The organism is Duganella guangzhouensis, from assembly GCF_009674535.1.
Taxonomy (GTDB): Bacteria; Pseudomonadota; Gammaproteobacteria; order Burkholderiales; family Burkholderiaceae_D; genus Rugamonas; species Rugamonas guangzhouensis.
The window spans coordinates 1-40,721 of record NZ_WKJK01000032.1 but is presented as its reverse complement, the minus strand read 5'-3'; the positions used below and the strand labels follow the sequence as shown (position 1 = coordinate 40,721).

Sequence of the window (40,721 nt, the reverse complement as noted above, 5' to 3'; positions counted from 1 at the left end):
TGAAGCAGCTCCATCTGGAACTGAAAGAACTCGGCTATGAAGGGTCATACGACCGCGTGGCGGCGTTTGCCAGGCAGTGGAAGGCGGGTCAATTGGAATGGGTCAATTCTGCGAGCAAACGAACAATCCACATCAAAATTGCACGAAAACGTTGCCGGAGACAACCCAAGCGAGGACGGAGAAAATCAAAAGCTTACGCGACTACGAGACGAAAAATTTCATTTTCACTTCACAGCAGGCACGTTTTCACCATTATGCAAATAATGGTGAAAATCAAAGGCCCCAATGGCTACCGTCAGCTAAGGGGCGTTTGCGGCCCCCGCGACCACCGCCTAGGATCTGACATGCAGGCTTCAGAACGTCATGCTGCGCTCCGGTGACGGACAAGAAATTCCCACGTGCGGTACTAGTCCACCGGCCCAGAGCAGACTAATCAACAATTACAGTTTGATTGTCAAAGCTACAGTCATCAACGGATGCCAACCGCTCCCCTACAACAAACATTCGGTGATAAACGCTTGGCTGAGTAAAAGCGGCTGACACCACGCGAGAACTTGCATAAGCAAGGTGGAGCACCTTTACCGGCGAAAGCCTATCCTGCAATCGCCACTTCGCTACACTGTGCTTGATAATATCAAGCGCCACGAGTCCCGGCGCTGCTCCCCTGGCCTAAATTAGCTAAACGGTATAGCTCAAATTCTCGCCCGCCGTATCAAGCGTTACGTCTTTTTTTCCCAAGCCATTCCATCATCCGTAGCGATACCTCAAAGGCCATAGACAGTAAACGCTTTACCCTATCGAAAAGAGTTGTCGATAAAGGGGAGCACATGGAGACCAACAAAACCATCCTTGGTACATGCCGCCTGATGCGCTTACGTGAAGTCCTACAGCTATGTAGCTTCTCGCGTGCGACGCTGTACCGAGAAATCAAGCTGCACACATTTCCCGCGCCGGTGAAGTTGTCAGCGCGTTCGGTAGGTTGGCTACAGGATGATGTGATGCAGTGGCTGGATGCGCGCGTTGCGCAACGTGGCCCGGCCTATCAGGCACACGCTCAGATCGAGCATCAAGATGCCAAGCGCGGAGCAGCGTTCAAGCCTGGCCGCCGCCGGGCACGGGATGAAGCGGAATGACGTCTGCGCCGGCACGGAGCTTATAGAGATAGTCGGCCCAGCGCTGCATCATCAGCCGGCGCGCTGGCAGGTGCGCGGTACGATTATAGGCACGCCCATTTGGATCGATGACGCGATGCGCAAGTTGGTGCTCGATCAGATCCACACGTTCGTTCAATACTTCATCCAAGATCGTGCGCGCAGTCGCGCGGAAGCCGTGCGCCGTCATCACGTCTTTCGAGAAACCCATGGCGCGCAAGGCGGCATTGATGGTGTTCTCGCTCATGCAGGCCTGTTCGGTGCGCAGGCTGGGAAAGACGAATTTGCCATGGCCGGTTACGCGATAGAGCTCGCGCAGGATTGCCACCGCCTGCGTGGCCAGCGGCACCATGTGCTCCGTCTTCATCTTCATCTTGGCGGCTGGGATGCGCCATTCGGCGGCGTCCAAATCGAATTCCGAGCACTCTGCGGCGCGCAATTCGCCGGGACGCACAAACAGCATGGGTGTGATCTTCAATGCCGATACAGCCACGATATGGCCTTCGTAGGCATCGATGGAGCGCAGGAGTAGCGCCAGTTGTTTAGGTTCTGTGATGGCGGCGAAGTTGGTGCGCGGTATCGCCACCAAAGCGCCTTTCAGATCCGGTGTCACATCGCGCTCCACCCAGCCGACCGCCACCCCGTAGCGCAGGATCTGGCCGCACACCTGCTTCATGCGGTGAGCAGAGTCGATGGCACCGCGCGCTTCGACGCGCTGGATCACGCCCAGGATGTCGCGCGGCTTGATGGCCGCTGCCGGCATGGAACCGATGAAGGGGAATAGATCGTGCTCCAACCATGCCTGCACTTTCTCCTGCGTCGCGGAGCGCCGACTGGCGGCCATCTTGGTCAGCCACTGCAACGCTAATGCCTCAAAGGTATTCTCGTCGACCTCGTCCTGCAGCTCGCTTGGGTTCTGCTTCTTTGGCTTCGGGTCGACACCACCCCGTAACAGTTTGCGCGCATCGGCGCATAACTCGCGCGCCTCCGCCAGAGAGACTTCAGGATAGATGCCGAGGGCCAGAGTCTTGTGCTTGTCCTCGTAGCGGTAATTCATCCGCCAATACTTATTTGCCTCTTTGACAAGCAGATATAACGAGCGGCCATCGTTGTATTTGTCGCCGCTCGGCTTCCCGGAATGCTTGAGTTTCCGAATTAAAAGATCGGTAAGTGGCATGGCTGCCTCCCGAAGGAATGTGGCGCCGATTGAGGGACATTTGAGGGACCTAGTCTTTGCGTGAGGGACCTGACGCCAATTTTGTCCCTCATTTGTCGGAGATTTCATGGTACGCCGACGGATTTTCGAAGACAACAAAAAACCCGCTTCCCTATGATAGGAGCGGGTTTTGAGCTTTTTCGGTACTTCTTACTGCTGTGTTCCTGGTGCCGCTTGCCGGAATCGAACTGGCGACCTTTTCATTACGAATGAACTGCTCTACCAACTGAGCTAAAGCGGCGACGCCCCGCATTCTAGCAAAGAACCTTCTCGGCAACCAGCCCCAAAACGATAATTTTTCGACTAGTTGCAAAATTCATATTGCCTTTTGCGAGCAGGCTGAATTATCAGCCCTCGGTGTGGTAACCAGTCACCACCGCCACTTCATCGCGGGAGCCCAGGAACACCGGCACGCGCTGGTGCAGTTTGTGCGGCTGGATGTCCATGATGCGCTGTTTGCCGTCGGTGGCGGCGCCGCCGGCTTGTTCAACGATGAAGGCCATTGGATTGGCTTCATACATCAGACGCAGCTTGCCTGGCATCGAGGTGTCGCGGGTGTCGGCCGGGTACATGAAGATGCCGCCACGGTTCAGGATGCGGTGCACGTCGGCCACCATCGAGGCGATCCAGCGCATGTTGAAGTTGGTGCCGCGCGGGCCGGTGTCGCCGGCCAGCAGTTCGCTGATGTAGCGCTGCACCGGCGGATGCCAGTGACGCTGGTTCGACATGTTGATGGCGAATTCTTTGGTCTTGGCCGGGATCTGGATGTCGCGCTGGGTCAGTACCCACGAGCCCATCTCACGGTCCAGCGTGAAGCAGTTGACGCCGTTGCCGGTGGTGAGCACCAACATGGTCTGCGGACCGTACACGGCGTAGCCTGCGGCGACCTGTTTGGTGCCGGCCTGCATGAAGTCGGCTTCGCTTGGTTGGGTCATGCCTTCCGGCGCTTTCAGCACGGAGAAGATGGTGCCGATCGAGACGTTGACGTCGATGTTGGACGAGCCATCCAATGGATCGAACAGCAGCATGTATTCGCCCTTTGGATAGCGGTTTGGAATCGGGTGGATGGACTCCATCTCTTCCGATGCCATGGCCGCCAGGTGGCCGCCCCATTCGTTCGCTTCCAGCAGGATTTCGTTGGAGATGATGTCCAGTTTTTTCTGTACTTCACCCTGGATGTTTTCGGTCTCGGCGGTGCCCAGCACTTCGCCCAGCGCGCCCTTGCCTACCGAGTGGCTGATGGTTTTGCACGCGCGCGCCACCACTTCGATCAGCAAACGCAGTTCGGCCGGGATGTTGTTGTGCTGGCGTTGTTCTTCCACCAGGTATTGGGTAAGACTGACTCGTTTCATGTGTGCCCTTGGTTAATTGTGATTAGTTTGCGAGTGCTTTGGTGATCACTTCCGCGACGTCGTTGGACAGTTGGCGGGCGGCGACCTTTTCCAGCGCTTGTTTCATCTTGGCCTGCAGCGCCGGCGCGTAACGGCGCCAGCGGTCCATGGCGCGCGCCAGGCGTGCTGCCACTTGCGGGTTGATCGCGTCCAGTTTGATGACGAACTCGGCCCAGAATTCGTAGGCGCTGCCATCGGCGGCGTGGAATTGCGACGGGTTGGCGTTGGTGAAGTTGAAGATCAGGCTGCGTGCGCGGTTCGGGTTCTTCAAGGTGAAGGCCGGATGCTGCATCAGCTTGCGCACGGCGGCCACGTTGGTGGTCGGGGCCGATGCCTGCATGGCGAACCATTTGTCGACCACCAACGCTTCGTTGGCGAAGTCGTCGTAGAACGCTTGCAGGTGCGGGCCGTTGTCGGTGCCGCTGTGGATCAGCGATACCAGCGCGGCCGAGCGGTCGGTCATGTTGGTGGCGTTGTCGAACTGTTGCTGTGCCAGTTGCAGCTCGGCCGCTTCCGGCGCCGCCAGCAGGTAGGACAGGCACAGGTTTTTCAACGCGCGCTTGCCGGCCGAGGCGGCGTCCGGGCTGTACTCGCCCGGGGTCTGGTTGGCGTGATACTGGGCCAGCAGTTCGGCTTTCAGCACGGTGCCGATGGTGTGGCGCATGAACTGGCGCGCGGTGTGGATGGCTTGTGGGTCGACCACGTCCATCTGCTCGGCAATGATGGTTTCCGATGGCAGGATCAGCGCCAGCTCGCGGAAGGCCGGGTCCAGCGATTCATCGCTCAGCACGGTGCGCATGGCGTTGATAAAGGTCTGGTCCAGCTTGAGGTTGGCGGCGCCGTGGGCGGCCACTTGCGCGGTCAGCTTCAGCAGGCGTTCCATCGCCAGGCGCTGGCCGGCTTCCCAGCGGTTGACCGGGTCGCTGTCGTGGTTGAACAGGTGCAGCAGTTCGTCGTCGGTGTAGTCGTGTTCCAGAATCACTGGCGCCGAGAAGTCGCGCAGGATGGATGGCGTCGGACGCTCGTCCACTTCACGGAAGCGGAAGATTTGCTCTTGCTCGGTCAACTCCAGTACCAGCGTGGTGGCGCCTTTGGCGTGCTTGCCGTGTTCCAGCGTCAGCGGCAAGTCCTTGCCGTCCGCGCCCAGCAGGCCGACCGCGACCGGAATGTGGAACGGCAGCTGGCCCGGCTTGCCGCGCTGCGACAGGATGATGTCGAAGTTGCGCTTGACGGCGTCGTAGCGGGTGCGCGCGGTCACCACCGGCGTGCCGGCTTGCGAGTACCAGCGTTCGAACTGGGTCAGGTCGCGGCCGTTGGCGTCGGCCATGGCGGCGCGGAAGTCGTCGCAGGCGACGGCCTGGCCGTCATGGCGATCGAAGTACAGGTCCATGCCTTTGCGGAAGCCGTCACGGCCCAGCAGGGTCTGGTACATGCGGACTACTTCGGCGCCCTTCTCGTACACGGTGACGGTGTAGAAGTTGTTGATCTCGACGAAGGAGTCGGGACGCACCGGGTGCGACATCGGGCCGGCGTCTTCCGGGAACTGGGCCTGGCGCAGCGTGCGCACCTGGTCGATGCGGGTGACGGCGCGGCCGGTGTCGGTGCCGATCATGTCGGCGCTGAATTCCTGGTCGCGGAACACGGTCAGACCTTCTTTCAGCGACAGCTGGAACCAGTCGCGGCAGGTGACGCGGTTGCCGGTCCAGTTGTGGAAGTATTCATGGCCGACCACGGCTTCAATGCCGGCGAAGTCGATGTCGGTGGCGGTGCGCGGGTTGGCCAGCACGAACTTGGTGTTGAAGATGTTCAGGCCCTTGTTTTCCATCGCGCCCATGTTGAAGTCGCCCACGGCGACGATCATGAAGCGGTCCAGGTCCAGCTCCAGGCCGAAGCGTTCTTCGTCCCAGCGGATCGAGTTCTTCAGCGATTGCATGGCGTAGTCGGTTTTGTCGAGGTTGCCGTCCTCCACCCACACTTGCAGCAGCACGTCGCGGCCATCGGCCAGCTTGAACTGCTCTTCCTGGCACACCAGCTTGGCGGCCACCAGGGCGAACAGGTAGGACGGCTTCTTGAACGGGTCTTCCCACTTGGCGTAGTGACGGCCATCGTCCAGGTCGCCCTGTTCGATCAGATTGCCGTTCGACAGCAGCACTGGATATTGCTCTTTATTCGCGCGCAGCATCACGGTGTACTTGGCCATCACATCCGGACGATCCGGGAAGAAGGTGATGCGGCGGAAGCCTTCGGCCTCGCACTGGGTGAAGAAGTTGCCGTTCGAGACGTACAGGCCGGACAGCGAGGTGTTTTCCACCGGCGCGCACACGGTTTCGATTTCCAGCACCACTTCGGCCGGGGCGTTGCGGATGGTCAGCGTGGCGGCGCTCAGCTCGTAATCACCCTCGCCCAGCAGTTGGCCGTTGAGGCGCAGTTGCACCAGTTCGATCTCTTCGCCGTGCAGCACGATATCGCTGCCGGCGGCGTCCGGATTGCGGCGCAGCGTGATGCGGTTGGCGACCACGGTGCTGGCCGGCGCCAGGTCGAAGCCCAGCTCTACGGTATCCACCAGATAGGCGGGCGGGGTGTAATCTTTGCGGTATATCGTCGTGGGGCTGCTGTCTGTGCGCATTGGAAGGCTCTGAAAGGGACGGAGGCAAAAGCCTATTTTACCAATACCGGCCGGGGACGATGGGTAGAATTGCATTCCTGCCAAAACTTACCTAAGTGTAAGTTGCCGCTTTCCACGATGCGGTAACATTCTGTAATAATCATGCAAGCACTGTATGCGCGACATACACTTAGCTCTGGAAAATCCGTCTTATTGAGAGGGGCATCATCATGAAATATCTCGCCACGCTGGCGACCGCCGCCGTGCTGCTGCTAAGCGGCTGCGCCACCACCATCCACAGCAATGTGACCGCTTTCAACGACTGGACCGGTGATATCCAGGACAAATCCTATGCCTTCGAAGCGCCGCAGGGCGCCGACGATACGCTGGAGCACCGCAACTACCAGGTGCTGGTGTCCAATGAGCTGGGCAAGCTGGGCTTCCATCAAGCTGCTGACAACGAGCAACCAAAATTACTGGTTGGCATGAAATTCTTCACCATTGACCAGCCGGTGCGGGTGCTGACCGAAGATCCGTTCATGGGACCGTACTGGGGTCCGGGCTTCTATGGCCGCTATGCCTGGGGTTATCCGCGCTGGGGCTATCGTCCGTTCTTCTATGATTCCTACCGCTTCGGTCCGACTTATGTGGAAGAGCGCATCAAGCACCAATACCAGCGTCAGCTGCGCGTGACCATCAACAGCGTCAGCGGCCGCAAGCTGTATGACGTCACGGTGCAAAACACCAGCGGCATCCAGGCCACGCCGCACGTGATGCCAGCGCTGGTACAAAGCGCGTTTGCCGGCTTCCCCGGCCAAAACGGCGTACCACGCACCATCGACATCACCATCGAGCCAAAAACCGAATCGATGCAAGCCGCCAAGTAAAAGACGGGGTCAATCCTCCCAAAGCTACACGGGCTCTGCCGTAGCGTTCCGCTACGGCAGAGCCCGTGTAGCTTTGGGAGGATTGACCCCGGTTACAAACTGCGGCGGAGGTAGGCTGGCATCAGCCACCAGGCGCACAGGATCAGCAACGCCATCAGGGCGGCGGCGATCAGGCCGACGGTGGCGCCAAACACTTCCGATATCACCAGATCTGTTCCCAGCACCAGGGCGATCGCCAGCGCAAACGCGCCGGCGACGATCTGGCGCGTGGCGATGCGTTTGAAGCGGGCGCGGTCTTTCAACGGCCGCAGCAGCCGGTGCTGGATCGCCGGCGCGCTCAGTAGCACCAGGCTGGTCAGCGATAGGAAGAAGGTCGCCAAGAACAGCAACTTTTCCATGTGGACGATCTGCGCGAAGCCGCTGTTGAACGGCAGGATGATGAGGAAGGCCGACAGCATCTGCGCACCCGGCAGCAGGATGCGCATTTCGCTCAGCATGTCGGAAAAGTCGCCGTCGTCGCGCTCGTCGCTTTGGCTGTCCTCCTCCGGCCGTTCGCTCATGGCAGCAGGATGGTGGAGCCGGTGGTTTTGCGGGCTTCCAGGTCGCGGTGGGCTTGCTGGACGTCGGCCAGGGCGTAGCGTTGGCGGATGTCGATTTTCACTTCGCCGCTGCTGACTACGCCAAACAGTGATTTGGCCATCGCTTCCAGGTCTTCGCGCTTGGCGGTGTAGGACATCAGCGTTGGCCGGGTGACGAAGAGCGAGCCACGGCTGGCCAGTTCGCTCAGGCTGAACGGCGGCACCGGGCCGGAGGCGTTGCCGAAGCTGACCATGGTGCCCAGCGGTTGCAAGCAATCCAGCGAGCCGATGAAGGTGTCTTTGCCGATCGAGTCGTAGACGGCGGACACGCCCTTGCCATCGGTCAGTTCTTTCACCCGTTCGGTGAAATTCTCTTTGTTGTAGTTGATGACGTGGCTGGCGCCGTTTTCAATCGCCAGCGCGGCCTTTTCTTCCGAACCGACGGTGCCGATCAGGTTGATGCCCATCACGCGCGCCCACTGGCAGGCGATCAGGCCGACGCCGCCGGCGGCGGCGTGGAACAGGATGGTGTCGCCGGCCTTCAGCGGCACGGTGCGGTGGAACAGGTATTGCACCGTCAGCCCTTGCAGCATCATGGCGGCGGCGGTGTCGAATTCGATCTGCTTGGGCAGCAGCAGGATTTGCGAGGCGGGGATGTTGCGCGCTTCGGAGTACGAGCCCAGCGGTCGGCCGCCATAGGCGACGCGGTCGCCGGGCTTGAAGTCGGTAACGCCCTCACCCACTTCTTCCACCACGCCGGCGCCCTCCACGCCCAGTGCACCGGGCATGGGTTGCGGGTAGAGCCCGGTGCGGTGGTAGACGTCGATGTAGTTGAGGCCGATGGCTGCATGGCGCATCCGCACTTCGCCAGGGCCGGGCGGCGGCAGGTCGATCTCCACCAGTTCCATCACCTCGGGACCGCCGACGCGGTTGATGCGGATTGCCTTGACCATGTTCTATCCTCCGTGATTGGGCTGCTTTATTGGGCTGCTGTTTGCTGAAGCTGAGACAGTACCAGATGTGCCGATGCGACGTTGGTGGCGCACGGCGTATTGTGCACGTCGCAGGCGCGCACCAGGGCGTTGATGTCCGGTTCGTGCGGCTGCGGCGTCATGGGGTCGCGCAGGAAGATCACGCAGTCGATCTGGCCTTCGACCAGCAGCGAGCCGATCTGCAAGTCGCCGCCGAACGGGCCGGAGTGCTTGCGGTCCACGGTCAGGCCGACTTCATTGGTCAGGCGGCCGCCGGTGGTGCCGGTGGCCACCAGTTGGCAGGTCGAGAGGAAAGCCTTGTATTCGCTGGCGAGGGCGATCATGTCGTCTTTTTTCTTGTCGTGCGCAATCAGGGCAATGCGGGTCTTCATTACTTCTCCCATTTATTTTTTGGACAGCAGATAGATCCCGGCCAACACCAGGGCGGTGCCGCCCAGTTGCCAGGAGGTGACGGGCTCGCCCAACAGCAGCGCGCCCAGAAACAGCGTTGAAACCGGGCCGATCATACCAGCCTGCGAGGCGGTGCCGGCGCCGATGCGTTCGACCGCGATCATGGTCATGAACACCGGCGCCACCGTGCACAGGATGCCGTTGATCAGCGACAGGCCATACACCGGCAGTGGCTGCAGCAGGCCGGAGAGCGGGCGCAACAGGAAGAACTGGGCCATGCAGGCGGCGGTGGAGACGCACATCGCGTACGACACCAGCCGTATCGATCCCAGCCGCTTGACCATTTCGCCGGACAGCAGCAGGTAGGCGGCATAGGCGGCGGCCGAGCCGGTCACCAGCGCGGCGCCCAGCACCACGTTGCTGCCGCCTTGCAGGTCGTGCACGAACACCAGCACGATGCCGAGGTAGGAAGTCAACAGCGCCATCCACTGTTTGCGGTTGATGTGCTGTTTGAGGATGGTGGAGCTGATCAGCAGCACGAAGGTCGGGGTCAGGAACAGGATCAGCCGCTCCAGGCCGACCGAGATGTATTGCAGGCCGAGGAAGTCGAGAAAGCTGGACAGGTAGTAGCCGACCAGGCCGAGGCCGACGATGCGCCAGCGGTCGCCGCTGCTGAGCGGAGCGCCGGTGCGCATCTTCCAGAGCGCGATGGTGGCGAACACCGGCAGCGAGAACAGCATGCGGAAGGCGATCAGCGTGACCGCGTCGATGTGATAGCGGTACAGCAGCTTGGCCACAATGGCCTTGGTGGAAAACAAAACCGAGCCACCAATGGCAATGCCCAGCCCGCTAAGAAAGGCGGCCCGCGTCAACGTGCCCTGTGTCGTGCTTTTATCCATAGGGCAAATTGTACCGCCTGCCGCCCTCCCCCGCTGAGCAGCCTCTTTCGCTGCTCACATGAGACGCGTCAAGCCGATTGGTGATAGGCTGTGTGAGCATCGCGAGATGGAAATTAGAAGATATACCCGGCAAGATCGCTCGGTCCCCTTCCAACAATGGCTCGACCAATTGGACAAGCTCGCTGCGGCTAAAATCTCAAAAGCACTGTTTCGCATGGCCGATGGAAATCTATCACGAGTCAAATGGTTCGCCGGCATCGGCGAATATGTCATCGACTGGGGACCGGGTTACCGGATTTACCTTGCAAAAGAGGGTCTTATGACGATTCTTCTATTGGGGGGCGGCACGAAAAAACACCAGCAGATCGATATCACGCGTGCAAAGCTTTTGCATGAAGAATTCAAAAGTCGTAAGAAGGCGGGAGATGGGGGAATACTATGGAGCTAGCGGGTTTTGAGGTCGGCATTGTGGAGCGGATTCAACGCGAACCAGCTTTTGCAGCCGCCCTGATCGAGGAAGTAGATGAGGCACTCACTGAAGGCGAGAATAGCGTTGCGAAGGGAATGCTGCGAGTCCTCACCGTCGGCACGATCGGCTTTTTTGCACTGGCCCAATCATTATCAGTGACGGCTGAATCGTTGCAACAATCGCTTTCACAGCAAGCGACACCGGATGCCGCCAGTCTTAGAGCGGTAGAAAAAGCGCTCAGGCTAGCATTAGGTGTCGCTGCGGGATAAGCAACCCACAGAAATGGTGACGCTTAGACGCTATCGCCACTACCACGCTGCGGGTGCCATATCACTGAAGCTCAGCTGATGGTCACCGCCGCGCTGCCGGCGGTCACTGTCGCGGTGGTGGTGCGGGCGACGATGGTGGCGGGGGCGCTGGTGCCGACCAGCTTGTTCACCTGGCGGAACTGGGCCGTCATCTTCGATGGCGTCAGCGTCACCAGCGTGTAGCCTTGGGCGTCGTTGTTCAGGTGCTTGAGCCACTGGTTATTCCCCAGTCCCGACAACTGCTGCGCCAAGGCCAGCAGGCTGGTGTTGAAGTCGCTGTTGGCTTGCAGCGCGGTCAGCACGGCGGCGGTGGTGGCGTCCAGCTGCGCTTCGGGCACGCTCAGCGCCGCCAGCGCGCCGCGCAACTGCACGCGGGTTTGCTCGGCCAGCGAGGCCAGCGTCGGCGCCGCCTTGCCCATGGTGTAGTCCAGCAGGTTGAAGTTGAGGTTGACCGTGCCGATGCCGGTCACCGGCACCGCCAGCGGATAGCTGACCAGCGTGGCGATGTCGCCCAGCGAGTCGGCCGCGTCACGCAAATAGCTGAAGAACGAATCCGAGGAGACGCCGGCCGATACCAGGTCCACCATCACCGGCGTGCCGCCACCGGTGGCATCGAAGTCGTCGTTGACGGTGCCGGCGAAGAAGGCGTGGATGTCGCCGGTAATCGCCACCACGTTGCTGATGTTGTTGCTCTTCAGGTGAGACATCAGCGTTTTGCGCTCGGTGTTATAGCCATCCCACTGGTCGCAGTTGAGCAGGAATTTGGTGAAGAACGACGACAGCGCGTCTTTCTTGCCCGACGCCGCCACGAAGGTCGAATTGACGCCATTGGTCTGGACGTCCGGCTTGATGTAGCCAAACGCGATGGTCTGCGCGGCCACGGCGGCCAGCGCGGTACCGGTCGAGCCAGCCGTCGCGGCGGCGCTGACCTTGGCCAGCACCGCCACCGCGATCGCGGCCTGGGCGCTGCTCAAACCGGCCGCAACGCCGGCCGTGGCTTGCGCGGTGCTGCTGCCGCCGCCAGCCGCCGAAGTGGCGATGGCCACCGCGCCAGCCTGGGCGACGGCGCTGGTGGCGCCGGCCGTGACCGCAGCCACGATGGTGCCGGCCAGCGCGTAATTGCCACCGACCGCCGCCGCCGTGGTGGCGACCGAGGTCGCCAGCGATGTCGCCGCGCTCAGCGCCAGCAGCGTGGCGATGGCGTCGGTGCCGTTCAGGCCCATGCGCAGCAGCGAGACTTCATTGCCCCACAGTTTCCAGGTCGAGGTGGCGGCTTTCATCTTGTCCATCCACCACTGGCGCTGGGTGTTGCCCAATATGGTGGCGGTGGTCAGCGGATCGAGGCCGATGGTCTTGGCGCCGGCCATCTTCTGCGCTTCCACGCTGTCGAACACGCTTTGCTGCACCAGATAGCGCGCGCCAATCCGGCCCAGCGCCTTGCCGGTCGCTGGATTGATGGTCGATTCCGGAATGATGTGATCGGCGCGATACAGGCGTTCGTCGGTCATCACCAGCTGCATCAGCTTGCCGAACTGGAAATCGCGGTAGATCTTGATGTTCTGGAAGGTGGTGTTGGCCGCGTCCAGCGTGACGTCGGCCGGCATGTATTCAAACCACGCCTGATTGGCGTTGCGGCGGCGCGCCGGCTGATGCAGATCCGAGCCGTCGGCGTTGAAGGAGCCGTCGTAGGTTTCCGCATCCTGCCAGGCATCGTCGGTGAACTCATGGTCGTCCCAGATGGCGATGAAGGCAAAGCGCTCGTGCAGCGCCTGCAGGCGCTTGTCGGTGCGGTACTTTTTGTACAGATAGCGGTAATCGGCCAGCGTGTTGGCGTATTTGGCGCCCGACGTGCCGCTCTTGTAGACGCCGTCCGGCAGCACCAGCGTGTCGTGCCGGCTTTCAACCGCGCCGGTCTGGAAGTCCTCGCCCACGGTTTCGTAGATATAGTCGCCCAGGTGGACGATGAAGTCCAGGCTCTCGCCGGCGATCGACGACATCGCGCCCCAGTGGTTGACGCTCCAGTCCTGGCAAGTCATATAGACAAACTGCAGCTGCGCCACATCGGCATCGGCGGCCGGCGCGGTCTTGAAGCGGCCGACGTTGGAACGGGTGTCGCCGGCGATGAACTGGTAATAGTAAGTGGTGGCCGCCGACAGCCCGGTCAGCTTGTGGCGCACGGTGTTGTCGTACTGAGACTGCAGCGGCAAGCGCACGTCGGCCACCAGCGTGCCGCTCAGCGCGGTATTGGCGCCCAGCGCGGCGCTGTTGTCGGCGGAGGTGACCACCAGCCGGATCGCGCTGTCGGCGGCCGAGGGCGCCACCGCCACCGCATCGGCCGAGGCCGGCAAGGCGCGGGTCCACAGCATGATGCTGTCGGCGCGCGGGTCGCCCGAGGCCACGCTCTGCGGGAATTGCCAGGCACCGCTGGCCAGCGCCAGATCCGTGCCAGCCGCCTCGCTGCTGCCGCCGCAAGCGCTCAGGCCCACCGCCGATACCGTGATAAAGCCACCCAATTTAATAAACTGCCGTCGATCCATGTCTGCTCCCGTACTGCGCGTGTCAAAAAGATCAACAGTAGCAGTACGATATGACAGCATGCCTACAAAAACTGGAGGCCGGCCTCTAGCGATGGCGGCGACGAGCGGCGGCCGGCGGCGGCCGGCGGCCGACTGTGGCCCCCGGGCGACGGCGGTTTCTGGCGGCCCGCTTATGCTAGAATACCGCCCTCACCGCACTCACATGACTCACCGCCGAAGGAAGACCGAACATGGCTGGACACAGCAAATGGGCCAACATCAAGCACAAAAAAGCAGCAACTGACGCGAAACGCGGCAAGATCTGGACTCGCCTGATCAAGGAAATCACCGTTGCTGCCCGCATGGGCGGCGGCGATGCCGCGACCAATCCACGTCTGCGTCTGGCCATCGACAAGGCGGCCGACGCCAATATGCCTAAGGATAACGTGCAGCGCGCGATCACCCGCGGCACCGGCGGCGAGGACGGCGCGGCGTATGAAGAGGTTCGCTACGAGGGCTACGGCATCGGCGGCGCGGCCATCATCGTCGACTGCATGACCGACAACCGCGTGCGTACCGTGGCCGAAGTCCGCAACGCCTTCAACAAGAATGGCGGCAACATGGGCAACGAAGGCTCGGTGGCCTTCATGTTCAAGCATTGCGGCCAGTTCCTGTTCGCGCCCGGCACCAATGAGGACGCGCTGATGGAAGTGGCGCTGGAAGCCGGCGCCGAGGACGTGATCAGCGACGAAGAAGGCGGCATCGAAGTGCTGTGCGGCCCGCACGATTTCGCGGCGGTGAAGGATGCGCTGGAAGCCAAGGGTTTCAAGGCCGAAGTGGCCGAGATCATCATGAAGCCGGACGTCGAAATCGCCGTCACCGGCGACAACGCGATCAAGATGCAGAAACTGCTGGACGCGCTGGAATTGCTGGATGATGTGCAGGAAGTGTATTCCAACACCTTGATCGAAGACTGAGGAATTATGAAAATTTTGGTAGTCGGCTCCGGCGGCCGTGAACATGCGCTGGCCTGGAAACTGGCGCAATCCGAGCGCATTCAGATGGTGTACGTTGCCCCTGGCAATGGCGGCACCGCGCGCGATTCGCGCCTGGTCAACGTCAACATCACCGACCTGCACGAACTGGCCAACTTCGTCGAAAGCGAAGGCATCAGCCTGACCGTGGTCGGTCCCGAGACCCCGCTGGCCGGCGGCATCGTCAACCTGTTCCGCGCCCGTGGCCTGAAAGTATTCGGCCCGACCAAGGAAGCGGCGCAGCTGGAGTCGTCGAAAGACTTCGCCAAGGCGTTCATGCAGCGTCACGGCATTCCGACCGCCAAATACCAGACCTTCTCGGACGTGGCGCAAGCGCACGACTACGTCAACGCCAACGGCGCCCCGATCGTCATCAAGGCCGACGGCCTGGCTGCCGGCAAGGGCGTGGTGGTCGCCATGTCGCTGGACGAAGCACACCAGGCGATTGACGACATGCTGGCCGATAACCGCTTCGGCGACGCCGGTGCCCGCATCGTCATCGAAGAATTCCTGGCCGGCGAAGAAGCCAGCTTCATCGTCATGTGCGACGGCAAAAACATCCTGCCGCTGGCCACCAGCCAGGATCACAAACGCCTGAAGGACAACGACGAAGGCCCGAACACCGGCGGCATGGGCGCTTACTCGCCAGCCCCGATCGTCACCCCGGCGATGCACGCCCGCGTGATGCGCGAGATCATCAACCCGACCATCGCCGGCATGGCGAAGGATGGCATCGTCTTCACCGGCTTCCTGTACGCCGGCCTGATGATCGACGCCGCCGGCAATCCGCGCACGCTGGAATTCAACTGCCGCATGGGCGATCCGGAAACCCAGCCTATCATGTCGCGTCTGAAGACCGACCTGGTGAGCGTGATGGAACACGCCGTCAACGGCACCCTGGACCAGATCGAACTGGAATGGGACCGCCGCACCGCCGTTGGCGTGGTGCTGGCCGCCGCCGGCTATCCGGACGCGCCGCTGAAAGGCGCCGTGATCGAAGGCATCCCGGCCGAAACGCCGGAATCGGTGACCTTCCACGCCGGCACCGTCGAAGTCAACGGCCAGCTGCAAGTCAGCGGCGGCCGCGTGCTGTGCGTGGTCGGCCTGGGCGACAGCATCAAGCTGGCGCAAAAACAAGCTTACGAAGTGGTCGACCAGATCAGCTTTGAAGGCGCGCAGTGCCGCCGCGACATCGGCTGGCGCGGGCTGAAACACTAAGATGTCGGACGCTCCGAATCCCGTCGCAGTCAAAGCCTGGCTGCTGAACCTGCAAAACAACATCGTGCAAGCGTTGGAGGCCGTTGACGGCAAGTCCTTCCTGCGCGACGAGTGGCAGCGCGCCGAAGGTGGCGGCGGGATTTCGCGTCTAGTCGAGGAAGGCAACGTCATCGAACGCGGTGGCGTCAACTTCTCGCATGTGCTGGGCGCCAAGCTGCCGCCATCGGCGGCGGCGCACCGGCCTGACATTGGCGGTAATCCGTGGGAAGCCATGGGCGTGTCGCTGGTGATCCACCCGCGCAACCCGTACGCGCCGACGGTGCACATGAACGTGCGCTTTTTCAGCACCACCAATGCGGCCGGCGAGCCGGTATGGTGGTTCGGCGGCGGCATGGACCTGACGCCGTACTACGGCAACCAGCAGGACGTGCAGCACTTCCACCAGACCTGCCGCGACGCCCTCGCCCCTTTCGGCGACGAGCTGCACGGCAAGTTCAAGCAGTGGTGCGACGAGTATTTTTACCTGAAACACCGGCAGGAAGCGCGCGGCGTCGGTGGCATCTTCTTCGATGACCACAACGCCGACGGTTTCGAGCAAAGCTACGCCATGACGCGAAGCGTCGGCGACGCCTTCCTCCAAGCCTATCTGCCGATCCTGGAAGCGCGCAAGGACACGCCGTACGGCGAGCGCGAACGCGACTTCCAGGCTTACCGGCGCGGCCGCTATGTCGAATTCAATCTGGTATTCGACCGCGGCACGCTGTTTGGCCTGCAATCGGGCGGCCGCACCGAGGCGATCCTGATGTCGATGCCGCCGATTGTGAAGTGGCGCTATCGCTGGGAGCCGGAAGCCGGATCGCCGGAAGCGGCGCTGTACACCGACTTCCTGCCGCACCGCGACTGGCTCGCGTCGTAACGATGGCCTACCGCGTCGCACTGCTGGGAGGCAGCTACGATCCGGTGCATCTAGGTCACGTCGCGTTGGGCGATTACTTCGCCAATCTGCTGCAAGTCGACCAGTTGCGCGTGATCCCAACCGGGCTGCCGTGGCAAAAAGCCACGCTGCAAGCCTCGTCGCAGCAGCGCGCCGACATGCTGGCGCTGGCCTTTGCCGGCCAGTCCTACAGCGTGGCGGTGGATCTGCAGGAAATCGCGCGCGGCGCCCAGGGGCTGCCGACGTACACCATCGACACGCTGCGCAACGTGCGCGCCGAACTGGGGCCGCAAGCGTCGATCGCCTTCGTCATGGGCGCCGACCAGCTGCAGCGGCTCGACACCTGGCACCAATGGCAGGCGCTGTCCGACTATGCACACCTGTGCGTGGCGGCCCGCCCTGGCTATGACATTGCCACCGCCGGCCTGCCGCCGGCCGTGGCCAAGGCGTTTACCAGCCGGCTGGCGACGCCTGAACAAATCCGTAACACGCCGCATGGTCTGACTTATCTGGCACAAGACTTCGCGGTGGATATTTCCGCCACCCAGATACGTGCGGCATTACAACGGGGGGAGAAGGCAGACTCGCTTATCCCGCCGCTAGTGCTAGACTATATTGAACAACACAAACTATACAGAAGCTAATGGACATCAAAAAACTGCAAACCCTGGTCGTTGACGCCCTCGAAGACGTCAAAGCCCAAGATATCGTCCTGTTCGACACGACTCACCTGACCAGCCTGTTCGACCGCATCGCGATCGCGTCCGGTACCTCCAACCGTCAGACCAAGGCGCTGGCCGCCTCGGTGCGCGACAAGATCAAGGAAGCCGGCGGCGAAGTCTACGGCATGGAAGGCGAGGACACCGGTGAATGGGTGCTGGTCGACCTGGGCGACATCATTGTCCACATCATGCAAGCGCCGATCCGCGCCTACTACCGCCTGGAAGAGATCTGGGGCGACAAGCCGGTGAAACTGGGCGCCGCCAAGCGCAAGGGCACCAAGGAAGCGGACGAAGCCGAACCGAAGAAAATCAGCAGCCACCTGGCCGCCGGTAAAAAAGCGGTTGCCGCCGAAGCCGTGGTCGAGAAGAAGACCGCCGCCCGCAAGCCGGCCGCCGCCAAAGCCGCCGCCACCAAGAAAACCACCGCCAAGCCAGCCGCCGTCCCGGCCGGCAAAAAGGTGAAAGTCGGCGCGCCGAAGTCCACCGTGGCCGCCGTCAAGGCACTGAAAGCCGCACCGAAGCCACGCGCCGCCAAGCCGAAAGCTGAAGAAGCGCCGGCCAAGACCGTCATCAAGCGTATCAAAAAAGCGGCCGAGTAATTCGGGATGCAGCTGATTATCGCTGCGGTCGGCCACAAGATGCCGGTCTGGATCGAAGCCGGCTACGCCGAGTATGTGAAGCGCATGCCGCCGGAACTGAAGATCGTGCTGAAAGAAATCAAGCCGGTCGAGCGTTCCGGCAGCAAGACCGCCGCCACCGCGATGGCGCTGGAACGCGAGCGCATCGAGGCGGCGTTGCCGAAATCGGTGCGCATCATCGCGCTGGATGAACGCGGCAAGGATCTGACCTCGGTCGGCCTGTCGCAGCAGTTACAGACATGGCAGCAGGACGGCCGCGACACCGCCTTCCTGATCGGCGGCGCCGACGGTCTCGATCCGGAACTGAAGGCGCGCGCCGAAGGCTTGATACGAATTTCCAGCATGACGCTGCCGCATGGTATGGTGCGGGTGATGCTGGCCGAGCAGCTGTACCGCGCCTGGACCATTACGCAGAACCACCCTTATCACCGCGTCTAACAACAACCATATGAAACCGGTCGACAAGAAGATTTATCTTGCCTCCAAAAGCCCGCGCCGGCGCGAGCTGCTGCGCCAGGTCGGCATCGACTTCGAACTGCTGATGCTGCGCAGCGACGGCCCGCGCGGCGCCGACGTCACCGAGGACGTGCATCCCAACGAAGCGCCGCTCGACTACGTGGCGCGGGTGGCCAGGGAAAAAGCGGCGTTCGCGGCCGACCTGATCATCAAGCGCCGCATGGCGCCGCGCCCGGTGCTGTCGGCCGACACCACCGTCACCATCGATGGCGCCATCCTCGGTAAGCCGGCCAACGCGGCCGAAGCCAGCGCCATGCTGCAGCAACTGTCCGGCCGCACCCACCAGGTGCTGACCGCGATCGCGGTGGAATATGGCGCCTTCTCGGGCCATGTGACCCAGGTCTCCGAGGTGCGCTTCGGCGTGCTGTCGCCGGCCGCGATCGCCGCCTATTGCGCCTCGGCCGAACCGTATGACAAGGCCGGCGGTTACGGCATCCAGGGCCCGGCCGCGCAATTCATCGAACACATCGCCGGCAGCCATTCCGGCATCATGGGCCTGCCGGTCTACGAAACCGTACAACTGCTGCGTCAGGCGGGTTTGCCCCTGCCCTGAGTGGCGTGTATGATCGGGGCATGAACGAAGATATCCTGATCAACATCACCCCGCAGGAGACCCGCGTAGCCCTCATCGTGCAGGGCGCCGTGCAGGAACTCCATATCGAACGCACCCTCACGCGCGGCCTGGCCGGCAACGTCTACTCCGGCAAGGTGGTGCGGGTGCTGCCCGGCATGCAGTCGGCCTTCATCGACATCGGCCTGGAACGCGCGGCGTTCCTGCACGTGGCCGACATCTGGGAAGCGCGGCCGCACGATGGCAGCGCCAACCCGGTGCCAACCCCGATCGAAAAAATCCTGTTCGACGGCCAGGTGCTGACGGTGCAAGTGATCAAGGATCCGATCGGCACCAAGGGCGCGCGGCTATCGACGCAGATTTCGATCGCCGGCCGCATGCTGGTGTATCTGCCGCAGGACGGGCATATCGGCGTGTCGCAAAAAATTGAAAAGGAAGCCGAGCGCGAAGCGCTGCGCGCGCGCCTGCAAAGCCTGCTGCCGGCGGAGGAAAAAGGCGGCTACATTGTGCGCACCCAGGCCGAGGACGCGTCGGACTCCGATATCGCGGCCGACATCGAATACCTGCGCAAGACCTGGGCCGCGATCCAGCACGGCGCCCGCACCCGGCCGGCCACCACGCTGCTGCATCAGGACTTGAGCCTGGCCCAGCGCGTGCTGCGCGACTTCGTGCACGACGAAACCGCCACCATCCAGGTCGACTCGCGCGAGAACTATCTGGGCCTGCAGGAATTCGGCAAGGCCTACACGCCGGGCGTGCTGCCACGGCTGCATCACTACACCGGCGAGCGGCCGCTGTTCGACCTGTACGGCGTGGAGGAAGAAATCCTGCGCGCGCTGGGGCGGCGCGTCGATTTGAAATCGGGCGGCTACCTGATCGTCGATCAGACCGAGGCGATGACCACCATCGACGTCAACACCGGCGGCTTTGTCGGCGGCCGTAATTTTGCCGACACGATTTTTAAAACCAATCTGGAGGCGGCGCACGCGATCGCGCGCCAGCTGCGGCTGCGTAACCTGGGTGGCATCATCATCCTCGACTTCATCGACATGGAGAACACCGAGCACCGCAACGCCGTGCTGAACGAGTTGAAGAAAGCGCTGTCGCGCGACCGCACCAAGGTCTCGGTCAGCAGCTTCTCGGCGCTGGGGCTGGTGGAGATGACGCGCAAGCGCACGCGCGAATCGCTGGCGCACATCCTGTGCGAATCGTGCCCGGCCTGCAACGGCCGTGGCCAGGTCAAGACCTCGCGCACCATCTGCTACGAGATCTTGCGCGAACTGCTGCGCGAAGCCAAGCAGTTCAACCCGCGCGAGTTCCGCATCCTCGCCTCGCAGGAAGTGGTCGATCTGTTCCTGGAAGAGGAATCGCAGCATCTGGCGATGCTGGGCGATTTCATCGGCAAGAAAATCTCGCTGCAGGTGGAAAACACCTACGATCAGGAGCAGTACGACGTCATTCTGATGTAACGCTTCAGGGCTGCATGCGGCGGCAGCTCAACTCCATTTCGCGGCAGTAATAAACCCGGCGGTCGCGCACGTCGACACCGGCGCTGCGGTCGATCGAGTCAACGTTGTTCGTCGCGGCAAAGCCGCAGCCCCAGACCAGGTGCGTGCTGGATGGCAGACGGCGTTGATTCGGGCAGCCGGCATGGCTGCGCACCACCACCTCCTCCGGCGTGCGGTAGCCGGTAATCTCGTTCAAATGGCCACTCGCGGTGGTCACCGGACTGAGGCAGCGGAACCGGCCATTCTCGCCTTCCGGCTTGGTGCACACCATAATCGCTTCCATGGTCTTGATCCGTGATTTGTCCGGCACGCTGGCACTGGCCGGCTTGAGCGCCGTCACGGGCGTCTCCGCGCTGGCGACGGTCGCGGGCCGCACCGGTGCCGGCACAGCGGCGGTGACACCGGCCGGGACGCCGCTGGTGACGCTGGTGACGCTGGTGGTGCCACTCTGGCGGCTGGCCGGCTTGGCTGGCGCCGCGCTACGCGGCTTTTCCGCTGCCTTGGCGATGGCCGGCGCTGGCGCTGGCGTCGGCGCTGGCGGCAACTGCCGTGCCTCGGCCGCCGCCCGGCGCTCATTGGCGATGCGCTCGCGGAATGCCTGCGCCTGCCGGTCCAGCTTCTCCTGCTGACTGCGCCGCACCTGTTCCCTGGCGTTGTCGACATTGGCATTGGCCTGCGTGATCTCGGCATCATAGCGCGACAGTTCGGATGCCAGCGTGCCGACAAACGCCTGGAACAACGCCGCCGTCTGCTCGCTTTCCTCGGCGGCGATGCGGCGCTGCTCGGCCTGGTGTTCGGCCAACTGCACAGAGGCGAATTCCGCATATTCATACGCCTGCTTGCGCACCTCCTCGACCCGCTCCGGACGGTATTTGACGGCGCTGTACGGCGTGATCATATAGTTGACGCCATCGCGCGTTTCGCCATCGCGGACACTGGCCACATATTGCGGCACACCATCCGCCAGCCGGTACTCGCCAAGCTTGATCAGATCCTGCCCGCGGATCGCATAGTGTTCGACCGCCGTCGGCTGTCCATTCTCCGCCAGCACTTGCAGGTACAGGTCTTCGCCGGTATGACGGCCGGTCGCGTTGATGATGACGAAAGCGTCGTTAAAGCTGGCGCAAGTGATGGCTTTATGGACCTTGGCATTCACCTGGTTGTCGGCCAACGGCGTCAATTCCATATTGCGCATCGTGTAGAACACATAGCCGCCGTTACAGTTGTAGGTGCGGCCATCGACCCGGCGTTCCTCGTCAAAGCGGTCATAGGAGCGTGACAGGGCCAGCGCCGGACGCTGGCTGCCGGCTTTTTGCAACATGAAATCGGCGCCCTGCTGCTGGGTAAAGCCGGTGATCCTGGGGCCAACGGGCAGACTATCGCAGGCGCAGAGCAACAACGGTACCAGCAGGCAGAGAATCGAGCGCATAACACTTTCCTTGGCGAAGTGGACGACCGCGCCAGTGTAGCGACACTGCGCGTGCCGCCGCATCATCAATATCGCTGATGTTTTTCCAACAAAAATGCGCTGCCGGTTGACGCCTGAATTGCGGGAAGATATTTTTATGATAATAACCATTCACCGCCCCCTCCCATGGCCGCCGACCTGATCAGCAGCATCTATGCCCATGCCTTAATCCCCAGCGCCATGCCGCTGCTGATGGCGCGCCTGGGCCAGCTATTCGGCGCCCACTCCTCCTTCATGTTCACCTCGCATTCGGCGGTGGAGCCGGAAGCCATACTGCTGGGCCAGAACATGGACCCCGGTCATGTCGACGGCTTCCGTCACTATTGGCATCAGGAAGACGTGTGGGCCCAGGAGGCCGGCCGGCGCGGCATGATGCGGCGGAATGTGGTGGTACGCGGCAGCGAGCTGGTGCCGCTCGGGGACTTGCAGCGCAGCCGCTTCTACAACGAATTCGGCCGCGACTGCGGCATGGGCAGCATGCTGGGCTCGGTGCTGTTCGATGGCCGCGAAAGCGGCGATCTGCCGTTCACCAATCTGTGCTGGTATCGCGCGGCCGGCCATGAGGACTTTGAGGCGGACGCCACACGCCGCTTGCGGCGCCTGCTGCCCCATCTGCAACGCGCGGTGCATACCGCGCGCGAAGTCAACGCGCTGCGCAATGAAGTGGCGGTGGAACGGCTGGCGGCGGGCATGCCGGGCGTGGCCTGGCTGCTGCTCGATGGCGCCGGCCGCATCCTGCGCAGTAATGCGCTGGCGGCCACCGCACTGACACGGGACAACCAGCTGTTCAACACCGTCGGCAATCGCTTGCTGCGGCTGGGCGAACGCTCGGCGCCGCCGCTGGCCGAGGCGTTGTCGTTCTGCTCGTCCAGCGGTGTGGTGCAGCGCATGCTGGTCTGCACCGCCGGCCAGCAACTGATCAAGGGAACGCTGACGCGGCTGCCGGCGGAGGCGCCGACCGCGCTGGGCCAGTTTGCGCAACCGCGCCTGCTGTTGATGCTGCATCTGCCGCGCGACGACAGCAGAGAGATCGTGGCGCTGGCCGCTGAACTGTACGGCTACACCCAGGCCGAACAGGACGTGTTGCAACTACTGCTGGAAGGACTCAGCGTGGAACAGATCGCGCTTCGGCGCAGCAGTTCGGTCAGCACCATCCGCACCCAGGTGCAAGGACTGCTGGCCAAGGGAGGCTGTGCCCGCCAAGTCGACCTGATCAGCAAGCTGAGTCGTTTGGCGGGCTGAGCCGGCGCTTAGTTGGAGGCCACCACGCCGGGATGGCTGACGCTGTTTGTGCCCGGCGGCTTGGTGCCGCCGCCCATCTTCATGCGACTGGCCACAATCAGCGACAGCAGGCAGCCGCCACCCAGATAGGCCGCCACCGCGTGCCAGCCGCCGTCCACGCCCAGCAGCGCGGTGGCGATGAACGGCGTGAAGCCGCCACACACCACGCTGGCGAACTGATAGCCGACGCCAGCGCCGCTGTAGCGGTACTCGGCGCCAAAGAACTCGGTGAACAGCGGCTGCTGCACGGCGACCACCATGTCGTGCGCAATATTTGCCAGCAGCACCGCGAAGATCACGATCCAGAACACCGAGCGCGCTTCCAGCGCCAGGAAGAACGGCACCGCCGCCAGCACGCCGATCAGCGCGCCGCCGACATAGACGCGCTTCTGGCCGATGCGGTCCGCCATCAGCGCGAACAGTGGAATGGTCAGGCAGCTGATCGCGCCCACCAACAGGCCGATGTTGAGGAACAGGTCGCGCGACATGCCGAGGTTCTTGGTCGAGTACGACAGCGCGAAGGTGGTGACAATGTACATGGTGAACATCTCGGCCATGCGCAGCGCGATAATCAGCAGGAAGCTTTTCGGATGCTTGGTCAGCGCGGTCAGCACCGGCAGTTTGACCTTGCGCTCGCCGTGGGCGCCGACCTTGCGCACGAATTCCTGCGACTCTTCCATGGTGGTGCGAATCCACATCGCCACCAGCACCAGCACCACGCTGAACAGGAACGGCACGCGCCAGCCCCAGGACAGGAAGGCTTCATTGTCCAGCGTATGGGTGAGGATGGAGACGAAGCCGGTGGCCATCACCAGGCCGACGCCGTAGCCAACCTGCACGCCGGAGCTGTAGAACGCCTTCTTGCCCTTGGGCGCGCTCTCGACCGCCATCAACGCCGCGCCGCCCCACTCACCGCCGACGGCAAAACCTTGCAGCGCGCGCAGCGTCACCAGCGCGATCGGCGCCAGCCAGCCAATCTGGTTAAAGGTCGGCAGCAGGCCGATCAGCGCGGTGGACAGGCCCATGATCAGCACTGTCAGCACCAGCATGCGCTTGCGGCCGAGACGGTCGCCAAAGTGGCCGAACACGATGCCGCCCAGCGGACGGAACAGGAAGCCGACGCCAAATGTGCCGAACGCAGCCAGCGTGCCGATGGTCGGGCTGACGTTGGGGAAGAACTGGGTGTTGAACACCAGCGCGGCGGTGATGCCGTACAGCAGAAAGTCATACCAGTCGACCACGGCGCCGACAAAACTGCCCAGCGCGGCCTTGCGAGCCTGACGCTCGGATGAGGATAAAGGGGAAGTCATGAGAGAGTCTCCGTTGTATGCGTTGTATTTGTTAACGGATAGATTAGTTAAAGCAGATGCAAATTTCCATTGACCGCTACACCAAAACGCGCGATAAACACACGACAGCGTGCGATTAGTGCACATTTTACGCAATTTCAGCAAAGCCACCAAAAATGAAACAACACGAATGGATCGCCGGCCTGGATCGTGGCCTGGCCATACTGGAAGGATTCGACCATGCCACGCCGCGCATGACCGCCACCCAGGCCGCCGAACGCGCCGGCCTGACCCGTTCGGCGGCGCGGCGCTATCTGCTGACGCTGGAGCATCTGGGCTATCTGTACCGTGACGGCAAGCAGTTCGGGCTGACGCCACGGGTGTTAAAGGTGGGCTGGTCGTATTTCGAATCGGCGCAGTTGCCGCGCTTGCTGCTGCCCTTCCTGCAACGCGTCACCGCGCGGCTGAACGAATCGGTGTACGTCAGCGTGCTGGACGACCATGAGCTGGTGTTCATCGCCCGCAACGGCGCCACCCATGTGATGACCACCGGCTTTGTGCTGGGGGCGCGGCTGCAGCCGCACCTGGCGTCACCGGGCATCGTGCTGCTGGCGCATCAGGAACCTGAACAGGTGCGCGCCTGGCTGGCGCAAGTGCCGCTGACTTCGTTCACGCCCTACACCATCATGGACTGGCAGATGCTGTACGGCGAAATCGAACAGGCCCGCGCGGCGGGTTATGCGGTGCTGGAGCAGCAGTTGCAGATCGGCGTGCGCGGCATCGCGATCCCGCTGAAGAACCGTGCCGGCCAGTTGGTGGGCGCGATGAGCGTCAGCATCCCGATCGGCACCGAATCACGCGAAGCCGCGCTGGCGCGGGTGCTGCCGGTGCTGCAGGAAACCGCCAACGCCTTGCTGAATCATTTGTAGCGGCGGAGCACCGTCATCAGCAGCATCGCCATCAACCCACCGGCGGTGTAGGCCACGAGGTCCGGCCAGTTGAAGGTCGAGCCCAGCACCAGATGTCCAACCGGATGCGCGCGCACTGCGTTAATCCAAGGCGCCTGGTAAAGCTGGCTGAACTCCACCGCGTACGAAATCACCAGCGCACCGATCGTCAAACGCGCGATGCTCAGTGCCGGCATGACCGCTGCGAGACCGAAAAATACCATCATCGTCCACAGCGCATCGCCCGGATACTTCCCCAGAACTGGAAAGCGCCGCGACGCCAGCCCAATCACAACCATCCCTACAGTGATAGCAACGTACAGTACTCGGCTACGCATATGCTTGTTTTTTTCCATTGCCACCATATACCCGATGCTGCGTGAAAACGCAAAAAAGATATTAGCCATCACCGGTAGCTAAAGGCAGATCAGTCCTTTTGGACGGAAAGACTTCAAGAGTAATTTGGTCATCGACGAATCTCATACGCTTGCGTAACTCATCGTCGACCATCAATAGGCACTCACGCTCGATGAAGAAGGAAAAATAGACGGTATGCTGAAAAGCCCTCTGGCGCTTCTGGCGCAAATTTTCAATTTTCATTGGAATAGCAGTCCAATTTCCCGCGCTCTTTACCTCAACGACAAATCGTTCTTCGGTATCTGTATCAGACTTGCGAGCTGCAAAAACGTCAGCGATCAAATCTGCGCCGAGTGGAGTATCCTGATAAGCGAAGTAGCCATTTCTCGCCAAGGCGAGCATGACTGTCGATGTTGCCAGTTGTTTTGCAAGATCCATTAGGTCCTCCTGTGCAAAGTGAGCTGCGACCGAAATGTTTTTACGCCCGACTGGAAATACGCATGTACCTCATCGTATATCTTCAGCCTGATCTCCTCTTGTCGTAACGAGAAAACACTTGGTATCACCGCGATTCCATTTCGAAGTGAAGCATCAATTGCGATAGCATAGACCTCCTCGGAATTCGCCACCGCGCTCCTGACACCAACTAGGTAAGATGGCACTTTACGAGCCTGGATCGCTCTCATTTCTGCGGGCCGCAACCTGACAGGCACACCATTGCCTTTTGCTGCAGTCGCAGCCGTCGACTTAACTTGCACGAAAAAGAATGGACCGTACTCAACACCCTCACCAAGCTGGTTGGTAGCGCTCATTGGCGATCTCCTCGATCACAAAGAAATACGACAGATAGTAAGTCGTCTTTGTGACGGTAATTACCAAGGTTTGCATAGGGTAGATACGTATCAAGATCCCATAAAAAAACCCGCCGAAGCGGGTTGAGTTTGCCCAGACCGTCATTCCAGCCGAAGCGGGAATCCATGCGGATGGTATTGCGCCAACTTGGCATGGGCCGCAGCGGCGGACCGCCCCGCTTGCGCGGGGACCACGGCATTAGTGGAACTGGTTCATGGTGTTGTCTTTGCCGCCGGCTTTCAGCGCGGCTTCGCCGCTGAAGTAGTCCTTGTGGTCGTCGCCGATGTCCGAACCCGACATGTTCTGGTGCTTGACGCAGGCGATGCCCTGACGGATCTCCTTGCGCTGCACGCCGGCCACGTAACCCAGCATGCCCTGGTCGCCGAAGTATTCCTTGGCCAGGTTGTCGGTCGACAGCGCGGCGGTGTGGTAAGTCGGCAGCGTGATCAGGTGATGGAAGATGCCGGCTTCGCGCGCCGCATCTGCCTGGAAGGTGCGGATCTTCTCATCGGCCTGCTTGGCCAGCTCAGTCTCGTCGTACTCCACGCTCATCAACTGGGCGCGTTCGTAGGCCGACACGTCCTTGCCTTCGGCCTTGAAGGCGTCGTACACCTGCTGGCGGAAGTTCAGGGTCCAGTTGAACGATGGGCTGTTGTTGTACACCAGCTTGGCGTTCGGGATCACCTTGCGGATTTCGCTGACCATGCCGCCGATCTGCGCGATATGCGGTTTTTCGGTTTCGATCCACAGCAGGTCGGCGCCGTTTTGCAGCGAGGTGATGCAGTCCAGCACGCAACGCGCTTCGCCGGTGCCCGAACGGAACTGGAACAGATTGCTTGGCAGACGTTTAGGACGCAGCAGCTTGCCGTCGCGCTTGATGATGACATCGCCATTGCCCAGCGCGTCGGCCGACACTTCGTCGCAATCCAGGAAGGCGTTGTACTGGTCGCCCAGGTCGCCCGGCTGGTTGGTGACGGCGATCTGCTTGGTCAGGCCGGCGCCCAGCGAATCGGTGCGGGCCACGATGATGCCGTCGTCCACGCCCAGTTCCAGGAAGGCGTAGCGGATGGCGCGGATCTTGGCCAGGAAATCTTCATGCGGCACGGTGACCTTGCCATCCTGGTGACCGCATTGCTTCTCGTCCGACACCTGGTTCTCGATCTGGATGCAGCAAGCACCGGCTTCGATGAACTGCTTGGCCAGCAGATAGGTCGCTTCGGCGTTGCCGAAACCGGCGTCGATGTCGGCGATGATCGGCACCACGTGGGTGATGTGGTTGTCGATCTTGGACTGGATCGCGGCTTTCTCAGCGGCGGGCGCGTCGTCCAGCTGACGGAACAGGCCGCCCAGTTCACGTGCATCGGCCTGACGCAGGAAGGTGTACAGCTCTTTGATCAGCGCCGAGACGGCGGTTTTTTCGTGCATCGACTGATCCGGCAGCGGGCCGAATTCCGAACGCAGCGCGGCCACCATCCAGCCCGACAGGTACAGATAGCGGCGGTCGGTGCTGTTGAAGTGCTTCTTGATCGAGATCAGCTTTTGCTGACCGATGAAACCGTGCCAGCAGCCCAGCGACTGGGTGTATTTCGACGGATCCTTGTCGTAGGCTTCCATGTCGGCGCGCATGATTTTGGCGGTGTACTTGGCGATATCCAGACCGGTCTTGAACTTGTTCTGGGCGCGCATGCGGGCGGCCGACTCGGGATTGATGGCATCCCATGCGGAGCCTTGTTGTTCCTTCAAAGCTGCAACTGCCTTGATATCGTCTTGGTACTGGGACATGGTGTATCTCCTAAAGAAAAAGCGAATAAGTAAGTCTTCGAGTGCCCAACTGCATGACTAAATAGTAGGACATTCTGATGCGATGCACCAAGTCTTATATAAGACATATAACTTAAATTTATTCCTTATTTTTCAATGAGATAAATCGCATTTTTCGGTATGTAAAATGCCTTTTCAATAAATGGAAAAAAACATGCGGCAGTCCATCATGCCGCATCCCACGATATGAAACCGCTTTTCTTATGCTGAGGTAAATACACTATTTAGCGTCCGCACCGCCTGTTCCGGCAACACCAGCTTGTCAGCTGCAAGGTTCTGGCGCAGGTGAACGCGCGACGAGGTGCCGGGGATCAGCAGTATGTTCGGCGAGCGCTGCAGCAGCCAGGCCAGCGCGGTCTGCATCGGCGTCGCGTCCAGTTCGGCCGCCACTTGCGCCAGCAAATCCGATTGCAGCGGCGAGAAACCGCCCAGTGGGAAGAATGGCACATAGGCGATGCCGGCCTGCGCCAGCTCATCGACCAGCGCATCGTCGTGGCGGTGCACCAGGTTGTACTGATTCTGCACGCAGACGATGGGCGCAATCGCGCGCGCCTGCTGCACCTGTTTGGCGGTCGCGTTGCTGAGGCCGATGTGGCGCACCAGGCCGCGCTGCTGCAATGCCGCCAGCGTGCTGATGTGGGCTTCGATATCGCCTTCGGCCGGCCCCATCACATCAAACATCAGACGCATATTGACCACATCCAGCCGCTCCAGGCCGAGGTTGCGCAAATTGTCGTGCACCGCCGCTTCCAGCTCGGCCGGCGATTGCGCCGGCTGCCACGAAGCATCATCGCCGCGACGGGCGCCGATTTTGGTGACGATTACCAGATCATCCTGATAGGGATGCAGCGCCTCGCGGATCAGCTGGTTGGTGATGTGCGGGCCGTAGAAGTCGCTGGTATCGATATGGTTGACGCCGCTCTCGACCGCCTCTCGCAATACCGCCAACGCTTCCTCGCGGTTCTTCGGCGGACCAAACACATGCGGGCCAGCCAGTTGCATCGCGCCATAGCCCATGCGGTTAACCTTCAGATCGCCAAGTTGGTAGCTAGTCATACTGTTCTCCTGTGAGTTGATGTACACAGTCTAGGAGCCCAAGCGCTGTGCGACAATACGTCACAATTGCACAGCTTGTGCCAAAAACAGGACAATCAACAATGGCGGAGTTACAGGACATCGGCGCCTTCGTCGCGGTGGCGCGGCACGGCGGCTTTCGCGAGGCGGCGCGCCAGACCGACAGCAGCGCGTCGCAATTGAGCGCGGCGGTGCGGCGGCTGGAAGCCCAGCTCGGCGTGCGCCTGCTCAACCGCACCACCCGCAGCGTGGCCGCCACCGACGCCGGCCAGCGCCTGCTGGAGCAATTGTCGCCCGCGCTCGACGCGGTGGAGTCCGCTCTGGACGTGGTCAACGGCTTCCGCGAGCGTCCGGCCGGACGGCTGCGCCTCAACGTACCGCTAAGCGCGGCGCGGCTGGTGCTGCCGCGCGTGCTGCCGCCGTTCATGGCGGCGTATCCCGAAATCGTGCTGGAGATCACAGTGGACGACAGCTTTGTCGACCTGCTGCGCTCCGGCTGCGACGCCGGCATCCGCTACGAGGAACGGATGGAGCAAGACATGGTGGCGATCCCGATCGGCCCGCGCATGCAGCGCTTCGCCCTGGCCGCCTCCCCCGCTTATCTGCAACAACATGGGTGGCCGCACAAACCGCAAGACCTGCTGCAGCACACCTGTTTGCGCGGCCGCTTCGGCAGCGGCGCCATGCCGCCGTGGGAATTCGAACACAAGGGCCGCAAAGTGGTGATCGAACCGCAAGGCCCGTTGATCGTCAGCCTCGGCGCGGGCGCCGACCTGATGGTCGATGCCGCCTTGGCCGGCAGCGGCCTGGTCTATTTATTTGAAGACTGGTTGCGTCCCTATATGGCGCGTGGCGAACTGGAGCCGGTGCTGGAGCGCTGGTGGCCTTCGTTCACCGGCCCCTTCCTGTACTACCCCGGGCGGCGCTATTTGCCGGCACCGTTGCGCGCTTTCGTCGATTTCATCCCGGGCCTGCGCTGGTGAATGAATGCTGGTAATGCGGTATCAACGTTGTGCTATATTTAATTCACAAATCACAACAAAGGAGACAGCATGACCATCAAACGTTCGTTTGCAGTGCTCTGTTTCATCCTGCCGTGCGCACTCGCGCACGCAGGCAACCATGAATCGGTGCCGGCCCCGGCGCCAGCGGTCGGAGATTCGTGGACTTATCAATACACCGATGTATGGAAAGGCGCCAAAGGCAACATCAACCGCATGGAAGTGGCTTCCATCGATGAAGCCGGTGTCCACATCGCCATCAAGCGCGCCGCCAGTGGCGCCCTGATCAATACCCAGTTGTTCAGCACCGACATGAACCCGATCGAGCGTGGCGGCATGCACTTCGCGCCGTCGTTCGCGCGCTACGCCTTCCCGCTGGCGCCGGGCAAGGAATGGAGCAGCGAGGTAGTGGGCGACAACAGCAAAGCCGGCAAGCAATGGCATTACCAGATCAAAGGCAAGGTACTGGAGTGGGAAAAAGTACGGGTACCGGCTGGCGAGTTTGAAGCGTTGAAAGTGGTGATCGACGCCCAATACGCCGACGCCAACGGCAATGCAGGTGGCAAGCTGAGCGAAACCGTCTGGTTCGTCCCCGCGCTCAACAACTACGTCAAGCTGGACTACCAGGACAGCGACGCCCAGGGCCGGCTCTACAGCCGCGACAGCTGGGAGCTGATGTCCTACGGCCACAAAAATCCGCCGCTGGCGTCCCGCTAAAAACCGGGGTCAATCCTCCCAAAGCTACACGGGCTCTACCGTAGCGGAACGCTACGGTAGAGCCCGTGTAGCTTTGGGAGGATTGACCCCGGTTTTATTTGGAAATGCGCAGAATGGCCGACGCTAGTTTGGAGAAGCACGGCGTCAGGTCGTTCTGGGTGGCGGCGTAGCAGTAGACGCCTATCGGTTTGGCGGAGTTGTAGCAGCGCGACGGCGCGTCGATGCTGTTGGCCATGCACTTCAGCACGTCTTCGCCCTTTTCGTTGTCCACCCCGGTGCCTACCTTCAGCGCTGATCCCAGCCCCAGCGTGAAGACATAAATGCCCTCGTCGCGCGACTTCGATGCCATCGCTTCCACCAGGTTGCGCGAGGCGCGGTTGACGTTGGCGTAGGTTAGCGCGCTGGTCACCACCCGCGGCGAGCTGGTGATGACCGGGTATTCGCCCACATCGTTGCGGTTGTCCCACGATGCGTTGTGGGCGTTGTAATAGGCCGGCAAGGCGCTGACCTTGTTCGGCAGGTTGGACGGCGTGCAGGTGCCGCCAATGTCGTCATACTGCTGGTCCAGCTTGTACAGGCCGGCCGGTGTGCCGGAGCCGTCGTCGTCGGTGTAGATCACGCCCGCCGTCTTGCAGTCGCTGGCGGTGTTGAAGGTCAGGTAGGAGCCGAAGGAGTTCGGCGCGCCGTCCGAGAAGAACACGATCACGCGCAGGTTGGAGCGGTTGTTGTTGGCGGTCGGTACGCTGTTGATCTGGGCGCGCGCAGTGTACATGCCTTCCGGCGACGCGGTCGAGCCGCTGAACGAGAAGGCGTTGATGTGGTTGGTCATGCTGGTACGGTCGAAGCCGCGCGCGGTCGGGCGGATGGCGTCGTCAACGATGGAGCCGAACGCGAAGTGCACCAGGCCCACGCGGTCGCGGTCGGAGTTGAATTGCTTGAGGAAGGTGACCGCCGAACTGCGCACATTGACCGCCGAGCCGGACAGCGAGCCGGAGGTGTCCATCACCACGACCATGTCCAGATCCTTGCGCTTGGTTTCGGTCAGCACGCCGGGCGCCAGCGAGCCGCTGCTGAAGCCGCCAAACAGCGCCACCGGCATGGTGGCCGAGGCGCTGACGGTGATGGTCACCTCGCTGGCGCTGAAACTGACGCCGACGTCGTTGAGGGTGGCGGTCGACATCATGTAACCGCTGGGGAAGTTGGCGGCAAAGAAGCGCTGTGCCGCTGCGCGCGCGTTGGCGGCCTGGTCGGTCTGGGTGGTGCCGTTGCTGATGGCGCGCGCGGCCGCGAGGCCGGCGGCGTCGGTGGCGGCGTTCAGCTTGGCCTTGACCATGTAGCTCATGCCGACGCTGAACACCAGGCCAACAATGGCCAGCAAGGTGGTCAGCGAAACGATGACCATCACGGTGATGCCGCCGCGTTGTCTGTGTAGGGTGCGCATGGTCAGAATACCGTCATCGAGTAAAAGTCCGTCGCCAGGCTGGGCGTGGCGAAGGCGCCAAAGCTGAAGGTCTGGAACAGCATATTGAATTTGTAGAACACTTCGACCACATAGATCACTTCGCCATCCAGCAATTGACCGCTCATCATCGACACCGCCGGCGCGTTGGTGCCGCTCGGCACGGTGCAGGTGCCGGCCACGCCGCTACTGGTCCAGTTCGAGCATGACCAGATCTTGCTGGTCGGCGCATAGCCGCTGACGCGGAAGCCGCGGTTGTTGACGCTGTCGTCCCAGCGGTACTGCTCCAGCACGATGCTCTTGGTGACGCTGCCGCTGGTCGACCCCATGATGCGGGTGATGTAGATCATGCCCTTGTTGTTCATGTCCAGCGGCGGCGCCGAGGCTGCCACCTGGCCGATGATGGTCTGGGCGTTTTCCGACAGCTGCAGCTTGCCGCGCGAGGCCAGGTTGGCGGCTTCGCGGCTGAGGTTGACCAGAATCATATTGGCCTGCAGCGCACGCGCCACGTCGACCAGCGCGATCAGCAGCACCAGCAGCACCGGCAGCAGCAGTGCAAACTCCACCGCCGCCAGGCCGGCGTGTCGCGCGCGCAGCGGACGCAGGCGGGCGCGCATCAGAACGCCTCGTTCATCATGGTGGCGGCGACCGTGAACTTGTACTGGCCGTTGGGGAAGAAGGCCGCGATGATGGGCGTGGCCAGTTTCCAGGTGCAGTCCAGCCGTATCACCACGATGTCGCCGGCGCTGCCGAACATGGTGGCCGAGTAGGCGCTGCTGCTGGCATAGGTGGTGCCGTTGACCGAGATCACCGGCGTGACGCTGTCGTACATGCCCATCGAATAGGTCTTGATCTGCTGGATCACCGCCAGGTAGCGCTGCTGGTTGCTGGTGGCCGGGTCCATGTCGGTGCGGCCGGTGATGGCGTAGCGCGCGCCCTCGCGCACCGCGTACTGCATCGCCAGCGTGGTGTAGAAAATCAGGCTGTACTCGATCACGCCGATCAGCAGCAGGAAGGCGATCGGAGCGATGATGGCCATTTCAACGACGGCCGAGCCGCGTTGGCGGCGCAGGAATGCGGGCACGTTCATGGTGTTGCGTCCGTGATACGGTCGGGTTGCGAATTCGGGAAAGACAGGCGGGAGCGCAGACGGCGCGGCACTGTGGTCAACCGGCCCGGCGCAGTCTCGGCCGGCGGCGACGCCACGGGAATGGGGTGACGGTAAGCCATTGTATCGCGATTCATTTTCTTTCGCCTAGTTATTTAATGTTCTTTAAAGGCATCAAAAACGTGGCGCCGCGTGCAGCCGGCAGACAGCATAGCTTGCAGCGTATCATGCTCTGGCTAGACATTGCAGCGTGGTATGCGTAGACTCTCTTGCGTTCGCAACAACTATCGGATCGCTATTCCGTTTAGCTTGCGTGTATGTAGAAACCGCCCCAGGCGGCCAGGAGACGCCGTGGTAACAGGACAAAGCAGCCGCCCCACCGCTGCCCGCATGGGTGGCGACGCCCTCGGCGCATCGATGGTGTTCGTGATGCGCCTGGTGCTGGCGCTGACCGCGATCCTGACGCTGTTCGTCGCCCCGGGCGACCTGGGCAATCAAGACGGCACCCACAGCCCGCTGAGCTGGGTGATCTTCGGCGGTTACCTGCTGCACAGCCTGACCTTGCTGCTGGCGGCGCGCCGTCACCGCACCCCGTTCTGGCACGGCAAGCTGGTGTACTGGATCGACCTCGGCTGGTACGCGCTGATGGTGTACAGCACCGGCGGCAACAACAGCTTCTTCTTCCCGTTCTTCTTTTTCGTCATCCTGACCGCATCTTTCCAGTGGGGCTTTGACGAGGGCGCGCGCATCACGCTGGGCGCCACCGCCGCGCTGACCGCAGCCACCTGGCTGGCGGGCACCCACATCAACCACGGCCACTTGTTGCTGCGCACCGCCTTCGTGCTGGCGCTCGGTTATATGATCGCCTATTGGGGCGGCATGGGCGTGGCACAGCGGCGCCGGCTGCAGTTGTTGCGCGACGCCAGCCAGCTGTCCAATCCGCGCTTCGGGGTCGACCAGACCATCTCCACCATGTTGCAGCAGACGCGCGACTTCTACCATGCCAGCAACTGCGTGCTGCTGATGCGCGACAACCCGGACGAGCTGTGGCAGTTGCATTCGTCGGGTGCGAGCGGCGGCCGCAGTTCGCTGTCGCGGCTTCCCGAAGGCGCGGCCGCGCCGCTGCTGGTGTTCGAGCCGCAGGCGCTGGTGCAGTACGCGACGGCGCTGCACCCACGCCTGCCGCACTCGCTGGAATCGCGCACCAAGGCGCCGGGCGAGGCGCGCTGGCAGGCCATGCCGCCGCAACAGGTCGAACAGCTGATCGACTTGCTGGACGCCAGTTCCTTCGTCAGCGCGCCGCTGCCGCTGCGTAAGGGCGAGGGCCGCATCTATGTGGTGTCGGACCATTTGCGCTTCAGCCGTGGCGACGCGGTGTTCCTGCAACAGCTGGCGGCGCAAGTGTTTCCAGTGATTGAAAACATCCTGCTGCTGGACCGGCTGGCCTCGGACGCGGCGTTCCGCGAACGACAGAAAATCGCCCGCGACTTGCACGATACGACGATCCAGCCCTATATCGGTCTGCGCCACGGCATCGCGGCGGTGCGGCAAAGTTTGCAATCGGATCACCAAGTTGCCGCCGAACTTGATAAACTACTGGACATGACAACGCAGGTGATCGGCGATATGCGCCAGTTTGCCCGCAGCGTCCGGCAGGGCGCGTCGCAAACCGACGCCGAACTGCTGATAGCGTTACGCCGTCAGGCACAGCAAGTGCGAGAGTTCTACGATATCCAGATTACGATACAGGCCGAAGCCGGCCTGTCCATCAGCGACCGGCTCGCTGCTGAGGTGTTCCAGATCGTGAATGAAGGCATGCACAATATACGCAAACACACTCGCGCCCGTACCGGGCTGATCAGCCTAAGCAACGCTGACGGTCAACTACGGATACGCATCGAAAATGAATCTCCGGAAGGTCCATCGGCCCCATTCCTGCCTGGATCGTTAGCCGAGCGCAGCACCGCGCTCGGTGGCACGATAGCTATCGACTGTGATACCCCAGGCATCACCGCAGTGAGCATCGCCATCCCGGTATAAACTGACCGAGGCAAGACCATGAGCATACGCATCATGCTGGTAGACGACCACAAGACCATGTTGTGGGGGCTGGAAAAACTGATCGAGGGCGGCGGCGACGACCTGCAACTGGTCGGCACCGCGCACAACAACGACAGCGCGCTGCTACAAGGCGTCGCGCTCAAGCCCGACGTGATCGTGCTGGACCTCGATCTCGAAGGCCGCAGCTCGATCGAGATCCTGCCGCAGCTGCTGACCGACAGCGGCGCCAAGGTGATGATCTTGAGCGGCAACCGCGACCAGGGCTTGCTGACCCAGGCCGTCAAGCTGGGCGCGCGCGGCGTGGTCAGCAAGGAGGCGCCGGCCGAAGTGGTGCTGAACGGCATCCGCGCCGTGCACCGCGGCGAGACGGTGCTGGACCCGACCTTGATGAACGCGCTGCTGGGCCAGTTGTCGGCGCCGCCCAAGGTCGATCCCGAGGCGGCCCGCATCGCCTCGCTGACGCCCAAGGAACGCAAGATCGTGGCGGTGGTGGTGGAAGGCAACGGCGCGCCCAACAAGGAGCTGGCGTCCAAGCTGTTCATCGCCGAGCCGACGCTGCGCAACAATCTCACCACCATCTATCAGAAGCTGGGCGTGGCCAACCGGCTGGAGCTGTATGTGTATGCGACCAAGCACGGCATGACCAATGCGGCGGCATAAACAGGGGGTGTGAGAATTGGTGACAAATGTCACCGCACATCATGACGTTTGTCCGCTGTGCAATCAGATGGCGCTCCGTAAAATGTCTTTCATCGACAGCCCAAACACAGAAACGGAGCCCATCATGAACGCCATCAAAAACTTTATCCGCGAAGAAGACGGTATCACCGCGATCGAATACGCCCTGATGGCCGCTGCCATCGCCGCCGCCATCACCGCCGGCCTGACCGTGCTGGGTCCGAAGCTGACCGCGTCGCTGACCTATATCTCCGGCCTGATCAAATCGTCGTAATCAAGCATGGCGGCACAAGAAAATCCGGACTGGTTCCGGATTTTTTTTTGCATGACAAATGTCACTTTATTCCATGACGTTTGTCCGATGTGAAAACGCTGCCAGGCTGACAAAATGACAGCTATATCCATTCAGTTTCCACAGGAGCAGCAATGCGCAACTTCAACCTCAAACGCAGCCTCGCCCGCTTCGTCCAACGCGACGATGGCGCCACGCTGCTGGAGTACGCGCTGATTGCCGCCCTGGCGTCGGTGATCGTCATCATTGCCGTGCTGGCCCTGGTCGGCAATCGCACTTAAACAACAGTGACAAATGTCACGGTGAGAAAAGGATGTTTATCACGCATCCATTGGGCAACAATTGTGTAGAATGTATCTACCTGCTCAGAAAGTCAACGCAGGTTCAACCCTAAAACCCCATCCCCGTTTTAGTTGCGCAGCACCGAACAACTAATCAACTTAAACGAGGACAGCATGAACGCAATCAAACACTTCATCCGCGACGAAGACGGTATCACCGCGATCGAATACGCCCTGATGGCCGCCGCCATCGCCGCCGCCATCACCGCCGGCCTGACCGTGCTGGGTCCGAAGCTGACCGCTTCGCTGACCTATATCTCCGGCCTGATCAAATCGTCGTAAGCCAGTACATGAAAAACCACGGCGCCAGCGGTGCCGTGGTTTTTTTTGACCCGCAGCCTGAACCCTATCCCGTTTTGGCTGTCCTGTACCACCAACTCTTACGAGGCTCCCAATGAACGCCCTCCGCAACTTTGTACGCAACGAAGATGGCATTACCGCCATCGAATACGCCCTGATGGCCGCAGCGATTGCCGCCGCCATCGCCGCCGGCGTGGTGGTGCTCGGTGACAAACTCACCGCGTCGCTGACTTATATTTCTGGCCTGGTTAAATCCTCCTGAAATGCAAGCCACAAAAAATTTCCGGAACGGTATGCTCCGTTTCGGAAATTTTCTATACACTGAATTGTCTGCTCCCTTTACATAAGGCGAACTCATGACCCTGTTGCCGCTGATCCTGGTGTGCCTGCTGTTGGCACTCGCCGTGTGGAACGACTTGCGTACCCGCCGCATTCCAAATGCGCTGGTGTTTGGCGGAGCCGTGCTGGGTCTGTTATTGAATACGGCCTTGCCAGCTGGCGACGGTCTGTTCATCCAACCATTTGGCGGCATCGGTTTGGTGTCGGCGCTGGCCGGCCTGGCGCTTGGCCTGTGCCTGCTGCTACCGATGTACGCGATGCGCGCGCTCGGCGCCGGCGACGTCAAGCTGATGGCCATGCTGGGTGCGTTTGTCGGCGCCGGCGCGGTGGCCGGCATCACCCTGCTGACCTTGCTGGCGGGCGGCGTGCTGGCGCTGGTCGTGGCCGGCTTTAACGGCCGCCTCAAGCCAATGCTCTACAACACCTGGCACCTGGTCAAATACAGCATGCTGCGCTCGCTCGCGGGCGAAGTGCCGAAGATGGAGGCGCCGGCCACGCCCAGCGGCCGGCTGCCGTACGCGGTGGCGATCGCCGCCGGCGCCGCGCCCTACCTGATCGTCGGCGCCGTCAGCGGCCGCAGTCTGTTCTTTTAAAGGACGCCATGACCTTTCAGCAGACTAGCGACTCCACCCTGCCAGCGCCGCCCGCCGAGGCGCGCGCGCCGCGCACCACGGACGAAACCGGCTTGCCGTTTCTGTTCCTGGTCGAGCTGTTGTCCAAGGTCTTGTTCCAGCGCGGACAAGTCCGTCTGCCTGAATTGGCTAGCCATCTGAAACTCAGCATCAGCGTCATCACACCGCTGGTTACCCATCTGCGCAGCGAGAAGCTGTGCGAAGTCACGCGCAGCGGCGGCAGCGGCACCGACGCCGACCTGACCTATCACCTGACCGAGGCCGGCATGCAGCGCGCCGTCGCCTGCCTCAACCGCAATTCCTACGCCGGCCCGGCGCCGGTCACGCTGGCCAACTACGTGGCGCAGGTGGAGGCGCAAAGCGTGCGCCATCTGCACGTCACGCGCGAAGACGTGCAAGCCAGCTTCCACGACGTGGTGGCCAGCCCGCAGGTGCTGGATCAAATGGGCGCGGCGATGAATTCCGGCCGCGCGATTTTCATTTACGGCCTGGCCGGCAGCGGCAAGACCTATCTGGCCGAGCGCCTGTGCGGCCTGCTGCACGGCGCCGTCGCCGTGCCCTACGCCATCATGATCGATGGCGAGGTGGTGCCGTTCTATGATCCGGTGCAGCACCGCCCGCTGGCCGGCGCGGCGGCGCCGGCCGACGAAGGCGGCGATCTGCTGCGCACGCTGGACGCGCGCTGGGTGCGCGGCCTGCAGCGCCCGACCGCGCTGACCGGCGGCGAACTGACGCTGGAAATGCTGGACCTGCGCTTCGACCCCAACACCCGCCTGTATCAAGCGCCTCCCCATTTGAAAGCCAACAACGGCATCTTCATCATCGACGACCTCGGCCGCCAGCGCTGCTCGCCGCTGGAATTGATGAACCGCTGGATCGTGCCGATGGACCGTGGCGTCGATTATCTTTCCTTGCACACCGGGCTGGTTTTTCAGGTGCCTTTTGATGTGGTCGTGGTATTCTCGTCTAACTTCCTGCCGGAACGCTTATCGGATGGCGCCTTCCTGCGCCGGCTGGGATACAAGATAGAAGTACCGCCGCACCCCCCCGCGGAGTATGAGCTTCTGTTCCGCCAAGCCTGCGCGCAGTACGGCATTGCATTCGACGCCGCGGCCTTCCACTACCTGCTGACCGGATTGCATGCCAAGGACGAGACACCGTTGCTGGCCTGCTATCCGCGCGACCTGATCCGCCAGGTGCGCGACCTGGCCCGCTACGAAAGCACGCCGCCCACCTTGAACCAGCGCGCGCTGGACTGGGCCTGGCACAACTACTTTGCCGGCGCCGGCGCCCGTCGCGTCGCCGCCGAACAGCAGAAAAAGGAACGCGAACGTCGCGAACAACAATCGTATCCGCTTAACCAGGGAAGGTCGGGATGAGAAACACGCGTGCTCTGACAATGATAGGGGTGGCACTGGTGCTGGCGCTGGCTGCGGTGGTGGTGGCCGCGCAATGGATCGCCGGCCAGTCGGCCAGCAACAGCAACAAGGTGGCGGTGGCGATGCTCGACATCAGCATGGGCGCGCGCATCACGCCGGAACTGGTGCACATGGTGGACTGGCCGGCCAGCTCGGTGCCGCCGGGCGCGTTGACCGACGCCAAGACGCTGGAAGGCCGCATCACGCGCGCCAACCTGCAACGCGGCGAGCCGATCACCGAAGGCAAGCTGGCACCGGCCGGCACCCAGGGCGGGCTGTCGTCGGTGGTGGCCGAGGGCAAGCGGGCGATGACGGTGCGCGTCAACGACGTGGTCGGCGTGGCCGGCTTCGCGCTGCCGGGCAATTACGTCGACATCCTGGTCAACACCCAGAGCGACAGCAATGGCGACCACCTGGTGCGCGAACAGGCGATCTCCAAGATCGTGCTGGAACGGATACTGGTGCTGGCGATCGCCCAGGAATCCAGCCGCGACGATACCAAACCGAAAGTGGTCAACGCGGTGACGCTGGAGCTGACGCCGGAACAGGTCGAGAAGCTGGACCTGGCGCGCAGCGTCGGCACGCTGTCGCTGGTGCTGCGCAACCAGATCGATCCGAACGCCGCCAACACCGAGGGCGCCACCAAGAGCAGCCTGCTGGGCGAGACGGCGGCCGCGCCAGTGCGGCGTGAAGTCGCGCCGCCGCCGGCACCGATGGCCGCCGCGCCCGCGCCACGGCCGGCC

General features: G+C 62.0%; 44 protein-coding genes and 1 tRNA gene. 26 read left to right on the top strand and 19 right to left on the bottom strand.

What is annotated here, in order from left to right; all coding sequences use genetic code 11:
* The coding region (locus GJ699_RS34885; protein ID WP_154383524.1) for a hypothetical protein at positions 1–380 on the top strand (380 nt) is incomplete at its 5' end.
* A gap of 447 nt (positions 381–827) precedes the next feature.
* A complete protein-coding gene (locus tag GJ699_RS32250) occupies positions 828–1,133 on the top strand; it encodes a helix-turn-helix transcriptional regulator (RefSeq protein WP_229262403.1) in 306 nt (101 codons plus the stop codon).
* On the opposite strand, the gene GJ699_RS32245 is transcribed toward GJ699_RS32250, so the two are convergent.
* From GJ699_RS32245 to pepN, 4 genes are all read right to left on the bottom strand, one after another.
* Positions 1,093–2,328 carry a tyrosine-type recombinase/integrase gene (locus GJ699_RS32245; RefSeq protein WP_154383523.1) on the bottom strand — a complete coding sequence of 412 codons (1,236 nt, stop codon included), beginning with the start codon at positions 2,326–2,328 and terminating at the stop codon, positions 1,093–1,095. The two genes, GJ699_RS32250 and GJ699_RS32245, sit on opposite strands and share 41 nt — an antisense overlap.
* A 204-nt stretch (positions 2,329–2,532) precedes the next feature.
* Positions 2,533–2,608: transfer RNA gene (locus GJ699_RS32240), tRNA-Thr, on the bottom strand.
* A 106-nt stretch (positions 2,609–2,714) separates the two neighbouring features.
* The gene (locus GJ699_RS32235) at positions 2,715–3,719 is read right to left on the bottom strand and encodes a class 1 fructose-bisphosphatase (RefSeq protein ID WP_154383522.1); all 1,005 of its coding nucleotides are present in this window, start codon (positions 3,717–3,719) and stop codon (positions 2,715–2,717) included.
* A 22-nt stretch (positions 3,720–3,741) separates the two neighbouring features.
* Positions 3,742–6,384 (bottom strand): aminopeptidase N, encoded by a 2,643-nt coding sequence (pepN, locus tag GJ699_RS32230; RefSeq protein WP_154383521.1) that lies wholly within the window; start codon positions 6,382–6,384, stop codon positions 3,742–3,744.
* Positions 6,385–6,593: 209 nt separating this feature from the next.
* On the opposite strand from pepN, the gene GJ699_RS32225 reads away from it, so the two are divergent.
* On the top strand, positions 6,594–7,250 hold the full coding sequence (locus tag GJ699_RS32225) for a DUF4136 domain-containing protein (RefSeq protein WP_154383520.1): 657 nt from the start codon (positions 6,594–6,596) through the stop codon (positions 7,248–7,250).
* A 92-nt stretch (positions 7,251–7,342) separates the two neighbouring features.
* Here the strand turns inward: GJ699_RS32225 and GJ699_RS32220 are convergent, their stop codons facing one another.
* From GJ699_RS32220 to GJ699_RS32205, 4 genes are read right to left on the bottom strand one after another with little or no spacing between them, the layout of a single operon-like run.
* Positions 7,343–7,810 (bottom strand): DUF6328 family protein, encoded by a 468-nt coding sequence (locus tag GJ699_RS32220; RefSeq protein WP_154383519.1) that lies wholly within the window; start codon positions 7,808–7,810, stop codon positions 7,343–7,345.
* Positions 7,807–8,781 (bottom strand): quinone oxidoreductase family protein, encoded by a 975-nt coding sequence (locus tag GJ699_RS32215; RefSeq protein WP_154383518.1) that lies wholly within the window; start codon positions 8,779–8,781, stop codon positions 7,807–7,809. Before GJ699_RS32215 ends, GJ699_RS32220 begins: the two co-directional genes overlap by 4 nt.
* A 26-nt stretch (positions 8,782–8,807) precedes the next feature.
* Positions 8,808–9,191: a methylglyoxal synthase gene (locus tag GJ699_RS32210; protein ID WP_154383517.1), complete on the bottom strand. Its 384-nt coding sequence runs from the start codon at positions 9,189–9,191 to the stop codon at positions 8,808–8,810.
* Positions 9,192–9,203: 12 nt separating this feature from the next.
* A complete protein-coding gene (locus GJ699_RS32205) occupies positions 9,204–10,109 on the bottom strand; it encodes a DMT family transporter (RefSeq protein WP_154383516.1) in 906 nt (301 codons plus the stop codon).
* 58 nt (positions 10,110–10,167) lie between these two features.
* Here GJ699_RS32205 and GJ699_RS32200 point away from each other — a divergent pair, with 58 nt between their 5' ends.
* Together GJ699_RS32200 and GJ699_RS32195 are read left to right on the top strand one after the other, a co-directional pair.
* On the top strand, positions 10,168–10,557 hold the full coding sequence (locus GJ699_RS32200; RefSeq protein ID WP_229262402.1) for a type II toxin-antitoxin system RelE/ParE family toxin: 390 nt from the start codon (positions 10,168–10,170) through the stop codon (positions 10,555–10,557).
* Positions 10,548–10,847, top strand: coding sequence for a transcriptional regulator (locus tag GJ699_RS32195; RefSeq protein ID WP_154383515.1), 300 nt, complete (start codon positions 10,548–10,550; stop codon positions 10,845–10,847). The genes GJ699_RS32200 and GJ699_RS32195 overlap by 10 nt, the downstream gene beginning before the upstream one ends.
* A 71-nt stretch (positions 10,848–10,918) precedes the next feature.
* Here the strand turns inward: GJ699_RS32195 and GJ699_RS32190 are convergent, their stop codons facing one another.
* Positions 10,919–13,423, bottom strand: coding sequence for an alkaline phosphatase D family protein (locus tag GJ699_RS32190; protein WP_154383514.1), 2,505 nt, complete (start codon positions 13,421–13,423; stop codon positions 10,919–10,921).
* A gap of 230 nt (positions 13,424–13,653) precedes the next feature.
* Between GJ699_RS32190 and GJ699_RS32185 the strand changes: the two genes are divergently transcribed.
* Genes GJ699_RS32185 through rng form a run of 8 tightly spaced genes read left to right on the top strand, consistent with a single transcriptional unit; the run spans position 13,654 to position 20,504 of the window.
* The gene (locus tag GJ699_RS32185; RefSeq protein WP_154383513.1) at positions 13,654–14,379 is read left to right on the top strand and encodes a YebC/PmpR family DNA-binding transcriptional regulator; all 726 of its coding nucleotides are present in this window, start codon (positions 13,654–13,656) and stop codon (positions 14,377–14,379) included.
* 6 nt (positions 14,380–14,385) lie between these two features.
* The gene (purD, locus tag GJ699_RS32180; RefSeq protein WP_154383512.1) at positions 14,386–15,654 is read left to right on the top strand and encodes a phosphoribosylamine--glycine ligase; all 1,269 of its coding nucleotides are present in this window, start codon (positions 14,386–14,388) and stop codon (positions 15,652–15,654) included.
* Between the two features lies 1 nt (position 15,655).
* Complete coding sequence (gene hemF, locus GJ699_RS32175) at positions 15,656–16,570, top strand: oxygen-dependent coproporphyrinogen oxidase (RefSeq protein WP_154383511.1); 915 nt, start codon at positions 15,656–15,658, stop codon at positions 16,568–16,570.
* 2 nt (positions 16,571–16,572) lie between these two features.
* A complete protein-coding gene (locus GJ699_RS32170; RefSeq protein ID WP_154383510.1) occupies positions 16,573–17,232 on the top strand; it encodes a nicotinate-nucleotide adenylyltransferase in 660 nt (219 codons plus the stop codon).
* Positions 17,232–17,909, top strand: coding sequence for a ribosome silencing factor (rsfS, locus tag GJ699_RS32165; protein WP_154383509.1), 678 nt, complete (start codon positions 17,232–17,234; stop codon positions 17,907–17,909). Before GJ699_RS32170 ends, rsfS begins: the two co-directional genes overlap by 1 nt.
* Positions 17,910–17,915: 6 nt before the next feature.
* A complete protein-coding gene (gene rlmH / locus GJ699_RS32160; RefSeq protein WP_154383508.1) occupies positions 17,916–18,386 on the top strand; it encodes a 23S rRNA (pseudouridine(1915)-N(3))-methyltransferase RlmH in 471 nt (156 codons plus the stop codon).
* A gap of 10 nt (positions 18,387–18,396) precedes the next feature.
* Positions 18,397–19,017: a Maf family protein gene (locus GJ699_RS32155; RefSeq protein ID WP_154383507.1), complete on the top strand. Its 621-nt coding sequence runs from the start codon at positions 18,397–18,399 to the stop codon at positions 19,015–19,017.
* A 20-nt stretch (positions 19,018–19,037) separates the two neighbouring features.
* Entirely contained in the window at positions 19,038–20,504 is a 1,467-nt protein-coding gene (rng, locus tag GJ699_RS32150; protein WP_154383506.1) for a ribonuclease G, read from the top strand.
* Positions 20,505–20,508: 4 nt separating this feature from the next.
* On the opposite strand, the gene GJ699_RS32145 is transcribed toward rng, so the two are convergent.
* On the bottom strand, positions 20,509–21,972 hold the full coding sequence (locus GJ699_RS32145; RefSeq protein ID WP_154383505.1) for a flagellar export protein FliJ: 1,464 nt from the start codon (positions 21,970–21,972) through the stop codon (positions 20,509–20,511).
* Positions 21,973–22,137: 165 nt separating this feature from the next.
* Between GJ699_RS32145 and GJ699_RS32140 the strand changes: the two genes are divergently transcribed.
* Positions 22,138–23,253, top strand: coding sequence for a helix-turn-helix transcriptional regulator (locus tag GJ699_RS32140; protein ID WP_154383504.1), 1,116 nt, complete (start codon positions 22,138–22,140; stop codon positions 23,251–23,253).
* A gap of 8 nt (positions 23,254–23,261) precedes the next feature.
* Here GJ699_RS32140 and shiA read toward each other — a convergent pair whose 3' ends face one another.
* On the bottom strand, positions 23,262–24,602 hold the full coding sequence (gene shiA, locus GJ699_RS32135; RefSeq protein ID WP_154383503.1) for a shikimate transporter: 1,341 nt from the start codon (positions 24,600–24,602) through the stop codon (positions 23,262–23,264).
* A gap of 155 nt (positions 24,603–24,757) precedes the next feature.
* On the opposite strand from shiA, the gene GJ699_RS32130 reads away from it, so the two are divergent.
* Entirely contained in the window at positions 24,758–25,510 is a 753-nt protein-coding gene (locus GJ699_RS32130) for an IclR family transcriptional regulator domain-containing protein (RefSeq protein WP_154383502.1), read from the top strand.
* On the opposite strand, the gene GJ699_RS32125 is transcribed toward GJ699_RS32130, so the two are convergent.
* The 5 genes from GJ699_RS32125 to GJ699_RS32105 all read right to left on the bottom strand — a co-directional run bounded on the left by GJ699_RS32125 (position 25,501) and on the right by GJ699_RS32105 (position 29,614).
* Complete coding sequence (locus GJ699_RS32125) at positions 25,501–25,935, bottom strand: ribosomal maturation YjgA family protein (protein WP_229262401.1); 435 nt, start codon at positions 25,933–25,935, stop codon at positions 25,501–25,503. The two genes, GJ699_RS32130 and GJ699_RS32125, sit on opposite strands and share 10 nt — an antisense overlap.
* Positions 25,928–26,323 carry a hypothetical protein gene (locus GJ699_RS32120; RefSeq protein ID WP_154383501.1) on the bottom strand — a complete coding sequence of 132 codons (396 nt, stop codon included), beginning with the start codon at positions 26,321–26,323 and terminating at the stop codon, positions 25,928–25,930. Before GJ699_RS32120 ends, GJ699_RS32125 begins: the two co-directional genes overlap by 8 nt.
* Positions 26,323–26,697 carry a hypothetical protein gene (locus GJ699_RS32115; protein WP_154383500.1) on the bottom strand — a complete coding sequence of 125 codons (375 nt, stop codon included), beginning with the start codon at positions 26,695–26,697 and terminating at the stop codon, positions 26,323–26,325. Before GJ699_RS32115 ends, GJ699_RS32120 begins: the two co-directional genes overlap by 1 nt.
* A 238-nt stretch (positions 26,698–26,935) precedes the next feature.
* Positions 26,936–28,519: an isocitrate lyase gene (locus GJ699_RS32110; protein WP_154383499.1), complete on the bottom strand. Its 1,584-nt coding sequence runs from the start codon at positions 28,517–28,519 to the stop codon at positions 26,936–26,938.
* A 240-nt stretch (positions 28,520–28,759) separates the two neighbouring features.
* Positions 28,760–29,614 carry an aldo/keto reductase family oxidoreductase gene (locus tag GJ699_RS32105; protein ID WP_154383498.1) on the bottom strand — a complete coding sequence of 285 codons (855 nt, stop codon included), beginning with the start codon at positions 29,612–29,614 and terminating at the stop codon, positions 28,760–28,762.
* 101 nt (positions 29,615–29,715) lie between these two features.
* Here GJ699_RS32105 and GJ699_RS32100 point away from each other — a divergent pair, with 101 nt between their 5' ends.
* Both GJ699_RS32100 and GJ699_RS32095 read left to right on the top strand, forming a co-directional pair.
* On the top strand, positions 29,716–30,615 hold the full coding sequence (locus GJ699_RS32100) for a LysR family transcriptional regulator (RefSeq protein WP_154383497.1): 900 nt from the start codon (positions 29,716–29,718) through the stop codon (positions 30,613–30,615).
* Positions 30,616–30,684: 69 nt separating this feature from the next.
* A complete protein-coding gene (locus GJ699_RS32095) occupies positions 30,685–31,350 on the top strand; it encodes a DUF3108 domain-containing protein (protein ID WP_154383496.1) in 666 nt (221 codons plus the stop codon).
* Between the two features lie 94 nt (positions 31,351–31,444).
* Here GJ699_RS32095 and GJ699_RS32090 read toward each other — a convergent pair whose 3' ends face one another.
* Genes GJ699_RS32090 through GJ699_RS32080 form a run of 3 tightly spaced genes read right to left on the bottom strand, consistent with a single transcriptional unit; the run spans position 31,445 to position 33,899 of the window.
* Complete coding sequence (locus GJ699_RS32090; RefSeq protein ID WP_154383495.1) at positions 31,445–32,791, bottom strand: vWA domain-containing protein; 1,347 nt, start codon at positions 32,789–32,791, stop codon at positions 31,445–31,447.
* A gap of 2 nt (positions 32,792–32,793) precedes the next feature.
* Entirely contained in the window at positions 32,794–33,426 is a 633-nt protein-coding gene (locus tag GJ699_RS32085) for a TadE/TadG family type IV pilus assembly protein (protein WP_154383494.1), read from the bottom strand.
* Entirely contained in the window at positions 33,426–33,899 is a 474-nt protein-coding gene (locus GJ699_RS32080) for a TadE/TadG family type IV pilus assembly protein (protein ID WP_154383493.1), read from the bottom strand. Before GJ699_RS32080 ends, GJ699_RS32085 begins: the two co-directional genes overlap by 1 nt.
* 369 nt (positions 33,900–34,268) lie before the next feature.
* Between GJ699_RS32080 and GJ699_RS35190 the strand changes: the two genes are divergently transcribed.
* The 9 genes from GJ699_RS35190 to cpaB all read left to right on the top strand — a co-directional run.
* Positions 34,269–35,957 carry a sensor histidine kinase gene (locus GJ699_RS35190; RefSeq protein ID WP_195763701.1) on the top strand — a complete coding sequence of 563 codons (1,689 nt, stop codon included), beginning with the start codon at positions 34,269–34,271 and terminating at the stop codon, positions 35,955–35,957.
* Positions 35,958–35,975: 18 nt separating this feature from the next.
* The gene (locus GJ699_RS32070) at positions 35,976–36,638 is read left to right on the top strand and encodes a response regulator (protein WP_154383491.1); all 663 of its coding nucleotides are present in this window, start codon (positions 35,976–35,978) and stop codon (positions 36,636–36,638) included.
* 124 nt (positions 36,639–36,762) lie between these two features.
* Positions 36,763–36,930 (top strand): Flp family type IVb pilin, encoded by a 168-nt coding sequence (locus GJ699_RS32065; protein ID WP_154383490.1) that lies wholly within the window; start codon positions 36,763–36,765, stop codon positions 36,928–36,930.
* 152 nt (positions 36,931–37,082) lie between these two features.
* Complete coding sequence (locus tag GJ699_RS32060) at positions 37,083–37,229, top strand: Flp family type IVb pilin (protein ID WP_154383489.1); 147 nt, start codon at positions 37,083–37,085, stop codon at positions 37,227–37,229.
* A gap of 174 nt (positions 37,230–37,403) precedes the next feature.
* Positions 37,404–37,571: a Flp family type IVb pilin gene (locus GJ699_RS32055; protein ID WP_154383488.1), complete on the top strand. Its 168-nt coding sequence runs from the start codon at positions 37,404–37,406 to the stop codon at positions 37,569–37,571.
* 112 nt (positions 37,572–37,683) lie between these two features.
* A complete protein-coding gene (locus GJ699_RS32050) occupies positions 37,684–37,851 on the top strand; it encodes a Flp family type IVb pilin (RefSeq protein WP_154383487.1) in 168 nt (55 codons plus the stop codon).
* A 94-nt stretch (positions 37,852–37,945) separates the two neighbouring features.
* A complete protein-coding gene (locus tag GJ699_RS32045; protein ID WP_154383486.1) occupies positions 37,946–38,521 on the top strand; it encodes an A24 family peptidase in 576 nt (191 codons plus the stop codon).
* A gap of 8 nt (positions 38,522–38,529) precedes the next feature.
* The gene (locus tag GJ699_RS32040; protein ID WP_229262400.1) at positions 38,530–39,939 is read left to right on the top strand and encodes an ATP-binding protein; all 1,410 of its coding nucleotides are present in this window, start codon (positions 38,530–38,532) and stop codon (positions 39,937–39,939) included.
* Positions 39,936–40,721, top strand: a 786-nt coding sequence (gene cpaB, locus GJ699_RS32035) for a Flp pilus assembly protein CpaB (RefSeq protein WP_154383485.1), incomplete at its 3' end; no start/stop codon positions are given. The genes GJ699_RS32040 and cpaB, both read left to right, overlap by 4 nt.

What these genes read in the sequence shown, in the direction of transcription:
- GJ699_RS32190 (WP_154383514.1), bottom strand. Translation starts at nt 13,423, where the DNA reads ATGGATCGACGGCAGTTTATTAAATTGGGTGGCTTTATCACGGTATCG.
- GJ699_RS32090 (WP_154383495.1), bottom strand. Translation starts at nt 32,791, where the DNA reads ATGCGCACCCTACACAGACAACGCGGCGGCATCACCGTGATGGTCATC.
- pepN (WP_154383521.1), bottom strand. Translation starts at nt 6,384, where the DNA reads ATGCGCACAGACAGCAGCCCCACGACGATATACCGCAAAGATTACACC.
- rng (WP_154383506.1), top strand. Translation starts at nt 19,038, where the DNA reads ATGAACGAAGATATCCTGATCAACATCACCCCGCAGGAGACCCGCGTA.
- GJ699_RS32080 (WP_154383493.1), bottom strand. Translation starts at nt 33,899, where the DNA reads ATGAACGTGCCCGCATTCCTGCGCCGCCAACGCGGCTCGGCCGTCGTT.
- GJ699_RS32185 (WP_154383513.1), top strand. Translation starts at nt 13,654, where the DNA reads ATGGCTGGACACAGCAAATGGGCCAACATCAAGCACAAAAAAGCAGCA.
- GJ699_RS32215 (WP_154383518.1), bottom strand. Translation starts at nt 8,781, where the DNA reads ATGGTCAAGGCAATCCGCATCAACCGCGTCGGCGGTCCCGAGGTGATG.
- GJ699_RS32225 (WP_154383520.1), top strand. Translation starts at nt 6,594, where the DNA reads ATGAAATATCTCGCCACGCTGGCGACCGCCGCCGTGCTGCTGCTAAGC.
- GJ699_RS32120 (WP_154383501.1), bottom strand. Translation starts at nt 26,323, where the DNA reads ATGGATCTTGCAAAACAACTGGCAACATCGACAGTCATGCTCGCCTTG.
- purD (WP_154383512.1), top strand. Translation starts at nt 14,386, where the DNA reads ATGAAAATTTTGGTAGTCGGCTCCGGCGGCCGTGAACATGCGCTGGCC.
- GJ699_RS32250 (WP_229262403.1), top strand. Translation starts at nt 828, where the DNA reads ATGGAGACCAACAAAACCATCCTTGGTACATGCCGCCTGATGCGCTTA.
- shiA (WP_154383503.1), bottom strand. Translation starts at nt 24,602, where the DNA reads ATGACTTCCCCTTTATCCTCATCCGAGCGTCAGGCTCGCAAGGCCGCG.
- GJ699_RS32130 (WP_154383502.1), top strand. Translation starts at nt 24,758, where the DNA reads ATGAAACAACACGAATGGATCGCCGGCCTGGATCGTGGCCTGGCCATA.
- GJ699_RS32195 (WP_154383515.1), top strand. Translation starts at nt 10,548, where the DNA reads ATGGAGCTAGCGGGTTTTGAGGTCGGCATTGTGGAGCGGATTCAACGC.
- GJ699_RS32140 (WP_154383504.1), top strand. Translation starts at nt 22,138, where the DNA reads ATGGCCGCCGACCTGATCAGCAGCATCTATGCCCATGCCTTAATCCCC.
- GJ699_RS32235 (WP_154383522.1), bottom strand. Translation starts at nt 3,719, where the DNA reads ATGAAACGAGTCAGTCTTACCCAATACCTGGTGGAAGAACAACGCCAG.
- GJ699_RS32155 (WP_154383507.1), top strand. Translation starts at nt 18,397, where the DNA reads ATGAAACCGGTCGACAAGAAGATTTATCTTGCCTCCAAAAGCCCGCGC.
- GJ699_RS32170 (WP_154383510.1), top strand. Translation starts at nt 16,573, where the DNA reads ATGGCCTACCGCGTCGCACTGCTGGGAGGCAGCTACGATCCGGTGCAT.
- GJ699_RS32200 (WP_229262402.1), top strand. Translation starts at nt 10,168, where the DNA reads ATGAGACGCGTCAAGCCGATTGGTGATAGGCTGTGTGAGCATCGCGAG.
- GJ699_RS32095 (WP_154383496.1), top strand. Translation starts at nt 30,685, where the DNA reads ATGACCATCAAACGTTCGTTTGCAGTGCTCTGTTTCATCCTGCCGTGC.
- GJ699_RS32245 (WP_154383523.1), bottom strand. Translation starts at nt 2,328, where the DNA reads ATGCCACTTACCGATCTTTTAATTCGGAAACTCAAGCATTCCGGGAAG.
- GJ699_RS32105 (WP_154383498.1), bottom strand. Translation starts at nt 29,614, where the DNA reads ATGACTAGCTACCAACTTGGCGATCTGAAGGTTAACCGCATGGGCTAT.
- GJ699_RS32050 (WP_154383487.1), top strand. Translation starts at nt 37,684, where the DNA reads ATGAACGCCCTCCGCAACTTTGTACGCAACGAAGATGGCATTACCGCC.
- GJ699_RS32220 (WP_154383519.1), bottom strand. Translation starts at nt 7,810, where the DNA reads ATGAGCGAACGGCCGGAGGAGGACAGCCAAAGCGACGAGCGCGACGAC.
- GJ699_RS32045 (WP_154383486.1), top strand. Translation starts at nt 37,946, where the DNA reads ATGACCCTGTTGCCGCTGATCCTGGTGTGCCTGCTGTTGGCACTCGCC.
- rsfS (WP_154383509.1), top strand. Translation starts at nt 17,232, where the DNA reads ATGGACATCAAAAAACTGCAAACCCTGGTCGTTGACGCCCTCGAAGAC.
- GJ699_RS32060 (WP_154383489.1), top strand. Translation starts at nt 37,083, where the DNA reads ATGCGCAACTTCAACCTCAAACGCAGCCTCGCCCGCTTCGTCCAACGC.
- hemF (WP_154383511.1), top strand. Translation starts at nt 15,656, where the DNA reads ATGTCGGACGCTCCGAATCCCGTCGCAGTCAAAGCCTGGCTGCTGAAC.
- GJ699_RS32110 (WP_154383499.1), bottom strand. Translation starts at nt 28,519, where the DNA reads ATGTCCCAGTACCAAGACGATATCAAGGCAGTTGCAGCTTTGAAGGAA.
- GJ699_RS32125 (WP_229262401.1), bottom strand. Translation starts at nt 25,935, where the DNA reads ATGGCTAATATCTTTTTTGCGTTTTCACGCAGCATCGGGTATATGGTG.
- rlmH (WP_154383508.1), top strand. Translation starts at nt 17,916, where the DNA reads ATGCAGCTGATTATCGCTGCGGTCGGCCACAAGATGCCGGTCTGGATC.
- GJ699_RS32065 (WP_154383490.1), top strand. Translation starts at nt 36,763, where the DNA reads ATGAACGCCATCAAAAACTTTATCCGCGAAGAAGACGGTATCACCGCG.
- GJ699_RS32055 (WP_154383488.1), top strand. Translation starts at nt 37,404, where the DNA reads ATGAACGCAATCAAACACTTCATCCGCGACGAAGACGGTATCACCGCG.
- GJ699_RS32100 (WP_154383497.1), top strand. Translation starts at nt 29,716, where the DNA reads ATGGCGGAGTTACAGGACATCGGCGCCTTCGTCGCGGTGGCGCGGCAC.
- GJ699_RS32070 (WP_154383491.1), top strand. Translation starts at nt 35,976, where the DNA reads ATGAGCATACGCATCATGCTGGTAGACGACCACAAGACCATGTTGTGG.
- GJ699_RS32085 (WP_154383494.1), bottom strand. Translation starts at nt 33,426, where the DNA reads ATGCGCGCCCGCCTGCGTCCGCTGCGCGCGCGACACGCCGGCCTGGCG.
- GJ699_RS32210 (WP_154383517.1), bottom strand. Translation starts at nt 9,191, where the DNA reads ATGAAGACCCGCATTGCCCTGATTGCGCACGACAAGAAAAAAGACGAC.
- GJ699_RS32115 (WP_154383500.1), bottom strand. Translation starts at nt 26,697, where the DNA reads ATGAGCGCTACCAACCAGCTTGGTGAGGGTGTTGAGTACGGTCCATTC.
- GJ699_RS32145 (WP_154383505.1), bottom strand. Translation starts at nt 21,972, where the DNA reads ATGCGCTCGATTCTCTGCCTGCTGGTACCGTTGTTGCTCTGCGCCTGC.
- GJ699_RS32040 (WP_229262400.1), top strand. Translation starts at nt 38,530, where the DNA reads ATGACCTTTCAGCAGACTAGCGACTCCACCCTGCCAGCGCCGCCCGCC.
- GJ699_RS32205 (WP_154383516.1), bottom strand. Translation starts at nt 10,109, where the DNA reads ATGGATAAAAGCACGACACAGGGCACGTTGACGCGGGCCGCCTTTCTT.